Source organism: Stenotrophomonas sp. STEN023 (assembly GCF_056760135.1).
The window spans coordinates 1-57,671 of record NZ_JBRREF010000020.1; the positions used below are offsets into that span (position 1 = coordinate 1).

44 protein-coding genes (1 of these 44 running past the window's edge) are annotated in these 57,671 nt (G+C 64.0%); 20 read left to right on the forward strand and 24 right to left on the reverse strand.

Features of this window, described 5'->3' with window-relative positions; all coding sequences use genetic code 11:
- Positions 1-129 precede the first annotated feature (129 nt).
- From ACVOLV_RS08095 to ACVOLV_RS08110, 4 genes are read right to left on the reverse strand one after another with little or no spacing between them, the layout of a single operon-like run.
- Complete coding sequence (locus ACVOLV_RS08095) at positions 130-741, reverse strand: YbhB/YbcL family Raf kinase inhibitor-like protein (RefSeq protein WP_481553924.1); 612 nt, start codon at positions 739-741, stop codon at positions 130-132.
- Positions 742-754: 13 nt separating this feature from the next.
- Positions 755-2,824 carry a tetratricopeptide repeat protein gene (locus ACVOLV_RS08100; RefSeq protein ID WP_481553925.1) on the reverse strand — a complete coding sequence of 690 codons (2,070 nt, stop codon included), beginning with the start codon at positions 2,822-2,824 and terminating at the stop codon, positions 755-757.
- Positions 2,825-2,882: 58 nt separating this feature from the next.
- Entirely contained in the window at positions 2,883-3,869 is a 987-nt protein-coding gene (locus ACVOLV_RS08105) for a YheT family hydrolase (protein WP_481553977.1), read from the reverse strand.
- 57 nt (positions 3,870-3,926) lie between these two features.
- Positions 3,927-4,718, reverse strand: a complete 792-nt coding sequence (locus tag ACVOLV_RS08110; protein WP_481553926.1) for a lysophospholipid acyltransferase family protein — start codon at positions 4,716-4,718, stop codon at positions 3,927-3,929.
- Positions 4,719-4,918: 200 nt separating this feature from the next.
- Here ACVOLV_RS08110 and ACVOLV_RS08115 point away from each other — a divergent pair, with 200 nt between their 5' ends.
- Positions 4,919-7,489, forward strand: a complete 2,571-nt coding sequence (locus ACVOLV_RS08115) for an EAL domain-containing protein (RefSeq protein ID WP_481553927.1) — start codon at positions 4,919-4,921, stop codon at positions 7,487-7,489.
- A 190-nt stretch (positions 7,490-7,679) separates the two neighbouring features.
- Here the strand turns inward: ACVOLV_RS08115 and ACVOLV_RS08120 are convergent, their stop codons facing one another.
- Genes ACVOLV_RS08120 through ACVOLV_RS08140 form a run of 5 tightly spaced genes read right to left on the reverse strand, consistent with a single transcriptional unit; the run spans position 7,680 to position 11,821 of the window.
- Positions 7,680-8,108, reverse strand: coding sequence for a hotdog fold thioesterase (locus tag ACVOLV_RS08120; RefSeq protein ID WP_481553928.1), 429 nt, complete (start codon positions 8,106-8,108; stop codon positions 7,680-7,682).
- Positions 8,109-8,137: 29 nt separating this feature from the next.
- Positions 8,138-10,114 (reverse strand): phospholipase D family protein, encoded by a 1,977-nt coding sequence (locus tag ACVOLV_RS08125; RefSeq protein ID WP_481553929.1) that lies wholly within the window; start codon positions 10,112-10,114, stop codon positions 8,138-8,140.
- 5 nt (positions 10,115-10,119) lie between these two features.
- On the reverse strand, positions 10,120-10,650 hold the full coding sequence (locus ACVOLV_RS08130) for a YceI family protein (protein WP_481553930.1): 531 nt from the start codon (positions 10,648-10,650) through the stop codon (positions 10,120-10,122).
- 43 nt (positions 10,651-10,693) lie between these two features.
- Positions 10,694-11,170: a SixA phosphatase family protein gene (locus tag ACVOLV_RS08135; RefSeq protein WP_481553931.1), complete on the reverse strand. Its 477-nt coding sequence runs from the start codon at positions 11,168-11,170 to the stop codon at positions 10,694-10,696.
- Between the two features lie 18 nt (positions 11,171-11,188).
- Positions 11,189-11,821: a ParA family protein gene (locus tag ACVOLV_RS08140; RefSeq protein WP_481553932.1), complete on the reverse strand. Its 633-nt coding sequence runs from the start codon at positions 11,819-11,821 to the stop codon at positions 11,189-11,191.
- A 134-nt stretch (positions 11,822-11,955) separates the two neighbouring features.
- On the opposite strand from ACVOLV_RS08140, the gene ACVOLV_RS08145 reads away from it, so the two are divergent.
- Complete coding sequence (locus tag ACVOLV_RS08145; protein WP_481553933.1) at positions 11,956-13,437, forward strand: AAA family ATPase; 1,482 nt, start codon at positions 11,956-11,958, stop codon at positions 13,435-13,437.
- Positions 13,438-13,812: 375 nt separating this feature from the next.
- Here ACVOLV_RS08145 and ACVOLV_RS08150 read toward each other — a convergent pair whose 3' ends face one another.
- From ACVOLV_RS08150 to ACVOLV_RS08170, 5 genes are all read right to left on the reverse strand, one after another.
- A complete protein-coding gene (locus ACVOLV_RS08150) occupies positions 13,813-14,220 on the reverse strand; it encodes a hypothetical protein (RefSeq protein WP_481553934.1) in 408 nt (135 codons plus the stop codon).
- Between the two features lie 306 nt (positions 14,221-14,526).
- Positions 14,527-15,591, reverse strand: coding sequence for a hypothetical protein (locus ACVOLV_RS08155; RefSeq protein WP_481553935.1), 1,065 nt, complete (start codon positions 15,589-15,591; stop codon positions 14,527-14,529).
- A gap of 282 nt (positions 15,592-15,873) precedes the next feature.
- Complete coding sequence (locus tag ACVOLV_RS08160; protein ID WP_481553936.1) at positions 15,874-16,965, reverse strand: hypothetical protein; 1,092 nt, start codon at positions 16,963-16,965, stop codon at positions 15,874-15,876.
- 42 nt (positions 16,966-17,007) lie between these two features.
- The gene (locus tag ACVOLV_RS08165) at positions 17,008-17,922 is read right to left on the reverse strand and encodes an AEC family transporter (protein ID WP_481553937.1); all 915 of its coding nucleotides are present in this window, start codon (positions 17,920-17,922) and stop codon (positions 17,008-17,010) included.
- A gap of 105 nt (positions 17,923-18,027) precedes the next feature.
- Entirely contained in the window at positions 18,028-18,666 is a 639-nt protein-coding gene (locus ACVOLV_RS08170; RefSeq protein WP_481553938.1) for a tetratricopeptide repeat protein, read from the reverse strand.
- A 168-nt stretch (positions 18,667-18,834) separates the two neighbouring features.
- Between ACVOLV_RS08170 and ACVOLV_RS08175 the strand changes: the two genes are divergently transcribed.
- Positions 18,835-22,545: an indolepyruvate ferredoxin oxidoreductase family protein gene (locus ACVOLV_RS08175; protein ID WP_481553939.1), complete on the forward strand. Its 3,711-nt coding sequence runs from the start codon at positions 18,835-18,837 to the stop codon at positions 22,543-22,545.
- Positions 22,546-22,657: 112 nt separating this feature from the next.
- Here the strand turns inward: ACVOLV_RS08175 and ACVOLV_RS08180 are convergent, their stop codons facing one another.
- The 4 genes from ACVOLV_RS08180 to ACVOLV_RS08195 form a co-directional block, all read right to left on the reverse strand.
- Positions 22,658-23,062, reverse strand: coding sequence for a hypothetical protein (locus tag ACVOLV_RS08180; protein WP_481553940.1), 405 nt, complete (start codon positions 23,060-23,062; stop codon positions 22,658-22,660).
- A gap of 155 nt (positions 23,063-23,217) precedes the next feature.
- Complete coding sequence (locus ACVOLV_RS08185) at positions 23,218-23,598, reverse strand: hypothetical protein (protein WP_481553941.1); 381 nt, start codon at positions 23,596-23,598, stop codon at positions 23,218-23,220.
- Positions 23,599-23,655: 57 nt separating this feature from the next.
- Positions 23,656-24,375 carry a hypothetical protein gene (locus ACVOLV_RS08190; RefSeq protein WP_481553942.1) on the reverse strand — a complete coding sequence of 240 codons (720 nt, stop codon included), beginning with the start codon at positions 24,373-24,375 and terminating at the stop codon, positions 23,656-23,658.
- A gap of 337 nt (positions 24,376-24,712) precedes the next feature.
- Positions 24,713-25,105 (reverse strand): hypothetical protein, encoded by a 393-nt coding sequence (locus ACVOLV_RS08195; protein ID WP_481553943.1) that lies wholly within the window; start codon positions 25,103-25,105, stop codon positions 24,713-24,715.
- A gap of 281 nt (positions 25,106-25,386) precedes the next feature.
- On the opposite strand from ACVOLV_RS08195, the gene ACVOLV_RS08200 reads away from it, so the two are divergent.
- Positions 25,387-26,280 (forward strand): NAD-dependent epimerase/dehydratase family protein, encoded by an 894-nt coding sequence (locus tag ACVOLV_RS08200; RefSeq protein ID WP_481553944.1) that lies wholly within the window; start codon positions 25,387-25,389, stop codon positions 26,278-26,280.
- A 125-nt stretch (positions 26,281-26,405) separates the two neighbouring features.
- Here ACVOLV_RS08200 and ACVOLV_RS08205 read toward each other — a convergent pair whose 3' ends face one another.
- A complete protein-coding gene (locus ACVOLV_RS08205) occupies positions 26,406-27,359 on the reverse strand; it encodes a helix-turn-helix transcriptional regulator (protein ID WP_481553945.1) in 954 nt (317 codons plus the stop codon).
- A 136-nt stretch (positions 27,360-27,495) separates the two neighbouring features.
- Between ACVOLV_RS08205 and ACVOLV_RS08210 the strand changes: the two genes are divergently transcribed.
- The 5 genes from ACVOLV_RS08210 to ACVOLV_RS08230 all read left to right on the forward strand — a co-directional run bounded on the left by ACVOLV_RS08210 (position 27,496) and on the right by ACVOLV_RS08230 (position 33,745).
- Positions 27,496-27,882, forward strand: a complete 387-nt coding sequence (locus ACVOLV_RS08210) for a hypothetical protein (protein WP_481553946.1) — start codon at positions 27,496-27,498, stop codon at positions 27,880-27,882.
- Positions 27,872-29,092 carry an MFS transporter gene (locus ACVOLV_RS08215; protein ID WP_481553947.1) on the forward strand — a complete coding sequence of 407 codons (1,221 nt, stop codon included), beginning with the start codon at positions 27,872-27,874 and terminating at the stop codon, positions 29,090-29,092. The genes ACVOLV_RS08210 and ACVOLV_RS08215 overlap by 11 nt, the downstream gene beginning before the upstream one ends.
- 17 nt (positions 29,093-29,109) lie before the next feature.
- The gene (locus ACVOLV_RS08220) at positions 29,110-31,362 is read left to right on the forward strand and encodes a TonB-dependent receptor (protein ID WP_481553948.1); all 2,253 of its coding nucleotides are present in this window, start codon (positions 29,110-29,112) and stop codon (positions 31,360-31,362) included.
- A 377-nt stretch (positions 31,363-31,739) separates the two neighbouring features.
- The gene (locus tag ACVOLV_RS08225) at positions 31,740-32,465 is read left to right on the forward strand and encodes a helix-turn-helix transcriptional regulator (protein WP_481553949.1); all 726 of its coding nucleotides are present in this window, start codon (positions 31,740-31,742) and stop codon (positions 32,463-32,465) included.
- Positions 32,465-33,745: a type II toxin-antitoxin system HipA family toxin gene (locus tag ACVOLV_RS08230; RefSeq protein WP_481553950.1), complete on the forward strand. Its 1,281-nt coding sequence runs from the start codon at positions 32,465-32,467 to the stop codon at positions 33,743-33,745. Before ACVOLV_RS08225 ends, ACVOLV_RS08230 begins: the two co-directional genes overlap by 1 nt.
- Before the next feature lie 60 nt (positions 33,746-33,805).
- Here ACVOLV_RS08230 and ACVOLV_RS08235 read toward each other — a convergent pair whose 3' ends face one another.
- Positions 33,806-35,707: a M61 family metallopeptidase gene (locus tag ACVOLV_RS08235; RefSeq protein WP_481553951.1), complete on the reverse strand. Its 1,902-nt coding sequence runs from the start codon at positions 35,705-35,707 to the stop codon at positions 33,806-33,808.
- Positions 35,708-35,755: 48 nt separating this feature from the next.
- Positions 35,756-36,391: a DUF938 domain-containing protein gene (locus tag ACVOLV_RS08240; protein WP_481553952.1), complete on the reverse strand. Its 636-nt coding sequence runs from the start codon at positions 36,389-36,391 to the stop codon at positions 35,756-35,758.
- A 154-nt stretch (positions 36,392-36,545) separates the two neighbouring features.
- Between ACVOLV_RS08240 and ACVOLV_RS08245 the strand changes: the two genes are divergently transcribed.
- The 10 genes from ACVOLV_RS08245 (at position 36,546) to ACVOLV_RS08290 (ending at position 51,864) form a co-directional block, all read left to right on the forward strand.
- Positions 36,546-38,174 carry a TldD/PmbA family protein gene (locus ACVOLV_RS08245; protein WP_481553953.1) on the forward strand — a complete coding sequence of 543 codons (1,629 nt, stop codon included), beginning with the start codon at positions 36,546-36,548 and terminating at the stop codon, positions 38,172-38,174.
- Positions 38,175-38,633: 459 nt separating this feature from the next.
- Positions 38,634-40,268 (forward strand): TldD/PmbA family protein, encoded by a 1,635-nt coding sequence (locus ACVOLV_RS08250; RefSeq protein ID WP_481553954.1) that lies wholly within the window; start codon positions 38,634-38,636, stop codon positions 40,266-40,268.
- A 21-nt stretch (positions 40,269-40,289) separates the two neighbouring features.
- Positions 40,290-41,624: a TldD/PmbA family protein gene (locus ACVOLV_RS08255; protein ID WP_481553955.1), complete on the forward strand. Its 1,335-nt coding sequence runs from the start codon at positions 40,290-40,292 to the stop codon at positions 41,622-41,624.
- A gap of 278 nt (positions 41,625-41,902) precedes the next feature.
- Positions 41,903-42,604: a DUF4159 domain-containing protein gene (locus tag ACVOLV_RS08260; protein ID WP_481547688.1), complete on the forward strand. Its 702-nt coding sequence runs from the start codon at positions 41,903-41,905 to the stop codon at positions 42,602-42,604.
- Positions 42,605-42,620: 16 nt separating this feature from the next.
- Entirely contained in the window at positions 42,621-43,604 is a 984-nt protein-coding gene (locus ACVOLV_RS08265) for an AAA family ATPase (RefSeq protein ID WP_481553956.1), read from the forward strand.
- A 17-nt stretch (positions 43,605-43,621) separates the two neighbouring features.
- A complete protein-coding gene (locus tag ACVOLV_RS08270) occupies positions 43,622-44,524 on the forward strand; it encodes a DUF58 domain-containing protein (RefSeq protein ID WP_481553957.1) in 903 nt (300 codons plus the stop codon).
- The gene (locus ACVOLV_RS08275; protein WP_481553958.1) at positions 44,521-45,669 is read left to right on the forward strand and encodes a BatA domain-containing protein; all 1,149 of its coding nucleotides are present in this window, start codon (positions 44,521-44,523) and stop codon (positions 45,667-45,669) included. Before ACVOLV_RS08270 ends, ACVOLV_RS08275 begins: the two co-directional genes overlap by 4 nt.
- Positions 45,666-47,813: a hypothetical protein gene (locus ACVOLV_RS08280; protein WP_481553959.1), complete on the forward strand. Its 2,148-nt coding sequence runs from the start codon at positions 45,666-45,668 to the stop codon at positions 47,811-47,813. Before ACVOLV_RS08275 ends, ACVOLV_RS08280 begins: the two co-directional genes overlap by 4 nt.
- Positions 47,810-49,540 (forward strand): carboxypeptidase regulatory-like domain-containing protein, encoded by a 1,731-nt coding sequence (locus ACVOLV_RS08285; RefSeq protein ID WP_481553960.1) that lies wholly within the window; start codon positions 47,810-47,812, stop codon positions 49,538-49,540. The genes ACVOLV_RS08280 and ACVOLV_RS08285 overlap by 4 nt, the downstream gene beginning before the upstream one ends.
- A gap of 377 nt (positions 49,541-49,917) precedes the next feature.
- Entirely contained in the window at positions 49,918-51,864 is a 1,947-nt protein-coding gene (locus ACVOLV_RS08290; RefSeq protein WP_481553961.1) for an N-acetylmuramoyl-L-alanine amidase, read from the forward strand.
- A 543-nt stretch (positions 51,865-52,407) separates the two neighbouring features.
- Here ACVOLV_RS08290 and ACVOLV_RS08295 read toward each other — a convergent pair.
- The 3 genes from ACVOLV_RS08295 to ACVOLV_RS08305 all read right to left on the reverse strand — a co-directional run bounded on the left by ACVOLV_RS08295 (position 52,408) and on the right by ACVOLV_RS08305 (position 56,764).
- Complete coding sequence (locus ACVOLV_RS08295) at positions 52,408-54,327, reverse strand: M61 family metallopeptidase (RefSeq protein ID WP_481553962.1); 1,920 nt, start codon at positions 54,325-54,327, stop codon at positions 52,408-52,410.
- Between the two features lie 261 nt (positions 54,328-54,588).
- Positions 54,589-55,773 (reverse strand): OmpA family protein, encoded by a 1,185-nt coding sequence (locus ACVOLV_RS08300; protein WP_481553963.1) that lies wholly within the window; start codon positions 55,771-55,773, stop codon positions 54,589-54,591.
- 85 nt (positions 55,774-55,858) lie between these two features.
- The gene (locus ACVOLV_RS08305; RefSeq protein WP_481553964.1) at positions 55,859-56,764 is read right to left on the reverse strand and encodes a LysR family transcriptional regulator; all 906 of its coding nucleotides are present in this window, start codon (positions 56,762-56,764) and stop codon (positions 55,859-55,861) included.
- Positions 56,765-56,888: 124 nt separating this feature from the next.
- Between ACVOLV_RS08305 and ACVOLV_RS08310 the strand changes: the two genes are divergently transcribed.
- Positions 56,889-57,671, forward strand: partial view of a pirin family protein gene (locus ACVOLV_RS08310; protein ID WP_481553965.1) — the 5' portion only. 84 nt of this gene lie beyond the right edge of the window; only the first 783 of its 867 coding nucleotides appear in the window; its start codon is at positions 56,889-56,891; its stop codon lies beyond the right edge, outside the window.

Sequence of the window (57,671 nt, forward strand, 5' to 3'; positions counted from 1 at the left end):
CCCCCCGCCCCCCCGGGTCTTTTTTTTGGTGGTGTTGGTCCCGCCCCCCCCCCCCCCCCGCCACCTCCCATACCCTTCTCCCCACGCCCCCCCCCCCCCCCCCCCGCTCCTACAAAACATGCATCACGTTCAACCCAACTTCGGGTTCAACGTATACGTGCCATGCACCGATGCTTCGGCCAACACATGGCCTTGCATGGCGCGGTACACATCGGCGGCGGTGAATGCACCATCGACCGGCAGGCGTTCCACGTCCAGCGCGAACAGGCGGAAGAAATAGCGGTGCAGGCGCTCGTCATTGAACGGCGGGTACGGGCCGTCGTAGCCCAGGTACGTGCCGCTCATCTGTGCACTGCCGGCAAACCAGCCGGTGTAATCATTGATGCCCTGGCGTGCGCCGGCCGGACCCGCCGGCTGCGTCTTGCCGTGCGCGGTGAAACCGTCGCTGCAGCTGCCAGCGGCGATTTCGCGCAGTTCGGCAGGAACATCCACCATCACCCAATGCACGAAGTCGGCACGCGGCTGGTCCAGCGGGATGCTGACGTCGTCACGGCCCACCAACTCGGCCACGGTCGGCACGTCCGGGTCCACGCAGATCAGCGCGAATGAGCGCGTGCCAGCCGGCACATCGCTCCACGCCAGCTGCGGATTGCGGTTGCCGGCGAAGCCGTTGCCATCACCGGCGGCAAATTCCGCCGCGATCGGCTGTCCATTCTGAAAACTTTGACTGTCCAGTTTCATCATTGCTCCTTGGTCAGGCTTCGGGATAGCCCAGGCGCACCGCGACCGGGGTCAACACTGCAAATTCGGATGCCAGTACCTGCGCATAGTTGCGCCAGTGGCCAGCTGGAACGGTGCCCGGGCCAAGGCTGCGCACGGCGGGGAAACGCAGGCCGAAGGCCTGCTCCAGCAATGCACCCATCGCTGCCGGGTCGTTCACTGCATCGTCGGTGCGGATGATCATGTGCGTGTACAGATCCTGCTCATGCAGCAGCGCGACCTGCGCCAGTGCGCGTGCCAGCCACTGTGCGGCCTCGCTGGACGAGGTCAACGCCAACGGCGCAGGTGCACCCAGCGCCAGCCACTCAACCAGCATGTCGCGCGGGTCACGCAGGGCGATGACCAGGCGGCCTTCCGGCAGCTGCGGGCGCAGCGCCCACAGCAGCGCGTTGTCCCACCACAGCAACCAGTCGATCACGTTGCCATCTTCGATGCCGCGCGCCGGCAGCGCTTCGCGCCACTGCTGCACCAGCCGCTCCGGGCTGAGTTCGTCGTTGGCCAGGCGCTGCAGGGTCAGGAAATTCTGGAACGCGTCATTGGGCGGGGTCGGCCCGAAGCGATCACCGCGCAGCACGCGGCTGCCGGCAGCCATCACCGTGGCCACACGCTCCACACCCGAACCGGGCGCGCCCCACAGGAACATCGGCCGCACCGGGTTGTCGTCGGCGACTTCGCCCATCGCCGGCCATTCGGCCGGTGCGCGTGCCTGCTGCGGCAGCGGCAATCGGGTGGGTGCCAATTCCCCATGCGCCTGCAACCAGGTTGCCAGTGCACCGGCGCGGTCGCCGGCGCGGTCCTGGGTGGCGCCCAGCCAGCTGCGCACGGCCGCACGCGCCTGCTCGGGTGCGTTGTCCACCAGCCGCTGCACATGCGCGACCGCTGCGCTCGGCTCGCGCTGCAGTAGTGCTTCAACAATCCGCTGCTCGCCGCTGACCCGGCCCGGCTGCAGTGCAACGATGTGCTGGGCGATTGCTTCGGCCTCTTCGGCCTGGTCGTTCATGTCGTGCAGGCTCATCCGCGCTTCCAGCGCCGGCAGATGCTCGGGCATCTGTGCCAACCAGCGCTCGACCACGTCGACCGCTTCTTCGCTGCCGACCTGGGCAACCGCCAGACGCGCCATCCACAGATCGTGGAACTGCGGGTGCGCCTGCACCGCGGCATCCAGCTCACTGCGGGCTTCTTCGTCGCGTCCCAGGCGCTGCCAGGCCATCAACAGCAGCTGCAGCATGGCACGGTCGCCCGGCACCTGCTGCAGCAGCGGGCGCAGATGCTCCAGCGCCTGCAGCGGTTGCCCGGATGCCAATTCCAGTTCACCGGCCATGCGACGCAGGCCGGGAGTATCGCCCTCCGCCGTGGCCAGCACTTCGCGCATCATTTCCGCGGCACGGTCGGCATGGCCCTGGCGCAGGGCCAGCTGCACCACCATGCCACGCAACGCATTGTTGCTTGGGTTCAATTCGACCACGCGACGGAACGCCTGCTCGGCGAAAGCCAGCATGTCCTTGCCCAGGTAGGCAAAGCCCAGCGCGTACAGCACGCGCACATCCCCCGGCAGCTTGGCGCTGGCGGCCGACAGGATGGCCAGCGCACGGTCGGCGTCGCCGCGACGCAGCGCGACCATGCCTTCGATCGCGCCCAGCTCGGGGCTGTCCGGATCGACACGCGCGGCCATGCGGCCGAGGCGGTCGGCCTCGTCGACATCATCCCGGCCCAGCGCCAGATGCGCCTGCATCAGGTAGGCGGAAAATTCATTGGGATTGAGCGAGGTGCTGCGATCCAGTGCCTGCCCGGCGGCATCGATCTGGCGCTGCGCCAGCAGCAGGCCGGCGTGCTGCAGGTGCAGGGCCGCGTCATCCGGGGCCAGGCCCAAGGCAAGCTGCAGACTGCTCTGGGCTTGTTCCAGCTGGCCATGCTGCTGCAGCGCCAGCGCCAACCAGCGGTGGGCGGCGGCGTGCTGCGGTTCGGCGCCAACCCATGCCTGGGCCAGGGTCACGGCCTCGTCGGTGGCATTACGGCGCAGGGCTTCAATGATCTTGTCTTGCATGGCGGTCCAGCGTTAGCGCAAACCCGCATTGTAACGGGCGCGGCCACGCCCGCCGGGTTCAGCCGACGGCAGCGGCCAGGTGCTGCGCCACCCAGCGTTCGGAGAAGCCATCGCCGCGCAGGTTCTCAATGAAGCCGCAGTGGCCGCCCCAGCGCGCGATCTCCAGGTGGGCATCGGCCGGCAGCTGCCAGTGATCGAAGGTGGTGAACGGAATCACCGGGTCATCGGCCGCCATCAGGATCTCGGCCGGCACCTGCAACGCGGCCAGCTTGTTGCCGGCGATGGAATAACCGTCGAAGTACTCCTGCAGCGAACCGTAGTCAGTATGGCGGTCGACCAGCCAACCGGTCAGCGCGCGGATATCCAGCTTCAACACGCTGTCATCGCAATCGGCCAGCTCGGGGAACAGCGCGCGCTTGCGGCGCAGCGAGCCGGTCCATTTGCGGCGGAAATACCAGTCGTACATCGCCGGCCCGCGCTGGATGCTGTCCATGGTGATGGCCGGATCCAATACCGGGCATACCGATGCCACGTGCAGCAGTGGTACACCGGCGGCAGGCGCGTGCAGGGCCAGGCGCAGCACGAAGTTGCCGCCCAGCGAATAGCCCGCAGCCACCATCGGCAAGCCAGCAAAGCGCTGCGCGACATCGGCAGCGGCATTGACCACCTCGCCGATGCGGCAGGAATGGAAGATGCCCGGGTTGAGATGATGGGTGTTGCCGTGATCGCGGAAATTCAGCCGCACCACGTCAAACCCCTGCTCCAGCAGGCGCGCGGTGGTCATGCGCATATAGGCCGACTCGGCACTGCCTTCCCAGCCATGCAGCAGCAACGCCAGCGCCTTGGGCGGCGCGCCCGGCGGGCGGCTGTGCCAGGCCTGCAGGCGCACACCGTCGCCGCCATCGAGCATCAATTCCTGGGTCAATGCACCACTGCCAGCCAGCAGTTGCTGGCCGCGCCGCAGGCGTATCCGGCTCGAGGCCAGCATCGACTGCAGGTGCGGATTGCGCAGCCAGCGCGGTGGCCGGTAGTTGCAGGCGCTCAGCATGACCGACCCGGTTGGCGTTGCTTGCCCAACACAGTGCTGGCCGCGATATGCACCTTACGGCCCTTCCATCACCGCCACGATGCGCGCGCGCGAGGTCTCGGCGATGCGCCGGCGGCCTTCCAGATCCTGGATGGCGATGGGCTCGAGGAAATGCACCTCGCCACGCCGCGCCGGTTCACCGAGCAGGCGCAGGAAATTACCGGCGAAGCTCTCGCCCGGCCCGAACGCCACCGTGGTCTGCGCGTCACCGCGCACGCCATAGCGCAGCGCGATCGGCTGTACCGGCACCCCAGCCTCAACCGCTGCCTGGAAGATACGTGCATGGAACGGGCCGACTTCACGACCGCCGCGGGTGCGCCCTTCCGGGAATACGGCCACCGGCCGCTGCTCCTGCAGGCGCTTGACCATTTCCTCCATCACCCCACCCAGCGACTCGGTGTTGCCGCGCTGGTGGAAGATGGTATGGCCACGGCTGGCCACCCAGCCGACCACCGGCCAGCCGGCGATCTCGCGCTTGGCGACGAAGCCGACCATCTTCTGGCTGTGGATCACGCAGATATCGACCCAGCCCACATGGTTGGCGACGAACAGCACCGCACCAGGCAGCGGCTGGCCAACGCGCTGCAGGCGGAAGCCGAATATCCACATCAAACCACCCGACCACCAGCGCACGACCCGCTCTTCCAGTGGGTTGCTGGCGGGGCCCAAACGCCCCAACGGCTGCGTCATCAGCAGCAGGATCAGCGGTAGAAACAGGACAATGTGAACCAGCAGCAGCGGGGCGCGGTACAGGTAACGGAACACGCGGGCCACACCGCCCTGGCGGGCGGGACGGGGGGAAGTCATCCCTGCACGATACCGGATGCGGTCCGGCTTCCGCCAGCACGGCAGCGCAAGCGGCAGTCTTTCCAACCGCACATGTAAAAAGGTGCGCCGTGCCACACTATCGGCAGGAAGTGCCAGACGGCCTTTCGAATCGGGGTACGCCGGCACCTTTCCCGGCATGAAGTGTGTACAACAACACTATCGTTCAGGGGAGCGGCAAGATGGACCGGCAGCTGCTGTCATCGACAGAAGACATGCTGCATTTGTTCTCTGCGGCATTGGAGCAAATCGGCAATGGCGTCATTCTGTTCGACGACGCCAACACCATTCTGTACGTCAACCTTGCGATGGAAAGCATCTCCGGCTGGTCGCGCGCCGAGCTGCAGGGCAAGAACCTGGGCACCTTGGCGCCCAAGAGCATGCGCGAGCGCTACAACACCCGCCTCTACCCCGGCGCCAGCAACCGCGTACAGGAACTGGAAGCCGATCCGCATGACATCCAGTTGATCCGCAAGGACGACGTGCCCTGCTGGATCAGCGTCACCCTGTCGCACCTGGCCGACAACGGCCGCAGCATCCACCTGGCGCTGGTCAACGACGTCACCGCCAGGCGCTCGGCCCAAGCGCGCGAGCGGCTGTTGTCGCTGGGCTTCGATGAGACCCAGAGCGCGGTGCTGATCACCGATGCCGAAGGCCGCATCGTGCATCTGAACAAGGGCTTCCGGCGCCTGTTCGGGTTCCTGGACAGCGAGGCGATGGGCCAGTACGTGCCGGCTTTGCTGGCCCCGGACAACTACTCGCCCGACCGCGTGGGGGTGTATTTCGCGCGCCTGTTGGCCGGGCAGCCGATCCGCGCCGACGAGCGGCTCTACCGCAAGAACGGGCAGCCGCTATGGTGCTCGGTCAGCACCAACCCGATCTTCGATGATTACGGCACGCTGGTGAATCTGGTCATCGTGTTGATGGATATCACCCGTACCAAGGTGCATGAAGTCCTGCAGCACAAGATGCTCGACGCGATGGTGCGCGAAGTGCCTACCGCCGAGGTCATGCAGATGATGTGCCTGGAGGTGGAAAAGATCGCCCCGCAGGTGCTGTGCTCGGTGCTGCGGGTGGAAGAAGGGCGCCTGCGTCACCTGGCTGGGCCAAGCCTGCCCGAGGCCTATATACGGCTGGTGGACGGCATACCCGCCGCGCCGAAGACCGGCAGCTGCGGCACCGCTGCATACAGCGGCCAGACCGTGATCAGCCGCGACATCGCCACCGATCCCAACTGGGAGGGCCTCAGCCACCTGGCCCTGCAGCACGGCCTTGCGGCCTGCTGGTCGACGCCGATCAAGGCCAACGATGGCCGCGTACTCGGCACCTTCGCCTTCTACTACCGCCAGCCCTACGACCCGGACAGCTTCCATCGCCGGCTGGTGGAGGTGATCGTGCATCTATGCGCGCTGGCATTGGAACGCGAGGAGGCGCGCAACCGGATCCGCCGGCTGGCGTTCTACGATGACCTCACCGGCCTGCCCAACCGCAGCCTGCTGCACGCCCAGGCCGACCAGGCGATCACCGCCGCCGACCACCAAGGGCAGACATTGGCGGTGATGTTCATCGATCTGGACCGCTTCAAACAGATCAACGACTCCTTCGGTCACCCCGGTGGCGATGAGTTGCTGCGCACGGTGGCGCGCCGGCTGCAGGAAGAAACCGGGCCGATGGACATCGTCGGCCGGCTGTCCGGCGACGAATTCGTGGTGATCCTCAACCGCTGCGACGTGGCTGCCGCCAGCGAGCGCAGCGAACGCATCCTGCGCACCCTCGGCCTGCCGCTGGCGCTGGGCGAGCTGGAGATCCGGCCGTCGGCCAGCATCGGCATCAGCATCTTCCCGCACGATGGCGGCAACATGGACTCGCTGCTGCACCATGCCGACGTGGCCATGTACCAAGCCAAGCACAACGGCCGCAACCGCGTGCGCTTCTACAGCAGCGAGATGGACGAATGCTCGCAGGAGCGGATGGCGCTGGAAGCCGCCCTGCGCGAGGCCTTGGAACAGGGCCAGCTACAGCTGCATTACCAGCCGCAGATCGATATCCACAGCGGCCAGCTGCACAGCGTGGAAGCATTGGCACGCTGGCAGCATCCGCGCCTGGGCAGCGTGCCGCCGGTCCGCTTCATTCCCCTGGCCGAAGAAGCCGGGCTGATCGGCGACCTCGGCCAATGGGCGCTCGGCGAAGCCTGCCGGCAACTGGGCCGCTGGCGTCACGAGGGCCTGGATGTGCCATCGGTGTCGGTGAATCTGTCGCCGACCAACTTCCACAGCGCGGCATTGCCGGACTGCATCAGCCAGATCCTGCAGCAGGAATCACTGACTGCCGCCGACCTGATCCTGGAAATCACCGAAGACGTGCTGCTGGACGGCGACCCGATCACCCTGCAGACCCTGCGTCAGGTACACGCACTTGGCGTGCGACTGTCGATGGATGATTTCGGCACCGGCTATTCCAGCCTGAGCTACCTGCGCCAGCTGCCGATCAGCGAGCTCAAGCTGGACCGCAGCTTCGTGCACGGCATCGAAGGCGACAAGGTCGCCAGTGCGCTTACCCAGGCCATCGCCCATATCGGCCAGAGCCTGCAGTTGAAGGTGGTGGCAGAAGGGGTCGAGAGCCTGGAGCAGCTGAAGCTGTTGGGCGCGCAGGGTTACGAGGTGGCGCAGGGTTTCCATTTCACCCCTGCCTTGCCGGCGCCAGCGCTGGCGGACTGGGTGCGCGAGCATTTGCCGGTGGCGGTGATGGTTTAGTTGGTGGTTGCTGGGGTGGTGTCGGAGCAACAGCAAAAGCAAAAGCTACCCCTCCCCAGCCCTCCCCTTCGCTGCGCGAAAGGGAGGGGGTAAAGCTGCGCCCCCTCCCTTTGCCGCAGGCAAGGGGAGGGTTGGGGAGGGGGGCTTTTCAGCTCTTGGCTCTTGGCACTTAGCCCCAACCACCAACCACTCACCCAACAGCCACAACCGCCAAGGTCAGCCGCGAAATGCACACCGGCTTGCCGGCCTCATCCTCGATGCGGATCTCCCACACCTGGGTGGTGCGGCCTACATGCAGCGCGCGCGCAGTGCCGGTGACCACGCCGCTGCGTGCAGCGCGCAGATGGTTGGCATTGATCTCCAGGCCAACGCATACCTGCTGGGTCGTGTCCACGCAGAGATTGCCGGCGCTGCTGCCCAGCGTCTCGGCCAGCACCACCGAGGCACCACCGTGCAGCAGGCCGTAGGGCTGCTTGGTGCGCGCGTCCACCGGCATCGTCGCCTGCAGCCAGTCATCGCCGGCGGCGGTGAAGACGATGCCGAGATGGTCGATCAACGTGTTGCGGCTCAGCTCATTGACCAGCTTCAGGTCGACCGGCGCAAGGAATACTTGGCTCATTGCAGCTACCTGTCAGGGGAATGGAAGGCTCAGAGGATGGGGACCAGCCCGGCACCGAACGCCGTCAGCATGCGTACCAGCACCCATTTGGGGCCGACATTCACTTCCGGGAAATCGCCAACCGCGGTGTAACAGCTATGGAAACGCGGGTCCTGCCGTTGCAGCGGCTGCGGGCAGTCCGGGCCGGGTTTGAAGGCGTAGTCGGTGGCATAACGCCAGGGCCAGAAATCCAGGATCGGCAACGCCTCGGAGGCCTTGCCAATGCTGTAATTCAGCCCGGACAGCACCGGCGGCTTTTCGCGTGGCGCCACCACCCAGGAGTTGTCCGGGTGCACATCGCGCAGGATGCTCTGCGCCAATTGTTCGGCAAAGGCAGGGTCCTCGATGATCACCGCGCCTTCGGTGTTGTAGTTCTCACTGCGCGGATCGAAGTTGTGGGTGCCGATCACACCGATGCGGCGGTCCACCACCAGCGACTTGGCATGCAGGCCCATGCGCGCACCGCGACGGGTGACCGGCAGCGGTCGGTTGACCGCGCGCGTGCCGAGGAACGAGGGCCGGGTTTCGGTACGCAGTACCTCGCGCTCGACCTCGCTGCCATCGGCAGTGAGCCGACGCCCTGGGCCACTGCCGCTGCCACTACCGCGAACATTGCTGCCGGCCGCACTGCCACCCATCACCCGCCGCCGTACCGGTGCCGGCGGCTCGCCGTCCAACGGTGCTGGCAGCAACTGCGCATAGTCGATGGGCGCATCCAGCGGGAACGGTTTGTACTCGTAGATGTTGAAGCCCAGCTCGCGCATGTTGCGGCGCTTGTACTTGTAGGACAGCGCATAGACGATGGGGTTGTCAGTCGCCGCCAGGCTGTTGGTCGAGACCACCACGCGCGGCGGCACCTCGCGCTTGCGCAGGTCCTTGAACAGTTTCTGCGCGGGCTTGGACAGCACCAGGTACGGCGTCTGCAGCAGCACCTCGCTCTGCGCCTGGGCAATAAGCGCATCCAGTTTCGGCTCGGTCACATGCTGGCCATTGAGCGGCTGCGCCTCGCGCTCGCGCCGATGCTTGCGCGGCAGGTCAGCGACATAGCTGACCGCACTCACCGGCAGCGCAGTATCAACAAACGCCTGTTCGATGAACTCCGGATCCGAGGCTTCCTCATCCACCCGTGCGATCCGCTCGGGGCGCCGGAACGCGGCCTCCGGCATGGCCGGCACGCCATCGTTCAACAAGGTCCTGCCGACATCGTTCAGGCGCTCGGCCGGCACACTGCGCCGCGCCACCCAGAAGGCCTGGAAGTTGGCCGCCATCTCGCGTGCTTCCGGCCCGGCCACCACCACGTCGCGGTCGCGGAAGTTGTACTCGCTGTCCCAGTCGTAATAATCGTCCTGGTAATTGCGCCCACCGACCACCCCGATCACATCGTCGATCACCAGCAACTTGTTGTGCATGCGCTGGTTGAAACGGCGGAAGCAGCACAGCACGCTGCCGGCATAGTCGAAGTAACTGAGCTTGGCCTTGCCGAACGCCGGGTTGTAGACACGCAGCTCGAAATTGGCATGCGCGCCGGACAGGGCACCGAGCATCTGCAGGTCGGAGATCGCCGAGAGCTGGTCGATCAGCACCCGCACCTTGACCCCGCGGCGAGCGGCGGCCAGCAGTTCATCGATCACCATCCGCGCACTGTCGTCGGTGTCGAAGATATAGGTCTGCAGGTCAACGCTGCGGGTGGCACTGCGGATCAGGTTCAGCCGTGCGATCAGCGACAACTCGCCCTCGTCGACGATGGTGGCGTAATGCCGCGGCACCTGCGCGGTGGATTCAGCAATGGCCTTGCCACCCAGCGCACGCAACGGCGAATCCAGCGCGCAGCGGTCGGGTTTGTCACAGTCCACCACAGTGGAACGCGCGGCCACGGCGATGCCTTCGGCACGCTCGCGCTGCTGATTGGACAGCGAGGCACAACCGCTGGCCAGCAGGACCGCCAGCACCAGGAAAAGACGAATCACAGCTTTCACGTTTTGGGGGCGCCAACCAGGCGTGTACGCAGTACGAATATCACTCGATCACTCAGGGCCATCTGCCAGCTATCCATGCCATATCGGCCGCGCAGGATGGTACCGCGACTGACAAGGTCGCAATCATAGCCGGGCCGCGCGCATTCAGGCTTTGCCAGGCGCATCACTTCAGGCCGGCTGATGCCACGGATCGACAAGCGTCCCTGTACATCGCCGCCACTTTCGGTCAAGCGCGGGTCATAGGGATCGGAGTCAAACTCCACCACCGGGTAGCGCGCCGCATCAAAGAAGTCCTCGCCACGGATCCAGCCGGTATAGCGTGGCCGGTCGGGGATCTCCACGTATTCGGTGTACATGCGCAGCCGCACCTGGTGGCGGCCATCGGGCAGCACCGTGATCCAGCCCTCGAAGCGCGGGAAAACACCCTCGACCTTCTGCCCGAAGCGGGTACGTATTTCAAAGCCAAAACGGGAATGTGCCGTGTCGAAATGCAATGGCTCGGCCGCTAGGGCCGAGCCAGACAGCATCAACAGAATCAGCAGCAGCCCAAACCGCGCCGCCGCCATGGACTCAGGGCCACCAGAATGCGGTCAACTTGGCGATGCCGGGTTCGATCGCCGCCTCCATCGGCAACGACAGCACCGCGACCGACGCCGGCGGCATGCCGCGGTAATCACCGGTCTGGCCACTGTGCATCAGCGCCACCAGCTGCTCCAGTCCCGGGTTGTGACCGACCACCAGCACGCGCTCCACCTCGCTGTGCTCGTCCAGCAGGGCCGCCAGGGTGCCCGGCGCAGCATCATAGATGCGTTCTTCCAGGCGTTGCTCGACGTAACCGGTACGCTCGAGCACCGCCTCCAGGGTCTCCCGGGCACGGCGGGCCGGCGAGCACAGCACCCGGTCCGGCACCAACTTGTTTTCCTGTAACCAACGGCCGGCCGCCTCGGCCTCGGCCAAGCCATGCGGTGAGAGGGGCCGGTCGATGTCGGCTTGGCCATTGGCCGCCGGTTCGGCATGGGCATGTCGCAGCAGGATCAATTCACGCATGGTCGGGTAGTACTCCTGTCAGACCTTGTTCAACCACTTGAGCAGCGGCTCCCAGTCCTGCTGGTGCTCGCGTACCTGTGCTGAGTGATAGTCGAACAGGCTGCGCCCGAGCCCGACCATCACCACATAACTCTGGCTGTCGCGCAGCTGCGCGACCACCTCATACGGCCATTCGGCCAGCATCTGCCTTGCCTGTTGCGAGGTCTGCGTCCACGGCTTGGTGCGGTTGAGCACCAGCCCCACCGGCACCGCCCGCGAGTGGATGCGCTTGATCTTGGACAGGCTGTTGAGGAAGCCGACGATGGCCTCGATGTCCAGCGCCGAGGGCAGCACCGGCACCACCACCGCATCGGCGATGTCGATGAAGCGCTCCAGGTCCTCGCCATAGGCACCGGCCGGGGCATCGATGATGACCTGCTCGGCGCCATCGGGAATGAGTTTTTCCCAGTTCTTCTTGCGGTGCACGTCCACCGGCAGCACGGCGCTCTCCAGGATCGAGCGGCGTTGCGCCCAGCGGGTGCTGGAGCCCTGCGGGTCGGCATCGGCGATCACCGTTGCCAAGCCGGACAAGGCCGAGTGGGCGGCCAGATGGGTAGCGATGGTGGTCTTGCCGACACCGCCTTTGGAGCCGGCTACCAGAATCGTCTTCATGCACGCCTCGTTTTCGCGGGACTTGCCCGCAGCGTACACCGGCCCGCGTTACCAAAGGTAGTCATCCGGTGAGGAAGCCGCCCCGGCAAGGCCTGCGGCTTTGCTATCGTGTCGCCCCCGGCATTGGAACCACCATGAGCGAGCTGCAGGACCTCACCGCACTGATCCGCGCCAACACCGCGCTGATCGTCATCGAAACGCAGGATGAGACCCGTATCGTGGGCCTGTTCCGCGAAGCCTTGATGCATGTGTGGCGCTCGCTGTACCGCTGGTCGATCACCGAGGGCCTGCGCCGCATCGACATGGACCGCGAGGACGAGGCGGTCGGCCCGCCCGATGCCAGCGCCGCCCTGCGCATGATCCAGGAGGCCGACCAGCGCGGCATCTACCTGCTGCTCGATTTCCACCCCTACCTGGGCTACGCCAGCCACCAACGGCTGCTGCGCGACATCATCCAGCGCCGCCACAGCCAGCCGCACGTAGTGGTGCTGGTCGGCGCCAAGGTCGAGCTGTCGGCCGAACTGGAAGCACTGGCGACCCGCTTCAATCCGCGCCTGCCCGATGCCAACGCGCTGCTGAAGATGCTGCGCGAGGAAGCGGCCAGCTATGCCCAGGAGAACGGCGGGCGCCGGGTCGAGGTGGACCAGGAGGCGGTGCAGCAGATCCTGCGCAACCTGCGCGGGCTGAGCATGACCGACGCCCGCCGCATCGCCCGCCAGCTGATCTTCGCCGACGGCGCGCTGAAAGCCGACGACCTGCCGCAGCTGGCCAAGCTCAAGTTCGAGCTGCTCAACCGCAGCGGCCACCTGCATTACGAATACGACTCGGCCCGCTTCAGCGACGTGGCCGGTGCGCGCCGGCTCAAGCGCTGGATCGAGCAACGCCGCGCAGTCTTCGTCTCCGGCAACGCCCCGCCCGGCTTGGACCCGCCCAAGGGCATGCTGCTGCTCGGCGTGCAGGGCTGCGGCAAGTCGATGCTGGCCAAGGCCACTGCCGCCGGTTTCGGGGTGCCGCTGCTGCGCCTGGACTTCGGCACGCTGTACAACAAGTACCACGGCGAGACCGAGAAGAACCTGCGCGACGCGCTGGCCTCGGCCGAGCAGCTGGCGCCCTGCGTGCTGTGGATAGACGAGGTAGAGAAGGGGCTGGCCAGTGGCGGGGAGGACGGCGGCGTGTCGCGCCGCGTGCTTGGCTACCTGCTGACCTGGATGGCCGAGCGCAGGGCACCGGTGTTCATCGTCGCCACCGCCAACCAGGTGCAGGAACTGCCGGCCGAACTACTGCGCAAGGGCCGCTTCGACGAAATTTTCTTCGTCGACCTGCCCTCGCCCGATACCCGCGTCGAGCTGCTGCACCTGCATCTGCAGCGTCGCCAGCTGCAGCCGGACCTGTTCGCCCTGCCCGCCTTGGCAGCAGCCAGCGAAGGCTTCTCCGGTGCCGAGATCGAGCAGGCGGTGGTCGCCGGCCTATATGCCGCGCATGCCGAGCAGAAACCGCTGGACACCGAGCTGCTGATGGACGAGATCCGCAACACAAGACCGCTGTCGGTGCTGATGGCCGAACAAGTGCAGTCATTGCGTGACTGGGCGCGCGAGCGCACCGTACCAGCGGATTGAAGCTGCTCGAAGGCGCAATCACTGTCATACGCAGTAGTGCCGAGCCATGCTCGGCAGAAGCTTTCCCAGCCAAAGCAAAAGCCCCCCTCCCCAACCCTCCCCTTCGCGATGCGAAAGGGAGGGCGCAAGCGGTAGTGCCGAGCCATGCTCGGCAGAGGCTTTCCCAGCCAAAGCAAAAGCACCCCTCCCCAACCCTCCCCTTTGCCATGCGAAAGGGAGGGCACAAGCGGTAGTGCCGAGCCATGCTCGGCAGGGGCTTTCCCGGCCAAAGCAAAAGCACCCCTCTCCAACCCTCCCCTTCGCGATGCGAAAGGGAGGGCGCAAGCGGACCTGCCACATCATTCAATAATCCGAAACCACGTCTGGTTACGCCCACTATCCATGGCAGCAGACAAGCACGGCGTGATGTCCGGGAAACTGCCTGCATATCTCAATCGCGCGTTCATCCCACGCGCAGGCTGCGGGCTCATGGCGATCCCTGTTCTCAAACCACCCAGGCTCAGGAGTAACGATTGCCGAAGTGACCCCACTCTCGGTGAGCGTATCAGCCGGAAAGACCAGGTACTCGGAATCTCGCAAAGCGGTCGGCCAGTCCCGCAAGTCGACGCCATTTTCCTCAAGCCAATCCCGTGTGCAGCACCAGTAGTAATCCCACGCACCAGGTGACAGGTCGTCCTGCCACATCTGGAATGGCTTCATTTGCATGGCAACGGCTGCTCCCATGGCATGTCCATCGCTGACATCCGTACCCAAGGGCAATACGACCAGCGCATAGAATTTCATCGGAACCGGGAACCTTGATATCTGAACCAACCCACGATGCAAAGCGAGTCCATGGCTCAGCGTACATCACGGGCGCAGTATCTATCTGCGCGTACGCCTGACTTCCGGCTTGCGCTGCACTTACCCGGGCTACACCAACGGAGCACGCATACGCTGTTTGTAGGAGCGGTGTAAGCGGCGAAGCAGGTACTGCATCAGATAGCACAGCTGCGAGGACTCTCAGCAATGTCAGCTTCGCGGCTTACGCCGCTCCCACAAACGGAACCCTAGCCATCAACTATGGAGTCACGCGGTATGCGCTTGATGTCAGCTGGTTGGCGACACTGGCGGTGCAACCCAGTCGACTGGCGGCAGCAAGGGCTCATCCTGATGCTGCAGCAATCTGCGCATTGCCGGGATCTCGCCTTCTTCGCCAAACCAGCGCATATAGACCTGCGGCTCGACGGTCGATGCTTTGCGTGCGGGGTCATTGTTGTTCAAGAACTCGGCGCTACGAAACAACAACCAATCCAGCTGACGAAGATGCTCAGCTGAATTTTCGGCTGTTTCAGGCAGCACCTCGAACTTCGCCAGCAGTTGCGAGCCGGCTTTGGCCATCAACATCGTGTCGCTGTCAGCCATGCGCTGTAGCAGCTTGCGACACTGCTGGCGCTGATGGATATCGGACTCATCTGCTGGGCACAGCGAAAGTGCCGTTCTCAACTCCGGTTGCCACATGCCAGATGCGATGCTGAAGAGCGTCGCCACCCGCTCATGTTCTGCATACCGGCCATTGTTGGCCTGTTGCCATTGCAGCGCCCGCTGTGGCTGCACCACAGGCCAGATCATACCGGTGGTCGCCGCGTCCAGCAGCCGTATTATCGAGGGAAACTTATCGTCGTAACGTGGCGCGTCCAAAGCGCGTTTCTTGGCCTTGTCGGCACCGGCCTGATCTCCATGCTTCTGCCCCCAGCGCATCAATAACAACTGCGCGTCAGCGCCGTCTTCTGCCTGCAGCGTCGCCACTGCTTTCTCCACCGCACAATCGCCGCCATCAAGGCAGCGCCGCACGGCGGTGGCGGCAATCAAGGGCTCATCGCTGCCCTTGGCGATGGCTTCCAGCAACCAGCGCTCCGCTTCCGGCGCGGGCTGCAACTGACCGGTCTGCAGATCGAGCGAAATCGGTGCCAATCCAGCGGCGGCATACAGTTTCAGCGGTTCGCCGGTCGCTGCCAGCTTGCGCGCCTGTTCCATCCGCGCCTGGTTCTGTGCTTGTACGTGCACCAACAACTCTTCAGGAGCAAGGCCGTCCTGGTCATCCACAGCAGCCTGTGCACCTGCGTTTGCAGTGATCGCGCATAGCAGCAGTGCCCACATTCCCTGTTTACGCATGCCAGTTTCCCTCCAAGAGCATCAAGCTTTGCGGCGCAGACTCAAACCAGCCGGTCCAACACCCAGACCCTCGCGAGCAAGACCACCAACGACAACACAATGCCCCATCCCGCAGCCCCGGTAAGCGCAGCGTCTCCCGGACAGCATTACATGTCCGGATGCCGAGTGACACGAATCTACTTATCAATACAAAGATTGCAAAGCGCTGCCGCCTATTCTCTGATAGCTCGCTTACCCGGGCTACCGGTAATGCGCCCCTCTTTCCAGCATGGAACGATCGAATCACCGGCACGACGGCAAACGGTAGGTACTCGGCTCCGTAGGTGGTGGAACCTTCCAGTCAGCTGGCGGGTGCGGAGATACCCTGCAGAGGGTCAACAGATGCCGCGTCGCAGACAGCTCGCCGCTCTCTGTCAACCATTGCACCAGTTCACCCACGCTGACTTTTGTATTGGTCTGCTCGGCCCCTTCACCAAGAAGGTAAGCCCCTGCAGAGTGAATCCACTCCAATTCACGATAGCGCGCTGACCATTCCGCTCTGGCCACAGGGTCTACCTCAAGCTCGGCCATTCGTGCGGCGCCCAGACGCGCCATGAGCAAGGAACTGCTGCCGGCCATGACAGTCAACAAATGCCGGCACTGCTGGCTCTTTTCGGCGCTCAACCCCGGAGGCATGCATGCTTCCGAAACTTGGGTTGCGTCAGCGGGAAATCGATTCACTGCAATCCCCAGCACGGTAGCCAAGCGGTCTTGCTCGGTGTCGTGGATCTTCGGGTCCTGCAACCATGCTTCAAGCTGAGCAGGATCCGATGGAGGCCATGCGACATCATGCGTCGCATCAGATAGCAATCCAATCGCCGCCGTGACCGGGTCACGGTAGCTCTTCGCCTGAGCGACCCGCTGCCAAGCATTTTGGGCTTCGGCAGGATCCTTTTGGTGTTCTGCCAAACGCAGCAGCAACAGCTGGCTCCCTGCATTGTCGACATCCCCAACTCGCAATGAAGCCACCGCTTCCTCAACATCGCATTTGTCCATGCGAATGCATCGATCAATCATTGCAGCTGCTATCAATGGATCGTTCGAGCCTATCCGATACGCCCGCAGCAGCCGTTCGTCCACCTCAGGTGCATTGGTGATGCTTCCTCGCATATATGCTTGGGTTATTGGCTCCAACAACCAAGCCGCGTACAGCGTTCGAGGCTGATCACTTTTGGCGAGACTACTTCCCACAAGCTCCAGCCTCTGCTTTCCCCAAGCCTCCCTCTGCTCAACTCGCTGCTCGGGCGCCATCGTAGAATCAGCGGTATATGCAACCGCTCCTGCACTGACCATCAGAAGAACCAATCCGGCCATCGCCAACCAAGGTTTACGCATCCTGCTTTCCTCGTTGTGAAGCATCCAAGCTCACATCCTGACTCAAACCAGCCGGTCCAACACCCAGACCCAAGCCGGCAAGGTGAGCAATGACAACACAATGCCATAACCCACCATTGCCGCTGCCAATCGCGGTGCCAGCCGGTGCGAGATGGCCAGGGCGGCAGCGGTGATCATGGTCGGCATCGCGGTTTCCAGCACATTGACCCGCAGCATTTCGCCCTGCAGGCCAAATGCCCACGACAGCGGCAATGCTACAGCCGGCAGCACCAAAAGTTTGAGTAGCAGACCAACGCCCAACGGGGCCAGTTCAGCGCGCGACAGCCGCAGCTGGATGGTCAGGCCCACCGCCAGCATCACCAGCGGCAGCATCGCGTCGGATACGTTCTTCAATGCGCCGGCGATCCATGTCGGCGGTGAGGCCGGCATCACCAGCAAAGCGAAGATCAATGCCCACAGCGGCGGGAACCTGGCGATGCGCAGCAGGATCTGACCAGTGCTTGGCGGGGTATCGCCGCTGTATCGGGCCAGCACATACAGACCGAACGTCGACAGCATCACGAAGGTGCCGAACTGGTCGTAGACCACCGCATACGGCAGGGCGTGGTCACCCAGCAGCGCGCGCACCATCGGGTAGCCAATGAAGCTGGAATTGCACAGCGCCACGCACAGCAGCAGCACCGCATGCACCTGCCGCTCGAAACCGAATACGCGTGTGGCCAGGCTTACCAGGGCCAGCGTCAACAGCATCAGCAGCCACGGCGTCAGCATGATGCCGATCAACGAGGCATCCAGCTGCAGCCGCGGTACATAGGTGAGCACCGCCGCCGGCAGGCAGATGTACAGCACCACCTTGTTGAGCACGTCGGCGGCGTTGTCCGGAAATACCCGGAAACGTGCGAAGACCATGCCCAGAGCGAGCATGGCCAGGATCAGTGCGAAAGCGTCGAATGCCATGATGCAAGCATGCGCCGGGCTGCCCCGCAGGGGAAATCAGCGCCGGCTCAAAATCTCCCGTGAAGCGCCATCAAGGTGTGCCAGCGCTGCCTCACCTGTGCAGCCTTACGGCCAGGCTGGCGGTTTGGCCGCCCAAGCCTGCTGTACCTGCGACAGCTGTGCACGCTCGGCGTCATTCCACGTCGGCAGCAGCTGAGCATAGCCCGTGGTTTCGCTCCATTGCCCCGGCTCGGTGCGTACGGCAGCGGCATACCAGGCAACGGCTTCGTCCTTGCGCTCCAGTTTCCACAGCACCAGTGCCAGCGTCATCGGCAGCCATGAGGGGTTGCCGCGGGTGCCTTCAGCTGCCCTGCTCCACAGGGCCAAGGCGTCCTGCGCATCGCCGCGACGGTACAGATCCCAGCCCTGGTTCCAGCGCAGGCTGCGGGCCTGCACGGAAGTGTCGGCGACGGCGGCCATGGCCTCCTCGTACAGCTTGCCGCCCAACTCGGTACGCCCATCACGGTAGGCAATGCTGGCAAGCTGCGCAGTGGCTTCCACGCCCTTGCGGCCGCGCTCACGCAGTTTCATCAGCTGATCGACCGCGTCGGCCTGTTCAGGCGGCACGATATGGATCGGCTTGGCCGCCACATCGTCATCGAAATAGAACTCGTTGATCTTCGGCAGGCTCTGCGCCTGCGCGTTTGCAAACAGCAGCGACGCCAGCACGACCACGCCGGCGACCACGCGCTTTGTAACCCCCATGACTGCAATCCCCATCGAACTGTTATCCCCCACCCGGCCCCGATCCTAACCGCTCCGGGCGCTACGCGCGACGGGTTACAGGGTGATGAAATCCCCCACTGCTACAATCCGCGGCTGCCACCGGCCTCCCGGTTGGCACCTGCCAGCCGTTTCCGCAATGGGCCAGCCATGACCAGCACCGCCGAACTTACCTCGCCTGCCTCCGCCAACGATCCGCTGATCGGCGTGCGTGATTCTGATTACACTTTGGATCACAAATACACGCGCACCGATGGCCGCATCTACCTGAGTGGCGTGCAGGCCTTGGTACGCCTGCCCTTGATGCAGCAGCAGCGCGATGCCGCGGCCGGGCTGAATACCGGCGGCTTCATCAGTGGCTACCGTGGCTCGCCGCTGGGCGGCTTCGACCTGGAGCTGTGGCGGGCGCGCAAGCACCTGGAAGCGGCCAAGGTGAAGTTCGTCCCCGGCCTCAACGAGGACCTGGGCGCGACCATGGTCTGGGGCACGCAGCAGACCAACCTGTTCCCCGGTGCCAAGGTCGATGGCGTGTACGGCATGTGGTACGGCAAGGGCCCGGGCGTGGACCGCTGCGGTGACGTGTTCAAGCACGCCAATGCCGCCGGCGCCTCCAAGCATGGCGGCGTGCTGGCGCTGGCCGCCGACGACCATGCCTGCCGCAGCTCCACCCTGCCGCACGGCAGCGAAGAAGAGTTCGTCAGCGCGATGATGCCGGTGCTGAACCCGGCCGGCGTGCAGGACATCCTCGACATGGGCCTGGTCGGCTGGGCGATGAGCCGTTACACCGGCCGCTGGATCGGCTTCAAGACGATTGCCGAAACGGTGGAGTCCTCGGCCTCGGTGGACGTCAACCCGTTCGCCCGCCAGATCATCCTGCCGGAAGATTTCGAGATGCCGGCCGCCGGCCTCAACATCCGCTGGCCGGACCCGCCGATGGAGCAGGAAATGCGCCTGCACCGTTATGCGGTGAAGGCCGCGCAGGCCTTCGCCCGCGCCAACGGCATCGACAAGGTGGTGATGGATTCGCCGCGGGCGCGGCTGGGCATCGTCACCACCGGCAAGAGCTACCTGGACGTGCTGCAGGCGCTGGAATACCTGGGCCTGGACGAAAAGGCCTGCGCCGACATCGGCATCCGCGTCTACAAGGTCGGCATGACCTGGCCGCTGGAGCCGCAGGGCATCGGTGAGTTCGCCCGCGGGCTGCAAGACATCGTGGTGGTGGAGGAGAAGAAGGCCTTCATCGAGCGGCAGATGAAGGAATACTTCTACAACTGGCCGGCCAACTGGGGCGCGCGCCCGTCCATCGTCGGCAAGTACGACGAGCAGGGCGAGTGGATCCTGCCGTCCACCGGCGAACTGACCCCGGCGACGATTGCCGGCGTTATTGGTCGCCGCATCCAGCGCTTCTTCAACACCGAATCGATTGAAGAACGCCTGCGCTGGATGGACGTCAAGGAAGCCGAGATGGCCTTGCCGCGCGCACAGTTCCCGCGCGTGCCGCATTACTGCTCCGGCTGCCCGCACAACACCTCCACCAAGGTGCCGGAAGGCTCGCGTGCGCTGGCCGGCATCGGCTGCCACTACATGGTGACGTGGATGGACCGCGATACCGACACCTTCACCCATATGGGCGGCGAAGGCGTCACCTGGGCCGGCCAAGCCGCGTTCACCGACACCGAGCACGTGTTCCAGAACCTCGGCGACGGCACCTATTTCCACAGCGGCTCGCTGGCGATCCGCCAGGCCATCGCCGCTGGCGTCAATATCACCTACAAGATCCTCTACAACGATGCGGTGGCGATGACCGGCGGCCAGCCGGTGGACGGCACCCTGACCGTGCCGCAGATCGCCCAGCAGATGCGTTCGGAAGGCGTGCACACCATCGTGCTGCTGTCCGACGACATCAACAAGTGGAAGGCGCGTCGTCACGAATTCCCGGCCGATGTGGAGTACCACGACCGCGCCGAACTCGACGCCGTGCAGCAGCAGCTGCGCACGGTGAAGGGCACCAGCATCCTGATCTACGAACAGACCTGCGCCACCGAGAAGCGCCGCCGCCGCAAGCGCGGCAAGATCGTCGACCCGGCCAAGCGCACCATGATCAATTCGCTGGTCTGCGAAGGCTGCGGTGACTGCGGCGAGAAAAGCTTCTGCGTGTCGGTGTTGCCGAAGGAAACCGAGTTCGGGCGCAAGCGCGACATCGACCAGTCCAACTGCAACAAGGACTTCACCTGCACGACGGGCTTCTGCCCGAGCTTTGTCACCGTGCACGGCGGCCAGCTGCGCAAGGGCAGCAAGAGCGGCTCCGCCAGCCTGCTCGACAAGCTGCCGGCGCCAACCTTCCGCACCGATTTCTCGCAGCCGTGGAACATCCTGATCACCGGCGTCGGCGGCACCGGCGTGGTGACCATCGGCGCACTGCTGGGCATGGCCGGCCACCTCGAAGGCAAGGGCGCCAGCGTGCTCGACCAGACCGGTCTGGCGCAGAAGGGCGGCGCAGTCACCACCCATATCCGCATCGCCAATACGCCGGCCGACATCCACGCGGTGCGCATCGCCGCCGGTGAAGCCGACCTGGTGCTGGGCTGCGACATGGTGGTGGTCAACGACTACTGGGCGCTGTCCAAGGTGCGCGGCGAGCGTTCGCAGGTGGTGTTGAACACCTACGAAGCGATGCCCGGCACCTTCACCACCCACCCGGACATGCAGTTCCCGGCCGCCGACATCATTGCCGGGGTGAAGCTGGCACTGGGCGGCCGCGACCCGATCCTGCTCGACGCCACCCAGCTGGCCACCGCCCTGCTCGGCGATGCGATTGCCTCCAACCTGTTCATCCTCGGCTTCGCCTGGCAGCAGGGCCTGGTGCCGCTGTCGCTGGAATCGCTGATGCGCGCGGTGGAGCTCAATGGCGCTGCCGTGACCATGAACCAGACCGCGTTCGCCTGGGGCCGTCTGGCCGCCATCGATCCGCAGGCCGTACAGCAGGCCGCCGGCCTGGTGCGCAACGCGCCTACCGATGCCGAGCGCAAGCCGGCCGCGCTGCGCGAACTGCCGCCGGGCGAATGGGAAGGCAACGAGGCCGGTGCTCCGTCGGCGCCGCGCAACCCGGGCAACGAGCCGGACGTGCGTGGCCTGCCCGCCGCCAGCCCGACCAGCGGCGAAGCAGCGTTCGCATCGCTGGACGATGCACACCTGTCGCGTTCGCTGGACGAGTTGATCGCCCGCCGCAGCAGCTTCCTCACCGACTACCAGGACGCTGCCTACGCCAATCGCTACCGCACACTGATCGATGCCGTGCGCAAGGCCGAACAGCAAGCGATCCCAGGTAGCACCGCACTGAGCGAAGCCGCTGCGCGCTACTTCTTCAAGCTGATGGCCTACAAGGACGAATACGAAGTCGCCCGCCTGTACACCAGCGGCGACTTCGCCAAGCGCGTTGCAGAGAAGTTCGAAGGCGACTACCAGGTGCGTTTCCACCTGGCACCGCCGCTGTTCGCCAAGCGCGACGAACACGGTCAACTGCAGAAGAAGGAATACGGTCCGTGGATGTTCAAGGCCTTCGGCCTGCTGGCCAAGTTCAAGGGCCTGCGCGGCGGCCGCTTCGACGTGTTCGGTTACACCGAGGAGCGTCGCGGCGAGCGTCAGCTGATTGCTGACTACGAAAAGACCATGCAGGAACTGATCGGCTCGTTGGATGCGCGTCGTCTGACGTTGGCAGTGGACATCGCCAGCATCCCCGAGCACATCCGCGGCTACGGCCACGTCAAGGAAGCGCACCTGCATGAGGCCAAGGCGCGCGAGGCGACACTGTTGGCAACATGGCGCAACCCGAAGGCGCTGCATATCGTGCAGGCGGCCTGAGCAGGCAACGGATACGTTGCTTATGCGCAATGCAACCTAGGGGGGTTGCATTGCGCGACCTGAGCTTCAACGCTGATTTTGAAGCTGCAGGTCGTTACCGACTGAGCTTGCGTCAGCGGATCTCGAAATCCATGGACACCAGGGACGGCCGCGCTTGCCCGCCTACCTGAGCCGGCGTCCATTGAACGGAAAGAATCACCTGCTTCTCCTGGTCGGTCAGCCCCAATCGGGACGGATAGGAAACGATGGCGTCCTGCGGCTTGCCCGTTTCGTCGAGAACAACCACGACGCAGGTCAGGCTGCTGCCGGAGCGCATCCAGATGCCCCGCGGGAACTGGGGCAGCTTCTCTACCGGCTTCGGCTCCACATCCGCGGTTTCACCGATCACGTGGTCGGGAAGCAGCTTCTGGATTTCTGCCAGAAGCGGTGCTTTTCCGCAGGAACGGATGGGGCGATCGCGGGCCAGGGCGCTGTTTGTCGTCAATAGAATCGCTGCAACAACGGTGATCTTGAGCATGCGAGCTAAGCTTCCGATGGTTGGGATCCATTGCATGCTCCATGGAACGAACTTGGGCACGCAAGGATTCTGTGTGACATGCGCCAAGGGCCAGATGTGAATATTCGAATTCTCAACACTGGCCGAGCCCTCACGCGTGCGCTGGCTTGAGTGAATTACTGAATCGACCCCCACCCGAAGATGGTCAATAGATCCTTGTCTTTGTAATGCTGTTCCCAAGTGGAGAGCCAGCAGAAGCTTACCCCGCTGCGCACGGCAGCCTTTTGGAACTCAGCGAGCTCTTCCTTTGTGATCGGGTACTCGACTGGATCAAAGTGCAGAAGCGCCCATGGCCTGAGGAGCGAGAAGCCGGACTTGAGTTCCGAGAAGATTGCCTTGAGCTGAGACCGGGTGGTCGCGAAGTTGCTGATTGGACCCGCCCGATTGCCAAGAGCGTGGCACTGGCGACGAATTGTTCTTTCTCCACCGACGGCGCGAGCAATGAAGTGGTCCTGGTGCACTTGAACGTAGATCAATTGACGACGAAATATTTTCATCCCCTGCCGAACCCCTGGGTTTCCAGCCCGCGACGCGAGCTCGCATTCAATGAAGTGCTACGTAGCGCCCCCGCCGTAGTACACAGTGATTGACCAATGATAATCCCGGCCCCTCGCCGCACACCATTCGGTAAAGCTGCCTACCGGTCGAGCCTTGTACGCCTGCCAATCAAAAAGCATCTGCCCATACTGCCTCGCCTCACGATCAAGGTCGGAGAGCGATTCACGATCCGCTGCCCCCTCAATCAGCTCGGATGCTCGCCGCAGCTCTTCCAAGGCCTCATCCAAGTTGCCTATTAGGAAACCTTCGTTCAAATGATGGGTCGCGTAGTCAACCGAACCCAGCCGTTTGGCAATCAGCATGCGCCGAATCGCCACGTCACCTGGTTCCACGGATAGCACCCTGCCAAGTAGTTGCGGGTCCTGGCGGAGGATCGCCAGCCACCGCACCGGGGCGGTGGAATCGGGATCGTGCTCCAGCCATCGCTGGAGAACAGGGTCCACAAAGCGTTTCATCAGCGGCTGTGCAAGAAACTGATGGCAACCCGGGGTGCGGAAGTGAAGCGTCAGGATGGCATTCACAGCGTCCTGAGACTTCTCGCGCTCCCACGTCTCAGCATATGACAGGAAGGTATCGAGTGCGGCAAATGCTTCTCGCCGCAGGCCTGCCTCGCGGAGACGGCAGTACTCAGCGAGGTGAGCAAATTCATCCCACGCAGCCAATCCAACCGCGATCGATGCAAGGCCCTCAAAATTTTCATTGTTCCAGTAGTGCATGAGTCTTCCAGCGCAATCCAAACTGCTACGTTGGGTCCGGCAACAAGGCTGATTCGCCATGCACCATATGGGGGCTTTCCCCCGATGCAGATCGACCTTGAGGCGGCTACGGCGAGCCTGCAAGCCAAGGTATGGGCAGACCCAACGGCGGGCTTGGTGATCACCCCGGACCCAATCCAACAGACATACGAACGTCGACGTTGGGTCGGAGACAGGCCCTGGCCCCGATAAAGACCTCTAAGCTTCCGTCCTGCTATGTGATCACTGTCGGCCAGAAGCGTATGTCTGCTACCGCCGATCAACCCGGGCCGCTACGCGGCAACGGAGCACCGCATTTTCAGTTGCCCCGCCGCTTGAGCGAACAGGCGTAACACACGTCACGAGGGGTCCTGCTGATTGACCAGTACTCCTTGGAGTTGTCATAGGTAAAGCAGGCATTCGAATCGGGGTAGTCCTTGAAGTTGAAGTCGATCTTCTGGATGGTCAAGCCATTCACTTTGAATGTTGCGCTGTATGCCCCCGACGATTTTAGAACCGCCATCGACATGAGCGTGCCGGGGCGCAGGACATCCATTTCGTAGCCGTTGCTGAAGGAGATGGTGTGCATTTCCCCCGCCTTGGCCGGCGTTCCATCATTTACACAGGCTAGTACTTCATCCTCCATGATCGGTCTTGATGCGGATACGGTGGGGGACAGCAGGATCAAGATGAGCAGTACCAGTTTCCTCATGACACCAACCTCTGGAATTGGCCAACCCGCGCAGCGGTTCGGCTTGAGTGAATTGCCAAGTGCAAAACTGCAGCATCCGCTGACCTGAGCACCCTACCGCGCTCTGTGAGAGAAGCGAAAGCAGTAGGAGTAGGAAACCAGGTTCAGCGTACGATAAACCTCCGGCTGCCCGCTATCGGCCAGCGACGTATAGGTGTGCTTTCCCCCATCTAGCCGCAGATGCAGCAGCGATTTACCATGCCCCCATCCCGGCAGATCCCGGGCGCCAGACGCACTTTTCCGTGAAAGCTCTTATCACCGGTAGTTCAGGCCGGATTGGCCGCGCAATCTACAACGCGGTTGCCGCAGACCATGAGGTCGTTGGTCTCGACCGCTCCCCTTTCTCCTGCTCATCGCTTATTGGTGACTTCACCGATAGTCGCTTGCTGCACTCGGCATTGCAGGGTGTCGATGTGGTCTTCCACACCGCTTCGTACCATGCGCCGCATGTCGGCTTGGTATCTGATCGCGAGTTCGAGCGGGTCAATGTGGCGGGTGTGCAGCAATTGCTGGAGGCTGCGCAGCAGGCGGGTGTGAAGCAGTTGGTCTATACCAGTACCACCGCACTCTATGGCGATGCTGTCGCCGAGCAAGGTTGCACGTGGATCGACGAATGCGTGACGCCGCAGCCCAAGACGGTGTACCACCGCACCAAGCTGGAAGCCGAGCAGGTCCTGGCTGACTGGTCCGGTGCGGGGCTGACACGCAGTGTCATCCGCATGTCGCGTTGTTTCCCGCAGCCTGCGGACCAGATGTCGGTGCTGCGCCTGCATCGCGGTATCGATGTCCGCGATGTCGCTGATGCACATGTGGCGGCGTTGGCGCTGCCGGTAGGTTCCTTCAATCGTTTCGTCGTCAGCGGCTCTACGCCATTTCGGCGCGAAGACCTTGAGCAGTTGGGACGCAATGCAGTGGACGTTCTGCGCCTGCGCTGCCCCGAGTTGGTGGCCGAGCACGAGCGCCGTGGTTGGCCGCTGCCGTCGGTCGTTGATCGGGTGTATGACAATTCCGCCATTCGCTTGGCGCTGGATTGGGAGCCTGCTCATGGGTTCAGCGAAGTGCTGGCGCAGGTGGATCGGCGTAGCCTTGAAGTGCTGCCGTATACGCGGGACTTTGTTGACCGGACGGTGGATTGATTCAGTTGCGCGGGTGAAAGCGTCGCTTTTCTGGATAGCCGCTTCGCATCGTGTCTGGTTCGATCGGCCCGAGCTCTTCGGCTTCGCGGCTTACGCCGCTCCTGCAAACAGCCGGACAGCGGATGCTACTTCAGCTGCGAGGGTGATGTGCCGTATTGGCGCTTGAACGCGGCGCTGAAGCTGCTGGTGTGCGCGTAGCCGGCGATGGCGGCAGCTACATCCACGGGAACGTGCTGGCGCAGCAGTGCCTGGCGGGCGCGTTCCAGCCGTAGCTCGCGCTGGTAGTTGGCGATGCTTTGGCCATGGCAACGCTGGAAGCCACGCTGCAGGTCCACCGCATTGGTGCCGAGCTGGCGCGCCATCTGCGCGATGCTCAGTGTGTCGGCCTCTCCACTGTGCAACCACTGCTGCAGGCGGGTGACGCAGCGCTGCAGGTGTGCGCCCAAGGGCTTTTCATTGCCTTCGCTGGCCAGTGTCTGCAGCACGTCCGCCGCTAGCTCCAGGGCAAAGCTTTCCTGCTGCAGACGGCGCAGCAATGGCAGCGAACCGGCCTTGTTCTCCAGCAGTTGCGCCGCCCGCTGCAACAACGGCGCCGGTGGCCGCCATGCATGGTTGTCGGCGTGGCCACGGCAAACGCGTACCAATCGGGCGCTGCCACTGGAATCGGCCTGCAGCTGCCGCTGCAACCAGTCACCGCTGAGGTGCAGGCTGACCTTGCCTTCCTGTCGCCCCGCCTGCCAATGGCGCTGGAAGCTGTCTTCCTCACGCAGGTGGACCAGCATGGTCGGCATGCGCCGATGGCTGCCCTCCAGCCGCAAGCGATGCGTGCCGATGGCAACGTCGGCCTCGCCATCCACCAGGAAACCGGCTGTGATGCCCGGTGCCAGACGGTTGTGGCTGCAGCCGCCCACCATGTCGCGGCTGCGGCTCAGGTAGAGCGACACGCCATCGTCCAGCGCGTGCACCTGCTGCCAGCCGGCCAGCACCGGCGTGGCGTCGGCCATGCCGGCATCGAAATCAACCTGCCCGCCCAGCGCGTGTGCTGCGGTCATTAGCTCGGCGCAGGTGAAAACCTGCATGCATGGCATCCCGGAATGTGGTCCTGCCTAAATTTTCCTTCGCTGCGCCTAAACTTTCAATGGTATTGATAACTATTCTTATTTGAGGGGTCGCGTATGGGCGGCCCTTCCCCGTATTCAGTGAAGGTCAGTGGCAATGGGTTTGACGATCAAGCAGGCGGCCGTGGTCCGCGCCGTCTTCCACGATGAAGTCAGCGCGGACGAGATCCGCCACTGGCTGCAGCGTGTGGAGGATTTGATCGCGGCCGCCACGCCGTTCTACTTCATCGCCAGCACGGTGCCTGGCGCCAGCTTCAGTGACGACTACCGCGCCATCCAGGCGGTCTGGTACAAGCAGCACAAGCCGGCCTTCCGCGTTTACTGCAAGGGCCTGGTGCGCATTGCCAGCAGCGCCGCCGAGCAGCAGCGGCTGGATACACCGGCCCTGCATGCAGCCTGGGGCGTGCCCTATTACGTCACCAGCGACGACGCCGATGGCATGCGCTGGGTCGGCCAACAACTGGAGCAGGCCGATGCGCACTGAGCACGGCGCGGCCTCGCGTTTCGGCCTGGGCGTCATCGTGGTGCTGTACATGGCCCATGCGCTGCCGCTGTATTTCTACAACGTGGCGGTGCCGGCCATCCTGCGCAGCCAGGGCGTGGACCTGCGCTGGATCGGCATGTTGTCGCTGCTGTACCTGCCGTGGGCATTCAAGTTCCTGTGGGCACCGCTGGTGGACCGCTGGCATCTGCCAGCCCTGGGCCGTCGCCGCAGCTGGTTGTGGCTGACCCAGTTGCTGCTGCTGGTCGGCATCCTGGTGTTGGCCTTCACCGGCCTGGACCATGGCCTGACCGTATTCGTGCTGGTCGGCATGTGGATCTCCACCATTGCCGCCACCCAGGACATCGCCATCGATGGCTATACGGTGGAAGCACTGGCACCGGCCGAGCACCGCCTGGGCAGCATGGCGCAGAGTGTGGGTGTGGCGCTGGGCAGCATGGTCGGCGGCGCAGGCGTGCTGTGGCTGTACGAAACCCGCGGCTGGAACGTGGCCCTGCTGAGCCTGGCGGCGATGAGTGCCTTGACCCTGTTCGCCGTGCAGCAGATCAACGAGGTGCCGCGCCCGGCGGCCAGCCAGCGGCCGAGCGTGCTGCGTGCGCTGCGCCGGCCCGAGCTGCGCTGGGCGCTGCTGCTGATCGTGCTGTATCGCATGGTGGAGGCACCGGCGATGGCGATGGTCAATCCGCTGCTGGTCGACCAGAAGTGGAGCCTGACCGAGATCGGCCTGCTGATCTCGGTGGGCGGTGCCGGCGTTGGCTTGCTGGCCGCCATCGGCGCGGCCTGGCTGCTCAAGCAGCGCAGTGCCGAACAGCTGCTGATGCACGCCGGTTGGTGGCGCACGCTGCTGTATGTACTGCTGGCGGGCCTGCTGTACAGCGGCGTGCTTGCCTCCTCGCAGTTTGGGCTGGGCGCGCTGGTGATCGCCCTGCTCGCCCTGCGCTATGTCGCCATGACCAGCCTGTATGCCTTGTTCATGCGGCTCAGCTCGGGCGAGCAGGCCGGTACCGATTTCACCTTGCTGGTGTGCTTCGAGCTGCTGGTCTTCTTCATCGGCGGCGCGCTGTCCGGCTTCCTCGCCAAGGGCCTGGGTTACCCCGCTTATTACGTGGCGCTGGCGATCGTCTCCGCGCTCGGGTTGCTGTTGTGCCAGCCGCTGCTGCGCCGCTTCGCGCCCTCCCCTTCTTCTCCCTGATACGTTCCGAGGACACCATGCGGCATACCGCAGCAACGCTTCCGCTCGCCCTGCTGAGCCTGGCCATCAGTGGCCAACTGGCAGCACAGACCAACACCACCAGCGGTACCCGCCAGCTGGATGCCGTCAGCGTCACCGCCGTGCGCGGCGCGCGGAGCGTGGCCGAGATCGCCGGCACCGTGTACGCCATCGAACGCGAGCAGATCGCCCAGCAGACTGCGGCCGGCCGCAGCACCGCCGACATCCTCGGCCAGCTGGTGCCGTCGCTGGCACCGGCCAGTGGCACCACCAGCAACTACGGTATGACCATGCGTGGCCGCAGCGTGCAGGTGATGATCGATGGCGTGCCACTGACCGGCGCACGCGATGGTTCGCGCCAGCTCAACAGCATCTCGCCGACCATGATCGAGCGCATCGAGGTGATCTCTGGTGCCACCGCGCTGTACGGCGCCGGCGCCAGCGGCGGCATCATCAACATCATCACCCTGCAGCCAGGCGATACGCCGCTGCAGCTGGCCAGCCAGCTCGGCCTGCGCACGCCTTCGGATGTATCCAGCGACAACCTGGCCTGGAACGCCGCGCAGACCATGACCGTGCGCGGTGACAGCTTCAGTGGTGCCTTCGGTATCGCCTATGGCCGCCAGGGCGCATCGCTGGATGCGCATGGCCGCCGCATCGGCCCGGAGATCGCCCAGACCGACCGCCAGGACACCGAGACCAAGGAACTCAACGCGCGCCTTGAATGGGCGCTTAGCCCGGCCCAGCAGCTCAGCGTGGGCGTGCGTTGGTATGACGATCAACAGGACAGCGACTACGGCCCGGACTACGGCCCACGCCTGGCAGTACTGTTCAACCCCGCTTTCCAGCCCAGCCACAACGCCGTCGATGGCCTGCAGTTGAACGCACAGCCGCGCACCCGCCACCAGGGCGTCAATGCGCAGTACCGCAACCGCGATGTGTTCGGCGGCCAGGAGCTGAGCGTGGAAGCCTATTACCGCAATGAGCAGGGCCGCTGGTTCCCGTCGGTGTCGACGCTGGTGCATCCGGCGCTGCCAGGCGGCTATGCCTATGTGGCCATGCAGTCCAACACCGACATCGACGTCTGGGGCCTGCGCAGCGCCCTGCACAAGGGTTTCGATATCAGCGGTCGCAGCCTGCAGCTGTCCTATGGCGTGGACCATGAGCGCGAAGAGGACAGCCAGCGCGGGCAGATGTACGACATCAACCGCTTCATCGCCAGCAACGGCCTGAACTACGTGCCGACCGCGCAGTACGCGATGGGCCCGGATGTGCGCGTGGACACCACCGGCCTGTTCCTGCAGGCCGACCATGCACTGAGCGAACGCTTCAGCGTGCAGGCCGGCGTGCGCCACCAGATCCTGCGCAACAACGTGGACGATTCACTGCCCTACACCGAGGCGATCACTGCCGACGCGGTGGCTGGCTATCAGCCGCAGCTGCTGGCCGGTGGCCGCGTGCGCCATTCGCAGACCTTGTTCAATGCTGGCGTGGTCTACAAGTTCAGCGACGCGCAGCAGTTGTTCGCCAACTTCTCGCAGGGCTTCAGCCTTCCTGATACGCAGCGCATGTTGCGCGACGTACCGGCCAACTTCGTCATCGACAGCCGCAACATCGGCCCGATCAAGGTCGACAACTACGAGTTGGGCTGGCGCCTGAACAACACGCAGCTGCAGAGCGCGGTGACCGCGTTCTACAACCGCTCGGACAAGACCGTGCAGTTCAACCGCAACTACAGCGTGTCGGTGGCCGATACCGACGAGCGCGTGTACGGCGTGGAAGCCAGTCTGCGCTATACGCCTATCGCACAGCTGGAGCTGGGTGCCAGCGTCGCCAGCACCCGCGGCCAGTACCGTGATGCGGCCGGCCAGTGGCGCGAACTCAATGCATTCCGCGTATCGCCGTTGAAGGCTGGCGTGCATGGTCAGTGGCGCTTTGCCAACGATAGTCTGCTGCGCCTGCAGGGCCAGGCCGTCGGTGGCACTGATGATGCGTGGCGTGATGCGCGGGCGGCTGCAGTGAGCCCGACCATCCGCGCCACACCGGCGGCGAAGATCCGTGGCTATGCGGTGTTCGATCTTATTGGTGAGCTGCCGCTGGCTGGTGGGCGTTTCAGCGTGGGCGTCTACAACCTCGCTGATCGTGACTATAAGACGGTGTATGGGCAGCAGGCGGAAGCGACCTACGGCAAGCTGTCGAGCGTACCGGCGCAGGGGCGGACGTTTGGGGTTGGGTATCGGGTGGAGTATTGAGGCCTAGAAGCGCCAGCGACGCTAGTAGCCCCTCTCCCGCTTGCGGGAGAGGGGTTGGGGTGAGGGGAAGCTTCTAGCAAGCAGAATCATTGCTTTAAAAGCCTGACTCATCCCGCCCTCGGGCCTTCTCACTTTGCCCCCCGCCCGCTAAGCCCTTTGGAAAATGTATTGCCTTCAGCATCGCCCGCTCTTTACCCTGCCTCGATCTGCACCGCAAAGTGTTCGTTCGATTACATTTTACAAATGTATTCGAACGACTACTTTTTTAGTCGCCGCTACCCCAAGGTGATGAGATCGCCTAACTTTCTCCTCACACGCCTGAATGTCTTCGAACGCCTACATTTGTCATGGTGTAACCGATCGCATACATTTACCTGATGAGCATTCTCAAGACCCCCGCTGATCTGGGCAATGTGATCCGCCAACGCCGCAAGGCCCTGGGTTGGGATCAGGCACGGCTTGCCCAGGAAACTGGCGTAAGCCGGCAATGGATCATCGATATTGAGAAAGGCAAACCACGTGCGGAGCTGCAGCTAGTACTCCGCACGCTCAATGTACTGGGTATTGAACTTGATGCCTCTGCTCGAGACATCCCTTCGCCCGCCAAGAACGAAAAGCCGACATTGGTACTGCCGAATATTGATGACATCGTCAAAAACAACCGCAGCGCACTTTCTTATACAAACATTGCCGCTAACTATCACCAGCTGAAGAGCCTGAGCCACGCACAGAGCGTGGCAGATGCAGCCCGCGAGCAGATCATGAAGTTGACCCGTCCTCAAAGTGCCGCTGATGCAGCACGCGAGCAGATCATGAAGTTGACGCGTCCTCAAAGTGCCGCTGATGCAGCACGCGAGCAGATCATGAAGCTGACGCGTCCTCAAAGTACCGCTGATGCAGCACGCGAGCAGATCATGAAGTTGACGCGTCCTCAAAGTGCCGCTGATGCAGCACGCGAGCAGATCATGAAACTGACTCGCCCTCAGAGCGGCACGGATTCAATCCGTGAATTGGATGATGGAAACTCAGAGAGCAGGACGGGGGGAAAGAGAAAGCCGCCTCTCTCGACAAAAGGAAAACGATCCCCTGGGAAGGAAAAGTAATGGTGCTCAACATCTTGCTATCCGGCCGCGTCGCAGGTCAGCTTGATGTGGATGGAAATGGGGCTCCGAGGCTTACTTACAGCACCACCTGGGCAGATGCCATCGGTGCCTACCCGCTATCTCTCAGCCTGCCAATCACTCAACAGATATACCCTGCAACGACAGTCTCGGCGGTGCTGTGGGGTCTCCTGCCAGACAATGAAAACCTGCTGCAACGCTGGGGATCGCGATTCCATGTTTCCCCGCGCAACCCAGTGGCGCTTCTTTCGCACGTTGGTGAGGATTGCGCTGGTGCTGTGCAGTTCGTCAGCGATGATCGCCTGGAGGACGTTTTGTCTGGTCGTGATGATCAGATCGAGGTCTTGGACAATGAAGCGTTGGCCACCCGCCTACAGCGCTTGCGTCAGGACAATGGCATGGCGCGCACCGTAGATGATGTCGGGCAATTCAGTTTGGCTGGTGCGCAATCGAAAATTGCTCTAACGCGACTGGACGATGGCAGCTGGGCCATTCCTGCCGGACGCATTCCCACCACCCACATCCTGAAACCACCAGGCGGCGACTACGAGGGTTTTGTCGAGAACGAAATGTTTTGCCTGCGTCTGGCGCGCGCGATAGGGTTTCCAGCGGCGCAAGTCGAGAAGATAAGCATTGGTACGGAAACTGCCATCTGCGTTCATCGCTACGACCGTGTTCAAATACAGGGCGACCTGCACCGCGTGCATCAGGAGGATTTTTGCCAAGCGTTGGGGGTCATGCCGCAAATCAAGTATCAGAGCCAGGGCGGCCCCGGGCCAGCTCAGCTAGCCAAGGTGCTATGGGACCACTCTTCGCAACCCCACACCGACGTGGAAACACTGTTTCAGGCGCTGGCCTTCAACTACCTGATCGGCGGCACAGATGCGCACGCAAAGAATTACTCCCTGTTGTTCGGCGCAGGTGGCAATGTGCGACTTGCCCCGCTATATGACATCTCCAGCGCCCTTCCCTATCCGCATCTGCAGAAGCGCAAGATCAAGATGGCGATGAAAATCGGCAGCCACTACCGTTGGTGGGACATCCGCCCGGAAGACTGGCAGGCGACCGCAACAGCCATGCGATTGGACCCTGCATCGGCACTACAGACTTTGACTGTGATGTGCCTCACGCTGCCGGATGCCGCACTACAGGTGCAACAAGCAATGCTCGCCGAGGGCATCGAACACCCCGTGCTTGATCTTCTGGCGCAAGAAATACGCATTTCCTGCAATCGCTGCATCAGCAAACTGGAAGCTGCTTAGCATCTTTGGATCAAAGAGCCAGCGCCCCGCAGGGCGCTTTCATCTTTCCATCGGTGCGATTCAACGCCGCGCCGCCAAAATCCGCGTCAACAGATCCGCCGTCCCTGCAATCCGCCGCAGATGCGGATACCGCAGCCCCTCGCGGTAATCGATACGCACGGTACGGAAGCTGTCCGCCTGCCGCACGATCAACTCGATCGGCGTGCCATTCTGCTTGCCATCGATCAGCGCCTGCTTGATCCGGCCACCGCTGTAGGCCAAGCCGTTCACCGCAATAATCGTCACATCCTTGGCCAAGCCCGCCTTGAATGCAGGGCTGTCCCAACCAACGGCCTGCAACACACCATCGCTGCCAACCTTAAAACCCAGCGAATACTGCAGATCGGTAGCGCCATCAACCTCACCATCTGCAACCACCAGATTCGGCTGGTCGTCAAAGTACAGCTCCCAGCCGGCAGCGGCCAAACCATCCGGCGCCTTGCCATCGCGTGCATCCAAGCGGCTGCCGATGAAGGCATCCCAGTTGCCGGGTTGCACAGCCTCCAAGCCCTGCATCACATCGGCACGGTCGTACAGACGTATCTCGCCCTGCTTGCCGCCCTGGTGGAAGCGTTTGGCGAAATCATCCAGCGTGACCTTGCCCTTCGACAGCCTGCGCAGGCGCGCATCCACGCCCAGCCATAGCAGGGTGCTCTCGTTGTAGAACTCGAACGCACGCTGCCAATCCGCCCACGCCTGCGGCTTGGAATTGAAATCGAGGATGCCCTGATGCACGGTGTCGTGCAGATCGCGCCACTGGCGACCCGGTTGGGTGGCGTAGTTGGCCTGCAGCTGGGCCAGCATCGCCATCGCGTAGTCCGGTTTCCACAGCCCGGAGCGTGCAGCCAACACCACTGCCCAGTATTGGGTCTGGCCTTCGTACATCCACAACTCGTCGTTGTGCATCGGTGCGTTGTAATGCGGCACCCAGGTTGGGCGCGGGCGCCAGGCCTTGCCTACCCAGGCGTGAGCGTATTCGTGCGGCAGCAGATCGTTGTCGAGGAAGGGCCGCTCGCCTCGCAGGTAGCCGTCGTGCATGCCGTTCTCACTGCTCTGCGCATGCTCAAGGCCGATGCCACTGAACACGTCCGATACCGCCAGCAGGAAGTTGTAGCGCGTGTACGGGCGCGAACCGAATACCGCGTCGGCCTCGCGCACCAGCGCGCGGTGCGCGTCCAGCACCTTGGCATCGGCCTGCAGGCCTTGTGGATTCTCGCCGACCACGTCCAGCCACACCGGCTGCTTGGATGCCTCGTCCAGCGCGAAGCGCTTGAAATACTGGCCGGCGAATACCGGTGAATCAATCAAGGTCATCAGCGACACCGGCGCGTACTGCTCGCTACCGCCGCTGCGCTGCGCGACATCCAATGCCGTGCCGCTCTGCCAGCCCTCCGGCAGACGCAGGCTGGGTTTGACCTGGATGCCGCGTGCGTCATAGCCGGCCGGGTACAACAGCACGCGATGCCATTGCAGGTCGAGCATGTTCGGCGTCATCGCCACCCGGCCCTGGTCGCTGGCAGTCGGCGACAGGTACTGGAACTCGATATCGAGCGTGCTGACACCCTCGGGCACTTGCAGCTTGAAGGCGTACATGTCGCCGGAGTCGCGCGTCCATTGCAGCGTCTGGCCGTTGCCGCGGATAAGCAGCCCAGCGATCTGGTTGATCGGGCCGGTAGGCGCATGGTTGCCGGGTATCCACTGCGGATACCAGAGCGTCAGCTCACCCGCCGACACCGGAATGCGCTGATGCACGCGCTGGATGCGCCGCTGAACGTCGCTGGCATCCACCTCCAGCTCGATCACGCCCGGATAGCTTGCCTGCACCTGCATCGCCGCTGCCCGTGCATCCAGCGGCTGCGCCTGCAGCCACGCCAGCGGAGCAAGACCCAGCACCATCGCCACCAACCACTTACGTCCCTGCATCACGCCCCGCCCCTCGCCTGAAGTCTTCGCATCCTAGCCCGCCCGGCTTCAAGCGCGCATCCGCCGCCATACCAGGCAACGGTTGTTGGCCGGCATCGCCATGTCCTCGCACAGCTCCAGCTGCTGCGCGCGTGCCAGGGCATCGACCGCCTCGAAGTCGCGGATGCCCGAGCGCGGGTCACGAGCCTTCAGCCAGCCGTCGAAGTGCTGGTTGCTGTCACTGGTGAAGGCGCCGTTGTAGTTGAACGGACCATAGGCGATGAACAGCGCGTCGGGCGCCATCAACTCTGGCAGCCCGGCGAACAGGGCCTGTACTTGTTCCCAACCCATGATGTGCAAGGTGTTGGCGCTGAACACGGCATCGAAGGCGGCCACGCCGTCATGTACGGGCAAGACCGGCCTAGGCTGCAGGCCTTCGCCAATCACCGCCTGCAGTTCCAGCGGCGCGGGCGTGTTCGGCAGCGCCGCCTCATCCAGCCACTGGCGTATTCCGGGCAGGTAATCGCGGTGATCACTGGCCTGCCAGCGCAGCCACGGCATCGCAGCGGCGAAATGTACAGCGTGCTGGCCGGTGCCGCTGCCGATTTCCAGCACAGTGCAGGCCTGACCCAGATGCTGCTGCAGCACCTGCAGGATGGGCGCGCGGTTGCGCTCGCAGGATTCGGAGTACGGCTTGCTGGTCATGGTTCTGTGGCCTGAGGATACGAAGCAGATTGTGCCGCAGTGGCTGTTTACGGCCATGCATGACCATGGTCACTTGTGCATTTACCCCCGCGCCAACGAGATTCGATGGTCTTGTGCGATGCACTGCATCGCTGGCTCTGGAGTTCCGCCCGTCATGCAACGCCGTCAGTTTCTTTCGCTCTCCGGCCTCGGCCTCGCGGGTTTCATGCTGCCCAATGCCCAGCTGATTGCTGCCGAGGAGTTGTTGGCCCCGGCCGATGTGGCCAAGAAGAAGCTGCTGGCCGACACCGTGCTGGCGCTGGCCAAGCAGGGCGGCGCCAGTTACTGCGACGTGCGCATCGGCCGTTACCTCAACCAGGCCATCGTCACCCGCGAAGATAAGGTGCAGAACGTCACCAACAGCGAGTCCGCCGGTGTTGGCATCCGCGTGATCGTCAATGGTGCCTGGGGCTTTGCCGCCAGCAACCAGTCCACTGCGCAGGGTGTTGCAACCGCTGTTGCACAGGCGTTGGCCATTGCCCGGGCCAATGCCAAGGTGCAGACCAAGCCGGTGCAGCTGGCGCCGACGCCGGGCGTGGGCGAGGTGCAGTGGAAGACGCCGATCCGCCAGAACGCGATGGCGGTACCGGTCAAGGACAAGGTCGATCTGTTGCTGTCGATCAATGCAGCGGCGATCAATGCCGGTGCCAACTTCATCAACTCGCAGCTGTTCCTGGTCAACGAGCAGAAGTACTTCGCCTCCAGTGATGGCTCGTGGATCGACCAGGACGTGCACCGCATCTGGCTGCCGTTCACCGCCACCGCCATCGACAAGGCCAGCGGCAAGTTCCGCACCCGCGCCGGGTTGTCCGCGCCTGCAGGCATGGGCTGGGAGTTCCTGGACGGCAATGCCGCCGACAAGCATCAGCTGCCGGGCGGCGTGGTGGCCTATGGCCATTCCTACGATCCAGTGGAAGATGCCATCGCCGCCGCCAAGCAGGCGCGCGCCAAACTCACTGCGCCGTCGGTGAAGCCGGGCAAGTACGACCTGGTGCTGGACCCATCCAACCTGTTCCTGACCATCCACGAGAACGTTGGCCATCCTTTGGAACTGGACCGTGTGCTCGGCTACGAAGCCAACTACGCCGGCACCAGCTTCGCCACGCTGGACAAGCGCGAAGCCGGCTTCCGCTGGGGCAGCGACATCGTCAACTTCACCGCCGACAAGACCGTGCCTTACAGCCTCGGTGCGGTGGGCTATGACGATGAAGGAGTGAAGACCAAGCAGTGGGATCTGGTCAAGGACGGCATCCTCGTCAACTACCAGGCCACCCGCGACGAGGTGCATATCCTGGGTGAGAACGCCTCGCATGGCTGCAGCTATGCGGACTCCTGGAAGAGCGTGCAGTTCCAGCGCATGGCCAACGTGTCGCTGGCGCCGGGCAAGACGCCGCTGACCCCGGCGCAGATGGTCAAGGACGTGGAGAACGGCATCTACATCCACGGCCGCGGTTCGTATTCCATCGACCAGCAGCGCTACAACGCGCAGTTTGGTGGGCAGCTCTGCTACCAGATCAAGAACGGTGAGATCGCCGGCATGGTCGAGGATGCGGCGTACCAGATCCGGACGCCGGAGTTCTGGAATGCCTGCAGCGCGATCTGCGATGAACGCGATTTCCGCATGGGCGGTTCGTTCTTTGACGGCAAGGGCCAGCCGGGGCAGGTGTCGGCGGTATCGCACGGTTCGGCGACCACGCGCTTTGATGGAGTGAACATCATCAATACGGCGCGGTCGTTGGGGTAAGGCATAGAGCCGCCCTCACCCCAACCCCTCTCCCGCGGGCGGGAGAGGGGCTTTCAAAGCAAAGCAAAGTAACCGCAACCGCAACCGCAACCGCCAAAGGCAAAGGCAAAGCGCGAGCCTGAGCAAGAGCAAGAGCAAGAGCACACCCCTCCCCAGCCCTCCCCTTCGCTGCGCGAAAGGGAGGGAGCGGTCCGTTCAAGGGAGGGAGCAGTCCGTGCAATCGCGGAGCTGCCGACGACCTTCGCTTGTGCCCCCTCCCTTTCGCGCAGCGAAGGGGAGGGTTGGGGAGGGGTCGCCTTTCGCAGGAAGTCTCAAGAAATTTGGCTCTTCCATGCCTAAAGTCACTACCGCTGCAAACACCTGAACGCAAAAATCAAACAGTTCGCAGATCACCGCGAAGCCACCGTCGTTTGTTGCCGTAGTGCCCGCCTCGCGGGCCTTGCCCCGTGGAGAGCAGCCTTGCAGAGACGTGACTTCCTAGCCCTGACCGGGCTTACCGCTGGCGGCCTGATGGTGCCGTCCTTCTTCGGCAAGGCCATCGCTGCCGAGCAACTGTTGACCGCACTCGATCCGGCCATCAAGAAGCGCCTGGCCGATGACGCGCTCAATGCCGCGCGGGCCGCCGGTGCCACGTACTGCGATGTGCGCATAGGCCGCTACCTGCGCCAGTTCGTCATCACCCGCGAGGACAAGGTCCAGAACGTGGTGAACACCGAATCCACCGGCACCGGCATCCGCGTCATCGTCAACGGTGCCTGGGGCTTTGCCGCCACCAATGACCTGAGCCCGGCGGGTGTGGTCAAGGCCGCGCAGCAGGCCGCCGCCATTGCCAAGGCCAATGCCAAGGTGCAGACCGCGCCGGTGCAGTTCGCCAAGGCACCGGGTTACGGCGAAGTCAGCTGGCGCACGCCGATCAAGAAGAACGCGATGGAAGTGCCGATCAAGGACAAGGCCGATCTGCTGCTGGGCGTGAATGCCGCAGCGCTCGCTGCCGGCGCCAGCTTCGTCAACTCGATGCTGTTCCTGGTCAACGAGCAGAAATACTTCGCTTCCACCGACGGCTCCTACATCGACCAGGACGTGCACCGCATCTGGGCACCGATGACCGTCACCGCCATCGACAAGACCAGCGGCAAGTTCCGCACCCGCGCCGGCCTGTCCTCGCCGATGGGCCTGGGCTACGAATACCTGGATGGCGACGCCTCCGGCAAGACCGTGCTGCCCAACGGCGTCACTGTCTACGGCCAGTCCTATGACATGCGCGAAGACGCCATCGCCGCCGCCAAGCAGACCCAGGAAAAGCTCAAGGCACCGTCGGTGAAGCCGGGCAAGTACGACCTGATCCTGGACCCGTCGCACACCTGGCTGACCATCCACGAAGCCGTCGGCCATCCGCTGGAACTGGACCGCGTGCTCGGCTACGAAGCCAACTACGCCGGCACCAGCTTCGCCACCCTGGACAAGCGCGAGGCGCGCTTCCAGTACGGCAGCGACAAGGTCAACATCTTCGCCGACAAGACCCAGCCGGGTTCGCTCGGCGCGGTTGCCTACGACGACGAAGGCGTGAAGACCAAGCGCTGGCCCCTGATCAGCGACGGCAAGCTGGTCGATTACCAGACCATCCGTGACCAGGCGCATATCCTCGGCAAGACCGAGTCCGATGGCTGCTGCTATGCCGACTCCTGGTCCAGCGTGCAGTTCCAGCGCATGGCCAATGTGTCGCTGGCGCCGGGCAAGACCCCGCTGTCGGTGGCCGACATGATCAAGAACGTCGAGAACGGCATCTACATCATCGGCGACGGTTCGTTCTCCATCGACCAGCAGCGTTACAACGCGCAGTTCGGTGGCCAGCTGTTCTATGAAATCAAGAACGGCCAGATCACCCGCATGCTCGAGGACGTGGCCTACCAGATCCGCACGCCGGAATTCTGGAACGCCTGCAGCGCCATCGCCGACGAACGCGACTACCGCCTGGGCGGTTCGTTCTTCGACGGCAAGGGCCAGCCGGGCCAGGTCTCGGCCGTGTCGCACGGCTCGTCCACCGCCCGTTTCGACGGCATCAACGTCATCAATACCGCGCGCAGCCTCGGCTGATCGTCAAGGAGCTTCTGAACCATGATCATCTTCACCGAACAGGAAGCCAAGGCCATCCTGGACAAGGTCATCGCGCTGTCCAAGGCCGATGAATGCACCGCCACGCTGGCAGGCTCGGTCGACGGCAACATCCGTTTCGCGCTGAACAACGTCTCCACCAGCGGCATCGTCAGCAACGCCGAACTCGCCGTGCAGGTTGCCTTTGGCAAGCGCGTCGGCACCGCCTCGATCAATGAGTTCGACGACGCCTCGCTGGAGCGCGTGGTGCGCCGTGCCGAGGACCTGGCCAAGCTGGCGCCGGAAAACCCGGAGTTCATGCCGGCCATCGGCAAGCAGCAGTACCGCTCGACCCCGACCTTCAGCGAATCGACCGCGGCAATCACCCCGGACTTCCGCGCCCAGGTGGCAGCAGACTCGATCGCGCCCTGCCGTGGCCACGGCCTGATCGCTGCCGGCTTCCTGGAAGACGGCAATGGTTTCGTTGCCATCGCCAACAGCAACGGCAACTTCGGTTACCAGAAGACCACCAACTTCAACTACACCTGCACCGTGCGTACCGAAGACGGTCGCGGCTCGGGCTGGGTGGGCCGCAACCTCGCCAATGCTGCCGACTTCAAGGCCGACCAGGACATCGAGATCGCCAAGCGCAAGGCCACTGAATCGGCCGAAGCCAAGGCACTGGAGCCGGGCAAGTACACGGTGATCCTGGAGCCGGCAGCCGCCGCTGGCCTGATCAGCTTCATGATGAATTTCTTCAGCGCACGTTCGGCCGATGAAGGCCGCAGCTTCCTGTCCAAGAAGGGCGGCGGCAACAAGCTGGGCGAACAGGTCTACGACAGCAAGGTCAACCTGTTCGCTGATCCGTGGCATCCGGACGCAGCAGTCCTGCCGTGGGACGGTGAAGGCATGCCGCGCGAGCGCATCGCCATCATCGAAGACGGCAAGATCGCCAACCTGGACTACTCGCGCTACTGGGCGCAGAAGCAGGGCAAGACCGCCAAGGCCAGCGCCGGCAACCTGCTGATGGGCGGCGGCACCAAGTCGATTGCCGAACTGGTGCGTGGCACCGAGAAAGGCATCCTGGTTACCCGCACCTGGTACATCCGCATGGTCGACCCGCAGACCGTGCTGCTGACCGGCCTGACCCGCGACGGCACCTTCTACATCGAGAACGGCCAGATCAAGCACCCGGTGAAGAATTTCCGCTTCAACGAATCGCCGGTGATCATGCTCAACAACATCGACGAGCTGGGCAAGCCGGTGCGTGTGGCCGGTGACGAGTCCAGCTTTGTGATGATGATCCCGCCGATGAAGCTGCGTGACTTTACGTTTACGTCGTTGTCGGATGCGGTGTAAGGGCTTTTAGCTTTTAGCTTTTAGCTTTTAGCTTTTAGCTTTTAGCTTTTAGCTTTTAGCTTTTAGCTTCGGCTTCGGCTTCGGCTTCGGCTTTTAGCAGTTGCAGTTGCAGTTGCTCCAACCCTTCTCCCGCCTGCGGGAGAAGGTGCCCCGAAGGGGCGGATGAGGGGAAGCTCTTGCTCTACGTGCTTCAAGAGCGCCCTCACCCCAACCCCTCTCCCGCAGGCGGGAGAGGGGCTTTCAGCATCCTGAGATTTTCGCCCTTGTCCGCACCCCGTCTGACGCGAGCGCAATTCCTTCACCTGCTGCTGGGCGGCGCGGTGAGCGCCGCCTTGCCGGGCATCGCACGCGCACAGGCCAGCCGCTACGACTTCTGGTTCACCCGCCTGCGCTACGATTCCGGTGACTGGGACGTGGACGCGCGCATGCCGTCCAACCTGATCACCTCGCTGGTGGATTACACCACCCTGCGCGTGGACCCCAAGGAACACGTCATCGCGCTGTCCGACCCGAAGATGCTGGCCGCACCGTTCTGCTACCTGGCCGGGCACAAGCTGGTCGAGTTCAACCCGGAAGAACGCCGCAACTTCGAGCGCTATGTGCGCAACGGCGGCTTTGTCTTTGTCGATGACTGCAACCATGACATCGACGGCCTGTTCGCCACCTCCTTCGAAGCACAGATGCGCAGCATCTTCGGCGCCAGCGCAATGAAAAAACTGCCCAACACCCACGCCATCTACAACAGCTTCTTCAAGTTCCCCGAGGGTCCACCGGCCACCGGCTTCGAACTCAATGGCTGGGGCGATGACCTGGTCCACGACTACCTCAAGGGCATCGAGATCGATGGCCGGCTGGGCGTGCTCTACAGCAACAAGGATTATGGTTGCGAGTGGGACTACGACTGGCGCAACAAACGCTTCCTGGCCGAAGACAACACCAAATTCGGCGTGAACATCGTGATGTACGCACTGACGCATTGACCCCACAGGTGACCGCATGACCGCCCCCGATCTTGACTCCCTGCTGCCGCGCCTGAACGAGCTGCGCAGCGCGCTCGCACAGGCCGTGGTCGGCCAGCATGACGTCGTCGAACAATTGCTGATCGGCCTGCTGGCCGGCGGCCACTGCCTGTTGGAAGGCGCGCCCGGCCTCGGCAAGACCTTGCTGGTGCGCTCGCTCGGCCAGGCGCTTGAGCTACAGTTCCGGCGCGTGCAGTTCACCCCCGATCTGATGCCCAGCGACATCCTCGGCACCGAGCTGCTGGAAGAAGACCATGGCACCGGCAAGCGCGCATTCCGCTTCCAGCAGGGCCCGATCTTCACCAACCTGCTGCTGGCCGACGAACTCAACCGCACCCCGCCCAAGACCCAGGCCGCACTGCTGGAGGCGATGCAGGAGCGCACCGTCAGCTACGCCGGTACGACATACGCCCTGCCCTCGCCATTCTTCGTGCTGGCCACGCAGAACCCGATCGAACAGGCCGGCACCTATCCGCTGCCGGAAGCGCAGCTCGACCGCTTCCTGCTGCACGTGCGCGTCGATTACCCGAGCGAAGCCGAAGAGCGCGACATCCTCGCCCAGACCACCGGCAGCCACAGCGGCATGGTGCCCAAGGTGATGGATGCCGAAGCGGTGAAGGCACTGCAGGCCGCGGTACGCGAAGTGCATATCAGCCCCGACCTGCTCAGCTGGATCACCCGTCTGGTCCGCGCCAGCCGCCCCGGCGACGGCGCACCTGCCGAAGTGAACAACTGGATCAAATGGGGTGCCGGTCCGCGTGCCGGCCAGTCACTGGTGCTTGCCGCAAAGGCGCGCGCCCTGCTGCAGGGCCGTTTCGCCGCCACCCGCGAAGATGTGCAGGCATTGGCTGCACCGGTGATGCGCCATCGCCTGCTGCTGTCATTCGCCGCCGAGGCCGAGCACAAGAGCGCCGATGACGTGATCGCCGCGCTGCTGCGCGCGGTGCCGTTCCCGGCCTGATCGACGCGACGTTGCACATGGCCGCCCCTACGCCACCGCTGATCCCCGCCGATGTGCGCAGTCGCCTGCGCAGCCTGCGGCTGTGGCCGCAGCGGGCCAGCGGCAACCGTGGCATCGGCGCACATGCCAGCCGCAGCCGCGGCGCCGGCTTGGAATTCGCGCAGTACCGTGCCTACGAACCCGGCGACGAACTGCGCCAGATCGATTGGAAGCTGTATGCGCGCTCGGACCGCTTCTTCGTGCGCGAGTCCGAACGCGAAAGCCCGATCACCGTCTGGCTGCTGCTCGACGCCAGCGCCTCAATGGCACAGGCCGATCAGGCACGGCCCGACTGGCAGCGCCTGGACGCGGCCAAGGCACTGGTCGCCTGCCTCGCCGAGCTGGCGATGCAGCAAGGCGATGCCTTCGGCTTGATCGCACTTGGCGGTGATGGCGTGCAGCTGCTGCCAGCCGGCAACGGCCTGCGCCAACGTGATCGGCTGCACCTGCAGCTGCATGGATTGAAGGCTGCAGGGCAATGGCCGCCACAACAGAAGCTGTCTTCCTTGTGGGAACGCATCGCCAGCAATGACCTGGTGGTGATGATCGGCGATGGCTTTGATGCCGCAGGTGTTGAATTGGCCGAGCGCCTGGCCAAGGCCGGTCGCGACGTCATACACCTGCAGCTGTTGACGGTGGAAGAGCGTGACTTCCCGTTCCGCGATGGCCATCGTTTTCGTGACCCGGAAACCGGCGATGAGCTGCTGAGCGATGGCGCGAGCGTACGTGGCGAGTACCTGAACCGCTTCAAGGAAGCACAGCGCGTGCTGGACGCACGGCTGCAGGCCGCCGGTATCCGCCATGACACCGCCTATCTCGATGAAGCCATCGACGCGCCGTTGCAGCGGCTGTTCGGGCGCCGTGCCGGGAGCGGTGCATGAGTCTGCTGTGGCTGTTCCCGGCCGGCTTCATCGCATTGGCGGCACTGTTGCTGCCGCTGCTGATCCACCTCGCCCGCCGCAGCGAGCAGCGCATCATCGATTTCGCCGCGCTGCGCTGGCTGTCGTCCAAGCCGCGTCCGCGCCGCCGCATCCGCTTCGACGAGTGGCCGCTGCTGATGCTGCGCCTGCTGTTGCTTGCCTTGCTGGCGGTACTGTTGGCACGGCCGGCACTGACGGGTGTGCCTGATACACAGCCGCGCATCGCCGTAGTGCCCGGGGTTGACCTTGCCGCCGCCCAACGCAGCGTTGGCAATGCCGACGCGCAGTGGCTATGGCTGGCGGCTGGCTTCCCGTCCATCGACAACACAGCAGTACCGCAAGGCCCACAGCCACTGTCCAGCCTGCTGCGGGAGCTGGACGCCAGCCTGCCGGCCGATGCCCCGCTCACCGTGGTTGTCCCGTCGGCGCTTGATGGTTTGGACGCGCAACGGCCGCAGCTGTCACGCGCGGTACGGTGGCAGGTGCTGGAGCAGACCAGCGCGACGGAGAAGCCGACGGTCATCGCGCCCCCGCAGCTGCAGATCCGTCACGACGAAGCTGGCAAGCAAGGCGTGCGCTATCTCGATGCGGTTGCCAACGCATGGCGCACAGCCAAGCCGCAGGCGAGCGACGACACTGCGGCGTTCAACGATGACGACAAGCTGCATGTCTGGCTGTCGGCCAAGCCGCTGCCCGCCGATACCAGTGCATGGCTGCAGCGCGGTGGCCGCCTGCTGGTGGATGCACGTACACCGGTACCCACCGATGCGCAGCGCACCCCGCTATGGCGCGACGCCAACGGTGTGCTGGTAATCGAGCAGATTGGTACGGCGCACGGCCAATGGTTGCGCTGGGCGGCGCCGCTGCAGCCGGCAAGCCTGCCGGTGCTGCTTGATGCCGAATTCCCCGCCGGGCTGCGCTCGGTACTGCAGGCTGCACCCACGCCGCGACGCGCCTTGGCAGCGACGATGCAGCCGCAAACCGGCACTACGCCGTATCCACAGCCTGCAACCGAGCTGAGCCATTGGCTGCTGTTGGCAATCGCCTTGTTGTTCCTGCTTGAGCGCTGGCTGGCCAGCGCGCCGCGTCGACGAGGCCAGGCATGAACGCGCCTGCGCTGCTGCGCGCTGCACGGCGACGCACGCTGCTGATCGGCTTGTCCGCCGGACTGCCGCTGGCCCTGGCGGTCAGCGTGCTGGCAACGCGCATCTTCGGCTTCGATGCCGGTTACATCACCGTGACGGCGGCCTTGCTGGTTGCTGCGGGCATCGCGGTTTGGCGAGCGCGACGCCTGGATGCGCGCTGGCTGGTCGCGCGTCTGAACGATCATCCGCGCTTCGAGGACAGCGCCGACCTGCTGTTCGCCACCGCCCCCACGCTCAACCCGCTACAGCAACGCCAGCGCCGCCATATCGAGCAGCGCCTGCAGAGCAATCCGCCGGACCTGCGTCCTCGCTGGCCCTGGCAGCGACTGCTGTTGTGTCTGTTGGCTGCCGCGCTGATCGCAGGTGCTGCGCTGCTGTGGCCGCGCGCTACAGCCAACGCTCCGGTCACCGCTGGTGGAAGCGCTACCGAAACTGCCGCGACGGACAGCACCCCTGCATTGCGCGGCAGCTGGCTGCAGATCACGCCCCCTGCCTACAGCGGCCAGGCAGCAAGCTCCGGCGACAAGCTCGATGCACGCGCCCTGCAAGGCAGCCACCTGCAGTGGCGCCTGCAGTTCGCACCACAACCGCAGCAAGCGTGGCTACAGTTCCACGACGGACGCCGGGTAGCATTGCAGCGCGATGGCGATTACTGGCGCGGTAGCGAGGTGTTGCAGCGTGCAGGCCTGTACCGCATCCAGACCGAACCGGCGATGGCAGCTGCTGGACGCGCCTATCGCCTCGATGTGGTGGTGGACCGCCCGCCACAGGTCAAGGTCATCGAGCCAGCGCAGACACTCAACCAGGCAGCGCCGCGTCAGCGCATGTGGCAGCTGCGCTTTGAAGCCAGTGACGACTTCGGCGTCAACAGCGCCGCGACGCTGGATATCACCACGGCAAAAGGCAGCGGCGAGAACATCAGCTTCCAGCAACGCCAACTGACGCTGAGTGGCAGCGGCCCGGCGACGGCGCGACGCTTTGCCTACAGCGCTGACTTGGCTGCGTTAGGCCTTGAGCCGGGTGACGAAGTAGTCGCGCGGCTGAGCGTCCGTGACAACCGCAGCCCGCAGCCACAGGAGGCGCGCAGCGCCAGCCTGATCCTGCGCCTGCCCAGCGAACAGCAGGTGCAGGCCAGCGATCTGGAAGGCGCGATCAAGAAGGTGATGCCGGCCTACTTCCGCAGCCAGCGGCAGATCATCATCGACGCCGAAGCCCTGCTCAAGCAGCGTGGCAGTCTGGATGCAGACACCTTCATCAAGCGCTCCGATGCGATCGGTGTGGACCAGCGCATCCTGCGCCTGCGCTACGGCCAGTTCCTCGGCGAAGAAGCCGAGGGTGGTGCGAAGGCACCGCCGACCGGCGACCTGCCGACCAGCGATGCAGCAGGCGCCGAAGGACATGCGGATCACGCGGAAGATGATGGACATGGTCACGACCACGGCGGCGCAGCTGAAAGCTCGCCGGTGTTCGGCAGCGCCACCGACGTGCTGTCCGAGTACGGCCACACCCACGACCACGCCGAGGCCGCCACCCTGCTCGATCCGCAGACCCGCGCCATCCTCAAATCCGCGCTCGACCAGATGTGGCAGTCCGAGGGCCACCTGCGCCAGGGCCACCCGGATCAGGCACTGCCATACGCCTACAAAGCCCTGGCCTTCATCAAGCAGGTGCAGCAGGCCGAGCGTATCTATCTGGCGCGCGTGGGCAGTGAACTACCGCCCATCGACATGGCGCGGCGCATGACCGGCAAGCGCGATGGACTTGGCAATCGCACTGTGCAGCTCGCGGCGCGTCCTGTAGGTGATGCCGTCGTCGCCAATGCGTGGCATGCATTGGCATCCACCGACGAGAACATCGATCTTGATGCCTTGTCGCGTTGGCTGGACGCACATCCCAACGCCGTGCCCGATCCGCTGGACGTCGTCGCAGCGATAGACGCGCTGCGTCAGCAGCCCGATTGCCGCACATGCCGCAACGAACTGCGTGCGCAACTGTGGCCGGCCCTGCGTCGCGCCGACGGGCCGCCCGCGCGCCGCGATGCAGCGGATGCCGCAGGTCGCCGCTACCTTGAAGCACTCTCGGCACCGCAGGAGCCAGCACGATGACGCCCTGGCTCCCGCTCGTCCTGATCGCACTGGCCGTCGTGCTGGGCAGCCTACGTTTCGCGCTGTCGCCACGTCCGCGCACACCGCGGCTCACCGCCTTGTTGTTGCTGCAGCTTGCTGCCGCTGTGTTGCTGTACTTCACCCTGTATCCACCATCGCGCTCCGGTCGCGCGGGAACGCTGGTGGTTGCCACGGCCGGCGCAAGCACGGCGGAGGTTGCGGCCGTGCCGGCAGCAACCTATGTGCGCCTGCCGGAAGCAGCGGCGCTGGCGTCTGCGACGGCAGTGCCGGATCTTGCAACCGCGCTACGGCAGCATCCAGGCACACGCGAGCTGGTGATCGTCGGCCAGGGCCTGCCAGCACGTGATCGCGATATCGCGCTGCCGCCGCTGCGCTTTGTCCCAACCGCTGCGCCGCGAGGGCTGGTGGAATTGCAGGCGCCGCCGTTGCTCGCGCCGGGTGCGGCCTTCACCGTGCACAGTCGCGTGCAGGGCATGCCTGAGGTACGCGTAGAACTGCTGGACCCTGCCGCTCATCGTGTCGATATCAGCGCTGTTGACGCAGCAGGCCGGGCGAGTTTGCGTGCCAGCGCGCGCGAGCCCGGCGATGTGGTTTTCACGCTGCGCGTGTTGGATGCCGGCGGCAAGGTGCTGGACCAACTTCCGGTGCCCGTGCGTGTGAGCGCAGGCACAGCTCCCAGCATCCGCGTGCTCGCCGGTGCCCCTGGCCCTGAGCTGAAGTATCTGCAACGTTGGGGCAACGATATCGGCGCAACGCTGCAGACCAGCATGTTGATCGGTGGCGGTCTGCAGATGGGTGATGCGCCGGCCTCACTCGATGCTGCCAGTCTCGCCCGCCTGGACCTGCTGCTGCTTGATGAGCGCCGGCTCGCTGCCTTGTCATCCGCACAGCGTGCGGCGATCACCGAGGCGATACGCGGCGGACTGGGTGTGCTGGTCCGTACCAGCGGTGCCCTCGATGGCAGCGCTCGCCGCGCGTTGCGCGAATGGGGCCTGGATGCACGCGGCGGCGATCAGACCAAGCCGGTCACGCTGCGCAGCACTATCGATGCCGAGCAGAACAAGGCTGTGCTCACGGTCGAGCGCTTCAATCTGGAATTCAGCAGCGCTGATGTGGTGCCCTTGTTGCGCGCCGCGGACGGCAGCGCGATAGGTGGCTGGCGCGCACTTGGCCTGGGCAGGGTTGGCGTGCTGCCGATTACTGACAGCTATGCGCTGGTGCTCTCGGGCCACGCCGACGTGCACGCCGAGCTGTGGAACGCGGCATTGGCGAGCGTGGCCCGATCACTTCCGGATTCGCCAACGCTGCAGCTGCCCGCCTGGGCATGGAGTGGCGAACGCATCAGCCTTTGCGGACTGACCGCTCCCGCGCAGATGGTCGCCGAGGACGGCAGCCATACCGAACTACTGCCCGACCCTTCCGCTGGCAACTGTGCTGCGGCGTGGCCACAGATGGCTGGATGGCACCGCGTTGAAGCAGGCGAACAGCGGCAGAGCATGCTGCTGCTGGATCCGGAGAAAGCGGTCGCATTGCATGCGCAACAGATGCGCGATGCGACGTTTGCATTGAGCGGCAGTGCAATGCGTACAACCCCACTGCCGATGCCGGGGCCGCGTTGGCCCTGGTTGCTGGGGTTCGTGCTGATCGCCTCCTTGCTTTGGTGGCTTGAGCGCAGGCGAACAGGTGGAGCGGCAGCGCAAGACTGAAGTGAGCGATGGCTTGGAAAGAGCAACATCAACAGCGCCCCCTTCCGCCCTTCGGGCACCTTCCCCCGCATGCGGGGGAAGGCAAGGCAGCAACACAGCCCAGTATCTGCCCCCTTCCTTTGCCGCAGGCAAGGGGGTGAAGAAGGCCTGCTTGCGCGCCATTGGCGCGCGGCCTGATGAACGACCGAAGGCTACGCCTTCGGGCCGGACGGGTTGGGGAGAGGTGCCTTTCGCTTTGGATTGCGGTCACTCCCACCTGCAACCCATCCAACAACTCCTTGAACCCCATCACTGATTGACCCTCGCCTTCACCCGCGCACAGAACAGCTGCGGTAGAACCACACTCGCAGGGGGTTCCAAGCTTGGGGGTCCTACCGATGATGCACCGTCATACCGCCGTGCTGCTGTCTGCCGTCATCACCAGTGCCGTAGTTGTTCCCGCACTTGCCCAAACCACGATCAAAGCACCTGTCGCCGACAACGAACAGGTGCTGGACATGCAGTTGAAGATGGAAGAAGCACGCATGCTGCCGTTGCGGGCAATGTATGCGCGCTACTTCCAGCAAGCCTATCGACGCTACCCCGGCATTCCGCGCGGAACCCTGGAATCCTTGGCCTATGTACAAAGCCGCTGGTCACCGTTGCAGCCGGACGCGCACGACCAGAATGACGCACATCTGCGCATGCCGCCCGCCTGGGGCGTGATGGGTTTGTATGCCGGTGGTGGCTTCGAGGACCAGGTTGGCGAAGCCGCCAAGCTGCTTGGCGTATCCACAGCTGCCGTGCGCAGCGACGCGGCAACCAATATCCTCGCCGCCGCTGCGTTGCTGGATGCGCAGATCCGCTTGGACCATCCCGAAGCCGGCGCTGGCCGCGCGCCGGCACCTGAAGCGATCCGTCCCGCGCTGATGCGCTACGCAGGCTATACGCCTCGCGGCAGCGACCTGGCTGCACGCAGCGCCGTCGACGACTACGCGCGCACCAGCTTTGCCTACGACGTGCTGCTGGCGCAGGACCGCGGCGTGAATGACCGCGGCATCGTCGTGCCAGAGCGCGCAATTGCCTGGGAGCAGGCCTTCGACGCGCCGCAGCTGGTGACCTTGCGCGCACCGATGGTGCGATTGGACATCAGCAAGGATCGCGTCGAAACGGACGCCTTCCGAATCGATCCCATCAGCGAGACCCTGCAGACACGTAGCACTGCTATTGGCACCAGCACGACCACACCGTCACTGGATGCCAGCATCCAGAGCACCGACTATGCCCCCGCGATATGGAGTGCGGCCTCGACCTCCAACTACGCGGCATCGCGCTCGGCAGCGATCAGTGCAGTGACCATCCACACCACGCAGGGCAGCTATGCCGGCACCATCTCCTGGTTCAAGAATGCCTCGGCACAGGTCAGCGCGCACTATGTCATCCGTTCCTCCGATGGCCAGGTGACACAGATGGTGCGCAACGCCGATACCGCCTGGCACGTCGGCAGCCAGAACAGCTACACCTTGGGCATCGAGCATGAGGGCTATGTCGACAACAGCTCCTGGTACACCAATGCCATGTATGACGCTTCGGCAGCACTGGTCCGCAACTTCTGCGCCACGTATAGCGCGATCAGCTGCGCCAGTGCATATAGCGGGGCATCCAGCAGCGGCATCAACGTGTTGGCCACAAGCGTCAAGATCAAGGGCCACCAGCACTACAGTGGCCAGACGCATACCGACCCCGGCATCAACTGGAACTGGTCGAAGTACTACGCGCTGCTGAATCCTGGCAGCGGTGGCGGCACTGGCACCATCACCTACCTGGATCGCTTCGAGAGCAGCGTCGGTCATTTCGATACCAGCCCGAGTTACTCGGGCAGTACTACCGGCATCAGCACTTCATCTACAGCTACACGCGATTGCACCACCCAGAAGAATGGCAGCTGCTCGCTGCGGGTGTTGTTGCAGGACAACACCGCGAGCACCGCCGATTGGGCGGTGCGCTTGCTGTCGGGCAGCGGTGCACCGACGAGCAACACCACGTTGACACGTGCCAATGGTGTTGTCGGGTTCTGGGTGTGGAGTGGCGGCACTGGAACCACGGTTGGCATCGGCATCGACGATAGCGACGGCACCGAGATATCAACCAGCAAGGCCATCGCAGCCAACACCTGGACGTATGTATCGTGGGCCTTGAGCGATGCGGCGCAGTGGAATGCGTGGGTGAGCGGCAATGGCGCCATCACCGGCAGCGGTGTCACGCTGGATGCGATCTGGCTGTATCACGCCAATACCGCGTATGACCTCAATGTGTATATCGATGATGTGCAGATAGCGAATTGATCTGCCTGGAGGCCGATGGCCTCACCTTGTAGAGCGCAGCCATGCTGCCCCCGGGCTTTCCTGGCAAGGCCCCTGCCGAGCATGGCTCGGCACTACAGGAACTGCTTTGGCTGTAGCCCTTCTCCCGTTTGCGGGAGAAGGGTTGGGACGAGGGGAGCGTTTGATCTTGCTGGCAAGGCCTCTGCCGAGCATGGCTCGGCACTACAGGAGCTGCTTTGGCTGTAGCCCTTCTCCCGTTTGCGGGAGAAGGGTTGGGATGAGGGGAGCGTTTGATCTTGCTGGCAAGGCCCCTGCCGAGCATGGCTCGGCACTATGGGAACTGCTTTGGCTGCAGCCCTTCTCCCGCTTGCGGGAGAAGGGTTGGGATGAGGGGAGCTTTTGATCTTGCTGGCAAGGCCCCTGCCGAGCATGGCTCGGCACTACAGGAACTGCTTTGGCTGCAGCCCTTCTCCCGCTTGCGGGAGAAGGGTTGGGATGAGGGGAGCGTTTGATCCTGCTGGTAAAGCCCCCTGCCGAGCATGGCTCGGCACTACAGTCCCCCGTTTATTTGCGGGCAGTGAAGATTGGGGTCAGATAGTCGGTGCTGCCTTCAATCCGCTCCAGCGTGGGGTAACGCAGGCCGTCGTGATAGTCGATGCTCAGCGTGCGGTAGACATCCACTTCCTTCACCAGCAGACGCACTGGCTGCTTGCTGTCCTTGGCGGCACGCACGGCTTCCTCCAGCTCGTCGGCGCTGTACTGCAGGTCGTTCACCGCCAGCACCTGCATGCCGGTGCCGACGCCGGCATTGAACGCCGCGCTGTCCCAACGCACTTCATTGACGTAGCCGGCCGGGCTCAAGGAAACACCCAGCGAATAGATGAAGTTGGCACCGCGGCCCTTCATCGTCGCCTTGAAGTAAGCGCTGGGCTTGTCCTTGTAGACCAGCTTCCAGCCAGCCGCTTCAATGCCACCAACCAGGCCGGTTCTACGTTCAAGGCGGTCACGCAGGAACTGCGACCAGTCACCGGTCGGCTGCACCTGCTCCAACGTCGCGGCGACGTCGTCGTAGGTATAGGTATCCGGGCGTTCCCACTGGCCGTCGTTCTGGCCGAAGAAGGCCTTGGCGAAATCATCCAGGCTGCGCTTGCCGCCACTGAGCGTGCGCAGGCGCACGTCGGCTTCCAGCCACAGCATCTGCCCGCCCTGGTAATAGTCCTCGCTCATCTGGTAGCCGCGGTACGGCTTGGGTTTGCGACGGGCGATCACCGGGTCGTTGGTGGTGTCGCCCAGCGAGCGCCACTCCAGGCCGGGACGGTTGTCCGCATAGGTAGCCGCAACCATCGCCAGCGCATCACGCGAAGCGTCCAGCGGACGGATGCCAGCGCGCGCGGTCAGCACATTGCCCCAGTACTGGGTCTGCCCTTCGTACACCCACAGCAGGCTGCCCTGCATCGGCACGTTGTAGTTCAAGGTGGCCAGATCGGCTGGGCGGCGGTACTTGCCGTCCCAGGAATGGGTGTATTCATGGCCGAGCAGATCGCTGCTGCCGACCTTGGCATCCCAACCGCTGAAGTAGTCGCGGTCTTCGCTGTTCTCACTGGAACGCTGGTGTTCCAGGCCGATGCCGCCGAGCTGGTTGGTCACTGCGAACAGGAAGTCGTAGTGATCGTAATGCTCGGCGCCGAACAACTTGCGTGCCTGCGTCACCAGCGCGCGGTGTTGTTCGATGTGCTCGGGCTTGGCTTCCAGATCTTTTGCCCGATCAGCAAACACGTTCAAGCGCACCGGGCGGGTACCGGCCGGGGCCAGATCGAACATGCGGTGGTAGCGCCCAGCGAACACCGGTGAATCCACCAGGATTTCCAGATTGGTCGGTGCGTAGTTGACGGTGTCGCCGTTGCGGCTGGCCACGGTCAGGGCACTGGCCGCATCCCAGCCCTGCGGGTAACGCGCACTGGCCTGATAGGTGATGGCATGTGCGGCGTGACCGGCCGGATACAGCAGCATCGCGTTCCACTGCAGGTTGAGCATGTTTGGCGTCATCACCGTGCGGCCCTGCGCCGAATCGGTGGGGCTGAGGAACTGGAAGTCCATGCGCAGCTCATTGACGCCTTCGGGCACCTGCACGTTGAAGGTGTAGACGTCGAGTGGGTCGCGTACCCATTCCAGGCGCTGGCCATTGGCGTTGATCACCAGCCCGGCCAACTTTTCGATCTGGCCGCTGGGCGAATGGCTACCCGGCAACCAGGCCGGGTAATGGAAGCGCTGCAGGCCCGGCTGCACCGGCACCGTCTGCCGCACCTTGAACACGCGCTGGCCCAGGTCGGTGGCGTCCACTTCGAGGCGGATGGTGCCCGGATACGCGGCCTCGCTGATCTTCACCCCGCGTGCGTCCACGTCAGCCACCGCCGGCGCCGCATTGGCCAAACCCATGGCGGCCATCAGGGCCAACCCCAGTACTGCAGGACGGAACACATGCATCACCAACCTCTCGCTTGTCTGAGAGGGCCATGATGCGACAAGCCTGCAGTGCATGACACGGGCCGATGGTCATCTGCAGGGGTTTGTGGGATTTTTGGTTTTGTTGATTTTGTGGGAGCGGCGTAAGCCGCGAAGCCACGAATGCCCATGGGGATGGCATTCGTGGCGATCGCAGTTGGCTGGGTTGGATTTGGCTGTCTGCTGCTTCGGTTGGTCCAGTGGCGTCGCGGCTTACGCCGCTCCCACAAACAAAGCGCTGGTTTACGTGCGAACAAATATCTCTACACGCCGATTCAGCTGCCTGCCGCCCGGATTGTCGTTGCCCCCCACTTCGTTGGGCGCAACCGGCTGCGATTCACCGTAGCCGTGTGCCGCCGCGTCGGTAGCACTGCCACGCTGGCGCAATGCTGCCAGCACCGCCTGGGCACGACGCTCGGATAGATCCTGGTTGTAGTCGTCGCTGCCCTTGGCATCGGTATGGCCGCGGATCTCCATCGCGCTGGACGGCACCTTGCCCAGCGCCGTCGCCAGCACATCCAATACCTTGCCGGCATCGGGGCGGATCACGTCCTTGTCGAAATCGAACAGCACCTTGTCGTTGAGGGTGATGACGTAGCCACACGGCGCACCCGATGGCTTGAACTTGTCCAGCAGCGGGAATTTGCCGGCGGGCGGCAACGGCGGCAGCGGTGCCATCTTCACTTCACGCGGTACTGCGCCGATGGTGCCGGTGCCGTCGCCGCGGTTCTCGACGATGCCCTCGGGGCCACCGATCCACTTGCCCGAGCCGTCGGCGTTGATCTCGATGTTGCCGTCGCTGCCAACCCAGCTGCCCGAGCCATCGCCATGGTTCTCGATGCTGCCGAAGCCACCTACCCAACTGCCGGCACCCTTGCCGTCTAGTTCGATGTTGCCGTGCGCGCCCACATAGGTGCCGGAGCCATCGGCATTCACCTCGAAGGTGCCGGCCTCATTGACCACGCTGCCGCTGCCATCCGACTTCACCTCCACCACGCCATCGCCAGTCACCGCCTGGCCACTGCCATCGGCACCGATGTTGAACACGCCGTGGCCACCGACACGTTCCAGGTTGCCCTGCGCATCGACATTGGTGAAGCCGCTTTCATTGACCAGCGCACCGTCTGTGGCACAGTTTGCCGGGCGTACCGTGATGCCTGAAAGCGGATCGATCAGCGACTGCATCGACTGCTCAAGCCGCTTCTGCGCCGGGCCGCTGCCGATGATGCTCGGCACCACGATGGTCGGTATCACCGGGAATTCGATGCTGCCGGCAGTCAGCACTTCCGCGCTGGACTGCGTTGCAGCAGGGGCCGCTGCAGGCGCCGCATCCGGCGCAGTAGCAGCCGTTTGATCGGCAGGTGCGTCGCGCCCGCAGGCGGCGACAAGAACGCTGAGACAAGCCAGTGACAGGACAGCAACACGCATGCAGCAACTCCGTTTGTGCGGGAGCGGGCATTGTTGCCAAGGCGCCGTTCAATTTCCGTGACCGCGTTGGACGAGTGCTTGTCGATCAGCACTCGTCCAAGGCAGCGAACGACGCCGCAAGGTGGTCGATGAACAAGCGCACCGATGGCAGCAAGCCGCGCCTGGAAGGAAACACCGCGTGGATGATCTCCTTCGGCGGCGCCCAGTCCGGGGCGACATTGACCAGCTGCCCTGCATCCAGTGCATCGCGCACGATCATCGTCGGCAACTGCGCCACACCGACACCCGCCAGTGCCGCAGCACGCAGCGCGGTCATGCCGCGGGTGATCAGACGCGGCTGATGCGGCACTTCGGCGCTCGCGCCATCGGGGCCGATCAGGCGCCAGACGTGTTCGCCCTGTGGCACGCCCAAGGCAACGCTGGGCAATAGATGCAGATCGGCTGGCCCGTGCGAATGGCCATGCGTTTCAAGCAATGAGGGTGCTGCCACCAGGCATTGAGTGCGTTCTGCCAGAACCTTCAACACCAGCTCGCTGTCTTCCAACGGTGGCGGGCGCACGCGGATCGCCACATCAACACCTTCGGCGATGACGTCGACGCGGCGGTTGGTGGCGTCCAGGTGCACTTCCACATCCGGGCAGTGCGCCATGAACTCGGCCACCATCGCCGCCACCCGGAAATCCAGCAGCATGGTCGGGCAGCTCACCCGCACCACGCCACGCGGCTGCGAGCGGGTCAGCTCGATGGATTCGGCCGCGGCTTCGGCCTCCACCAGCATCGCCCGGCAATGCGCATGGAAGGTCTGGCCGACCTCGGTGACCGAGAAGTGGCGGGTGGAACGCTGGATCAGGCGTACGCCCAGCCGCTCCTCCAGCAAGGCGATACGCCGGCTCAGCTTGGACTTGGGCTCGCCCAGCGCGCGTCCGGCCGGGGCAAAGCCGCCGTGCTCGACCACCTTGGCAAAGTAGTAGAGGTCGTTCAGGTCCAGCATTTCGGCTCCAGCGTTCACCAAATAGGACTATCAGACCACTTTTTGCCGTCTACCGGGGTGATCGTCCCAAATCTAATCTTCACTCCAACGCCGGCGCACCCCGCGCGGCCCAAGGAGCAGACAGATGAAGAAGATCAGTGGCCTGTACAGCGCGCCCCGCCCGCATTGGGTCGGTGATGGCTTCCCGGTCCGTTCGTTGTTTTCGTACAACACCCACGGCCGCCAGCTCAGTCCGTTCCTGCTGCTGGACCACGCCGGCCCGGCCGAGTTCGAGCCAGCGCAGACCCCGCGCGGCGTCGGCCAGCATCCGCACCGTGGTTTCGAGACCGTCACCATCGTCTATGACGGTGAGGTGGCGCACCGCGACTCCACCGGCGCCGGTGGCGAGATCGGCCCGGGTGACGTGCAGTGGATGACCGCTGCCTCCGGCATCCTGCATGAGGAATTCCACTCCGAAGCCTTCACCCAGCGCGGTGGCAAGCTGGAGATGGTGCAGCTGTGGGTCAACCTGCCGGCCAAGGACAAGATGTCCACGCCGGGCTACCAGAACATCAGCAACGCCGACATTCCGGTGGTGGCGCTGGCCGATGACGCCGGCAAGGTGCGGGTGATCGCCGGTGAATTCGGCGGCCAGCGTGGTCCGGCCCGCACGCATACGCCGATGGACGTGTGGGACCTGCGCCTGTCGCGTGACAAGCACACCACGCTGCAGTTCGCGCAAGGCCACACCGTGGCGATGGTGATCCTGCACGGCACTGTGTTGCTCAACGGCAGCCAGCTTGCCCGTGAAGGCCAGCTGGTGCTGTTCGACCGTGCTGCCGGTGAGGTGGAACTGGAGGCCAATGCCGACGCCACCGTGCTGGTACTGGTCGGTGAGCCGATCGACGAGCCCATCGCCGGCTACGGC

Coding starts and splice junctions, on each gene's coding strand:
- ACVOLV_RS08095 (WP_481553924.1), bottom strand. CDS start 741: ATGAAACTGGACAGTCAAAGTTTTCAGAATGGACAGCCGATCGCGGCG.
- ACVOLV_RS08100 (WP_481553925.1), bottom strand. CDS start 2,824: ATGCAAGACAAGATCATTGAAGCCCTGCGCCGTAATGCCACCGACGAG.
- ACVOLV_RS08110 (WP_481553926.1), bottom strand. CDS start 4,718: ATGACTTCCCCCCGTCCCGCCCGCCAGGGCGGTGTGGCCCGCGTGTTC.
- ACVOLV_RS08115 (WP_481553927.1), top strand. CDS start 4,919: ATGGACCGGCAGCTGCTGTCATCGACAGAAGACATGCTGCATTTGTTC.
- ACVOLV_RS08120 (WP_481553928.1), bottom strand. CDS start 8,108: ATGAGCCAAGTATTCCTTGCGCCGGTCGACCTGAAGCTGGTCAATGAG.
- ACVOLV_RS08130 (WP_481553930.1), bottom strand. CDS start 10,650: ATGCTGTCTGGCTCGGCCCTAGCGGCCGAGCCATTGCATTTCGACACG.
- ACVOLV_RS08135 (WP_481553931.1), bottom strand. CDS start 11,170: ATGCGTGAATTGATCCTGCTGCGACATGCCCATGCCGAACCGGCGGCC.
- ACVOLV_RS08140 (WP_481553932.1), bottom strand. CDS start 11,821: ATGAAGACGATTCTGGTAGCCGGCTCCAAAGGCGGTGTCGGCAAGACC.
- ACVOLV_RS08145 (WP_481553933.1), top strand. CDS start 11,956: ATGAGCGAGCTGCAGGACCTCACCGCACTGATCCGCGCCAACACCGCG.
- ACVOLV_RS08150 (WP_481553934.1), bottom strand. CDS start 14,220: ATGAAATTCTATGCGCTGGTCGTATTGCCCTTGGGTACGGATGTCAGC.
- ACVOLV_RS08155 (WP_481553935.1), bottom strand. CDS start 15,591: ATGCGTAAACAGGGAATGTGGGCACTGCTGCTATGCGCGATCACTGCA.
- ACVOLV_RS08160 (WP_481553936.1), bottom strand. CDS start 16,965: ATGCGTAAACCTTGGTTGGCGATGGCCGGATTGGTTCTTCTGATGGTC.
- ACVOLV_RS08165 (WP_481553937.1), bottom strand. CDS start 17,922: ATGGCATTCGACGCTTTCGCACTGATCCTGGCCATGCTCGCTCTGGGC.
- ACVOLV_RS08170 (WP_481553938.1), bottom strand. CDS start 18,666: ATGGGGGTTACAAAGCGCGTGGTCGCCGGCGTGGTCGTGCTGGCGTCG.
- ACVOLV_RS08175 (WP_481553939.1), top strand. CDS start 18,835: ATGACCAGCACCGCCGAACTTACCTCGCCTGCCTCCGCCAACGATCCG.
- ACVOLV_RS08180 (WP_481553940.1), bottom strand. CDS start 23,062: ATGCTCAAGATCACCGTTGTTGCAGCGATTCTATTGACGACAAACAGC.
- ACVOLV_RS08185 (WP_481553941.1), bottom strand. CDS start 23,598: ATGAAAATATTTCGTCGTCAATTGATCTACGTTCAAGTGCACCAGGAC.
- ACVOLV_RS08190 (WP_481553942.1), bottom strand. CDS start 24,375: ATGCACTACTGGAACAATGAAAATTTTGAGGGCCTTGCATCGATCGCG.
- ACVOLV_RS08195 (WP_481553943.1), bottom strand. CDS start 25,105: ATGAGGAAACTGGTACTGCTCATCTTGATCCTGCTGTCCCCCACCGTA.
- ACVOLV_RS08205 (WP_481553945.1), bottom strand. CDS start 27,359: ATGCAGGTTTTCACCTGCGCCGAGCTAATGACCGCAGCACACGCGCTG.
- ACVOLV_RS08210 (WP_481553946.1), top strand. CDS start 27,496: ATGGGTTTGACGATCAAGCAGGCGGCCGTGGTCCGCGCCGTCTTCCAC.
- ACVOLV_RS08215 (WP_481553947.1), top strand. CDS start 27,872: ATGCGCACTGAGCACGGCGCGGCCTCGCGTTTCGGCCTGGGCGTCATC.
- ACVOLV_RS08220 (WP_481553948.1), top strand. CDS start 29,110: ATGCGGCATACCGCAGCAACGCTTCCGCTCGCCCTGCTGAGCCTGGCC.
- ACVOLV_RS08225 (WP_481553949.1), top strand. CDS start 31,740: ATGAGCATTCTCAAGACCCCCGCTGATCTGGGCAATGTGATCCGCCAA.
- ACVOLV_RS08230 (WP_481553950.1), top strand. CDS start 32,465: ATGGTGCTCAACATCTTGCTATCCGGCCGCGTCGCAGGTCAGCTTGAT.
- ACVOLV_RS08235 (WP_481553951.1), bottom strand. CDS start 35,707: ATGCAGGGACGTAAGTGGTTGGTGGCGATGGTGCTGGGTCTTGCTCCG.
- ACVOLV_RS08240 (WP_481553952.1), bottom strand. CDS start 36,391: ATGACCAGCAAGCCGTACTCCGAATCCTGCGAGCGCAACCGCGCGCCC.
- ACVOLV_RS08245 (WP_481553953.1), top strand. CDS start 36,546: ATGCAACGCCGTCAGTTTCTTTCGCTCTCCGGCCTCGGCCTCGCGGGT.
- ACVOLV_RS08255 (WP_481553955.1), top strand. CDS start 40,290: ATGATCATCTTCACCGAACAGGAAGCCAAGGCCATCCTGGACAAGGTC.
- ACVOLV_RS08265 (WP_481553956.1), top strand. CDS start 42,621: ATGACCGCCCCCGATCTTGACTCCCTGCTGCCGCGCCTGAACGAGCTG.
- ACVOLV_RS08270 (WP_481553957.1), top strand. CDS start 43,622: ATGGCCGCCCCTACGCCACCGCTGATCCCCGCCGATGTGCGCAGTCGC.
- ACVOLV_RS08275 (WP_481553958.1), top strand. CDS start 44,521: ATGAGTCTGCTGTGGCTGTTCCCGGCCGGCTTCATCGCATTGGCGGCA.
- ACVOLV_RS08280 (WP_481553959.1), top strand. CDS start 45,666: ATGAACGCGCCTGCGCTGCTGCGCGCTGCACGGCGACGCACGCTGCTG.
- ACVOLV_RS08285 (WP_481553960.1), top strand. CDS start 47,810: ATGACGCCCTGGCTCCCGCTCGTCCTGATCGCACTGGCCGTCGTGCTG.
- ACVOLV_RS08290 (WP_481553961.1), top strand. CDS start 49,918: ATGATGCACCGTCATACCGCCGTGCTGCTGTCTGCCGTCATCACCAGT.
- ACVOLV_RS08295 (WP_481553962.1), bottom strand. CDS start 54,327: ATGCATGTGTTCCGTCCTGCAGTACTGGGGTTGGCCCTGATGGCCGCC.
- ACVOLV_RS08300 (WP_481553963.1), bottom strand. CDS start 55,773: ATGCGTGTTGCTGTCCTGTCACTGGCTTGTCTCAGCGTTCTTGTCGCC.
- ACVOLV_RS08305 (WP_481553964.1), bottom strand. CDS start 56,764: ATGCTGGACCTGAACGACCTCTACTACTTTGCCAAGGTGGTCGAGCAC.